47 protein-coding genes and 5 pseudogenes are annotated in these 46,745 nt (G+C 62.8%); 24 read left to right on the top strand and 28 right to left on the bottom strand.

The features are described 5' to 3' along the window. The 3 genes from AC13D8_RS09055 to AC13D8_RS09045 all read right to left on the bottom strand — a co-directional run. On the bottom strand, positions 1–88 hold an 88-nt coding region (locus tag AC13D8_RS09055; protein WP_482967182.1), incomplete at its 3' end, for a DUF6330 family protein. Positions 89–111: 23 nt separating this feature from the next. Further along, positions 112–1,050 carry an ArdC family protein gene (locus tag AC13D8_RS09050; protein WP_037239986.1) on the bottom strand — a complete coding sequence of 313 codons (939 nt, stop codon included), beginning with the start codon at positions 1,048–1,050 and terminating at the stop codon, positions 112–114. A 41-nt stretch (positions 1,051–1,091) separates the two neighbouring features. Beyond that, positions 1,092–1,577, bottom strand: coding sequence for a hypothetical protein (locus tag AC13D8_RS09045; RefSeq protein ID WP_034452064.1), 486 nt, complete (start codon positions 1,575–1,577; stop codon positions 1,092–1,094). 337 nt (positions 1,578–1,914) lie between these two features. Here AC13D8_RS09045 and AC13D8_RS09040 point away from each other — a divergent pair, with 337 nt between their 5' ends. Next, a complete protein-coding gene (locus AC13D8_RS09040; protein WP_009503883.1) occupies positions 1,915–2,208 on the top strand; it encodes a hypothetical protein in 294 nt (97 codons plus the stop codon). Between the two features lie 28 nt (positions 2,209–2,236). On the opposite strand, the gene AC13D8_RS09035 is transcribed toward AC13D8_RS09040, so the two are convergent. The 9 genes from AC13D8_RS09035 to AC13D8_RS08995 all read right to left on the bottom strand — a co-directional run bounded on the left by AC13D8_RS09035 (position 2,237) and on the right by AC13D8_RS08995 (position 11,052). Beyond that, positions 2,237–2,527 (bottom strand): hypothetical protein, encoded by a 291-nt coding sequence (locus tag AC13D8_RS09035; protein WP_009503882.1) that lies wholly within the window; start codon positions 2,525–2,527, stop codon positions 2,237–2,239. Between the two features lie 5 nt (positions 2,528–2,532). After that, entirely contained in the window at positions 2,533–3,234 is a 702-nt protein-coding gene (locus AC13D8_RS09030) for a VIT1/CCC1 transporter family protein (RefSeq protein ID WP_009503881.1), read from the bottom strand. Further along, the gene (locus AC13D8_RS09025; protein ID WP_009503880.1) at positions 3,231–5,138 is read right to left on the bottom strand and encodes a heavy metal translocating P-type ATPase; all 1,908 of its coding nucleotides are present in this window, start codon (positions 5,136–5,138) and stop codon (positions 3,231–3,233) included. The genes AC13D8_RS09030 and AC13D8_RS09025 overlap by 4 nt, the downstream gene beginning before the upstream one ends. Before the next feature lie 5 nt (positions 5,139–5,143). Beyond that, positions 5,144–6,124 (bottom strand): FAD:protein FMN transferase, encoded by a 981-nt coding sequence (locus AC13D8_RS09020; RefSeq protein WP_037239984.1) that lies wholly within the window; start codon positions 6,122–6,124, stop codon positions 5,144–5,146. Continuing rightward, positions 6,105–8,312 carry a PepSY domain-containing protein gene (locus tag AC13D8_RS09015; RefSeq protein WP_057821759.1) on the bottom strand — a complete coding sequence of 736 codons (2,208 nt, stop codon included), beginning with the start codon at positions 8,310–8,312 and terminating at the stop codon, positions 6,105–6,107. Before AC13D8_RS09015 ends, AC13D8_RS09020 begins: the two co-directional genes overlap by 20 nt. An 11-nt stretch (positions 8,313–8,323) precedes the next feature. Continuing rightward, positions 8,324–8,794 carry a DUF2271 domain-containing protein gene (locus AC13D8_RS09010; RefSeq protein ID WP_009503877.1) on the bottom strand — a complete coding sequence of 157 codons (471 nt, stop codon included), beginning with the start codon at positions 8,792–8,794 and terminating at the stop codon, positions 8,324–8,326. Positions 8,795–8,829: 35 nt separating this feature from the next. After that, positions 8,830–9,210, bottom strand: a complete 381-nt coding sequence (locus AC13D8_RS09005) for a PepSY domain-containing protein (RefSeq protein WP_009503876.1) — start codon at positions 9,208–9,210, stop codon at positions 8,830–8,832. A 182-nt stretch (positions 9,211–9,392) separates the two neighbouring features. Further along, positions 9,393–10,643, bottom strand: a complete 1,251-nt coding sequence (locus tag AC13D8_RS09000) for a ferredoxin reductase family protein (RefSeq protein WP_482968552.1) — start codon at positions 10,641–10,643, stop codon at positions 9,393–9,395. A gap of 91 nt (positions 10,644–10,734) precedes the next feature. Beyond that, entirely contained in the window at positions 10,735–11,052 is a 318-nt protein-coding gene (locus tag AC13D8_RS08995) for a PepSY domain-containing protein (RefSeq protein ID WP_009503874.1), read from the bottom strand. Positions 11,053–11,197: 145 nt separating this feature from the next. Between AC13D8_RS08995 and AC13D8_RS08990 the strand changes: the two genes are divergently transcribed. Continuing rightward, positions 11,198–11,857 carry a response regulator transcription factor gene (locus tag AC13D8_RS08990; RefSeq protein ID WP_009503873.1) on the top strand — a complete coding sequence of 220 codons (660 nt, stop codon included), beginning with the start codon at positions 11,198–11,200 and terminating at the stop codon, positions 11,855–11,857. Then, positions 11,854–13,221 (top strand): sensor histidine kinase, encoded by a 1,368-nt coding sequence (locus AC13D8_RS08985; protein ID WP_009503872.1) that lies wholly within the window; start codon positions 11,854–11,856, stop codon positions 13,219–13,221. The genes AC13D8_RS08990 and AC13D8_RS08985 overlap by 4 nt, the downstream gene beginning before the upstream one ends. Before the next feature lie 156 nt (positions 13,222–13,377). On the opposite strand, the gene AC13D8_RS08980 is transcribed toward AC13D8_RS08985, so the two are convergent. The 9 genes and pseudogenes from AC13D8_RS08980 to repA all read right to left on the bottom strand — a co-directional run bounded on the left by AC13D8_RS08980 (position 13,378) and on the right by repA (position 21,377). Then, complete coding sequence (locus tag AC13D8_RS08980) at positions 13,378–13,536, bottom strand: hypothetical protein (RefSeq protein ID WP_222481223.1); 159 nt, start codon at positions 13,534–13,536, stop codon at positions 13,378–13,380. Continuing rightward, a pseudogene (locus AC13D8_RS08975) lies at positions 13,532–14,599 on the bottom strand (DNA-binding protein); the annotation flags it as partial. The gene AC13D8_RS08980 and the pseudogene AC13D8_RS08975, both read right to left, overlap by 5 nt. A gap of 21 nt (positions 14,600–14,620) precedes the next feature. After that, complete coding sequence (gene tnpC, locus AC13D8_RS08970; RefSeq protein WP_482968551.1) at positions 14,621–16,186, bottom strand: IS66 family transposase; 1,566 nt, start codon at positions 16,184–16,186, stop codon at positions 14,621–14,623. A gap of 68 nt (positions 16,187–16,254) precedes the next feature. Continuing rightward, positions 16,255–16,608: an IS66 family insertion sequence element accessory protein TnpB gene (tnpB, locus tag AC13D8_RS08965; protein WP_482968550.1), complete on the bottom strand. Its 354-nt coding sequence runs from the start codon at positions 16,606–16,608 to the stop codon at positions 16,255–16,257. After that, on the bottom strand, positions 16,605–17,042 hold the full coding sequence (gene tnpA / locus AC13D8_RS08960; protein WP_482968549.1) for an IS66-like element accessory protein TnpA: 438 nt from the start codon (positions 17,040–17,042) through the stop codon (positions 16,605–16,607). The genes tnpB and tnpA overlap by 4 nt, the downstream gene beginning before the upstream one ends. A gap of 87 nt (positions 17,043–17,129) precedes the next feature. Next, positions 17,130–17,674: pseudogene (locus tag AC13D8_RS08955) on the bottom strand (ParB/RepB/Spo0J family partition protein); the annotation flags it as partial. 168 nt (positions 17,675–17,842) lie between these two features. Continuing rightward, entirely contained in the window at positions 17,843–19,054 is a 1,212-nt protein-coding gene (gene repC, locus AC13D8_RS08950; protein WP_009503869.1) for a plasmid replication protein RepC, read from the bottom strand. A 213-nt stretch (positions 19,055–19,267) separates the two neighbouring features. After that, positions 19,268–20,200, bottom strand: coding sequence for a plasmid partitioning protein RepB (gene repB, locus AC13D8_RS08945; protein WP_009503868.1), 933 nt, complete (start codon positions 20,198–20,200; stop codon positions 19,268–19,270). Further along, positions 20,184–21,377 (bottom strand): plasmid partitioning protein RepA, encoded by a 1,194-nt coding sequence (gene repA / locus AC13D8_RS08940; protein WP_009503867.1) that lies wholly within the window; start codon positions 21,375–21,377, stop codon positions 20,184–20,186. The genes repB and repA overlap by 17 nt, the downstream gene beginning before the upstream one ends. A 208-nt stretch (positions 21,378–21,585) precedes the next feature. On the opposite strand from repA, the gene AC13D8_RS08935 reads away from it, so the two are divergent. Further along, complete coding sequence (locus AC13D8_RS08935; RefSeq protein WP_009503866.1) at positions 21,586–21,813, top strand: AbrB/MazE/SpoVT family DNA-binding domain-containing protein; 228 nt, start codon at positions 21,586–21,588, stop codon at positions 21,811–21,813. Next, on the top strand, positions 21,803–22,198 hold the full coding sequence (locus tag AC13D8_RS08930) for a PIN domain-containing protein (protein WP_009503865.1): 396 nt from the start codon (positions 21,803–21,805) through the stop codon (positions 22,196–22,198). Before AC13D8_RS08935 ends, AC13D8_RS08930 begins: the two co-directional genes overlap by 11 nt. A gap of 78 nt (positions 22,199–22,276) precedes the next feature. On the opposite strand, the pseudogene AC13D8_RS08925 reads toward AC13D8_RS08930, so the two are convergent. Together AC13D8_RS08925 and AC13D8_RS08920 are read right to left on the bottom strand one after the other, a co-directional pair. After that, a pseudogene (locus tag AC13D8_RS08925) lies at positions 22,277–22,480 on the bottom strand (recombinase family protein); the annotation flags it as partial. Positions 22,481–22,573: 93 nt separating this feature from the next. Continuing rightward, positions 22,574–23,713 (bottom strand): tyrosine-type recombinase/integrase, encoded by a 1,140-nt coding sequence (locus AC13D8_RS08920; RefSeq protein WP_231582182.1) that lies wholly within the window; start codon positions 23,711–23,713, stop codon positions 22,574–22,576. A gap of 126 nt (positions 23,714–23,839) precedes the next feature. Between AC13D8_RS08920 and AC13D8_RS08915 the strand changes: the two genes are divergently transcribed. Both AC13D8_RS08915 and scpB read left to right on the top strand, forming a co-directional pair. Then, positions 23,840–24,724: a DUF1403 family protein gene (locus tag AC13D8_RS08915; RefSeq protein ID WP_037239259.1), complete on the top strand. Its 885-nt coding sequence runs from the start codon at positions 23,840–23,842 to the stop codon at positions 24,722–24,724. Between the two features lie 47 nt (positions 24,725–24,771). Next, a complete protein-coding gene (scpB, locus tag AC13D8_RS08910; RefSeq protein ID WP_037240140.1) occupies positions 24,772–25,383 on the top strand; it encodes an SMC-Scp complex subunit ScpB in 612 nt (203 codons plus the stop codon). Between the two features lie 16 nt (positions 25,384–25,399). Here scpB and AC13D8_RS08905 read toward each other — a convergent pair whose 3' ends face one another. The 3 genes and pseudogenes from AC13D8_RS08905 to AC13D8_RS08895 all read right to left on the bottom strand — a co-directional run bounded on the left by AC13D8_RS08905 (position 25,400) and on the right by AC13D8_RS08895 (position 27,710). Continuing rightward, on the bottom strand, positions 25,400–26,326 hold the full coding sequence (locus tag AC13D8_RS08905; protein WP_074940673.1) for a TniQ family protein: 927 nt from the start codon (positions 26,324–26,326) through the stop codon (positions 25,400–25,402). An 80-nt stretch (positions 26,327–26,406) separates the two neighbouring features. Then, positions 26,407–27,060: pseudogene (locus AC13D8_RS08900) on the bottom strand (TniB family NTP-binding protein); the annotation flags it as partial. Positions 27,061–27,092: 32 nt separating this feature from the next. Next, complete coding sequence (locus tag AC13D8_RS08895) at positions 27,093–27,710, bottom strand: recombinase family protein (protein WP_011116763.1); 618 nt, start codon at positions 27,708–27,710, stop codon at positions 27,093–27,095. Between the two features lie 82 nt (positions 27,711–27,792). Between AC13D8_RS08895 and AC13D8_RS08890 the strand changes: the two genes are divergently transcribed. Continuing rightward, positions 27,793–30,681 carry a Tn3 family transposase gene (locus AC13D8_RS08890; protein WP_482968548.1) on the top strand — a complete coding sequence of 963 codons (2,889 nt, stop codon included), beginning with the start codon at positions 27,793–27,795 and terminating at the stop codon, positions 30,679–30,681. Here the strand turns inward: AC13D8_RS08890 and AC13D8_RS08885 are convergent. Continuing rightward, complete coding sequence (locus AC13D8_RS08885) at positions 30,650–30,925, bottom strand: TniB family NTP-binding protein (protein WP_482968547.1); 276 nt, start codon at positions 30,923–30,925, stop codon at positions 30,650–30,652. The genes AC13D8_RS08890 and AC13D8_RS08885 overlap by 32 nt on opposite strands. Positions 30,926–30,962: 37 nt before the next feature. Next, positions 30,963–32,597, bottom strand: a complete 1,635-nt coding sequence (locus AC13D8_RS08880) for a Mu transposase C-terminal domain-containing protein (RefSeq protein WP_037239331.1) — start codon at positions 32,595–32,597, stop codon at positions 30,963–30,965. 177 nt (positions 32,598–32,774) lie between these two features. On the opposite strand from AC13D8_RS08880, the gene AC13D8_RS08875 reads away from it, so the two are divergent. The 16 genes and pseudogenes from AC13D8_RS08875 to AC13D8_RS08800 all read left to right on the top strand — a co-directional run. Next, complete coding sequence (locus tag AC13D8_RS08875; RefSeq protein ID WP_051922139.1) at positions 32,775–33,734, top strand: hypothetical protein; 960 nt, start codon at positions 32,775–32,777, stop codon at positions 33,732–33,734. Positions 33,735–34,319: 585 nt separating this feature from the next. Further along, on the top strand, positions 34,320–35,144 hold the full coding sequence (phnF, locus tag AC13D8_RS08870) for a phosphonate metabolism transcriptional regulator PhnF (RefSeq protein WP_160325911.1): 825 nt from the start codon (positions 34,320–34,322) through the stop codon (positions 35,142–35,144). Positions 35,145–35,415: 271 nt separating this feature from the next. Then, entirely contained in the window at positions 35,416–35,814 is a 399-nt protein-coding gene (locus tag AC13D8_RS08865; protein WP_474183863.1) for a phosphonate C-P lyase system protein PhnG, read from the top strand. Between the two features lie 13 nt (positions 35,815–35,827). Further along, a complete protein-coding gene (locus AC13D8_RS08860; protein ID WP_037239973.1) occupies positions 35,828–36,397 on the top strand; it encodes a phosphonate C-P lyase system protein PhnH in 570 nt (189 codons plus the stop codon). Position 36,398: 1 nt separating this feature from the next. Further along, complete coding sequence (locus AC13D8_RS08855) at positions 36,399–37,589, top strand: carbon-phosphorus lyase complex subunit PhnI (protein ID WP_482968546.1); 1,191 nt, start codon at positions 36,399–36,401, stop codon at positions 37,587–37,589. After that, complete coding sequence (locus AC13D8_RS08850) at positions 37,586–38,473, top strand: alpha-D-ribose 1-methylphosphonate 5-phosphate C-P-lyase PhnJ (protein ID WP_037239970.1); 888 nt, start codon at positions 37,586–37,588, stop codon at positions 38,471–38,473. Before AC13D8_RS08855 ends, AC13D8_RS08850 begins: the two co-directional genes overlap by 4 nt. After that, on the top strand, positions 38,458–39,294 hold the full coding sequence (locus AC13D8_RS08845) for an ATP-binding cassette domain-containing protein (RefSeq protein WP_037239966.1): 837 nt from the start codon (positions 38,458–38,460) through the stop codon (positions 39,292–39,294). The genes AC13D8_RS08850 and AC13D8_RS08845 overlap by 16 nt, the downstream gene beginning before the upstream one ends. Continuing rightward, entirely contained in the window at positions 39,291–40,028 is a 738-nt protein-coding gene (locus AC13D8_RS08840; protein ID WP_037239963.1) for a phosphonate C-P lyase system protein PhnL, read from the top strand. Before AC13D8_RS08845 ends, AC13D8_RS08840 begins: the two co-directional genes overlap by 4 nt. Next, positions 40,025–41,215, top strand: coding sequence for an alpha-D-ribose 1-methylphosphonate 5-triphosphate diphosphatase (locus AC13D8_RS08835; protein ID WP_057821629.1), 1,191 nt, complete (start codon positions 40,025–40,027; stop codon positions 41,213–41,215). Before AC13D8_RS08840 ends, AC13D8_RS08835 begins: the two co-directional genes overlap by 4 nt. 8 nt (positions 41,216–41,223) lie before the next feature. Further along, positions 41,224–42,273, top strand: coding sequence for an extracellular solute-binding protein (locus AC13D8_RS08830; RefSeq protein ID WP_037239960.1), 1,050 nt, complete (start codon positions 41,224–41,226; stop codon positions 42,271–42,273). A gap of 81 nt (positions 42,274–42,354) precedes the next feature. Then, complete coding sequence (locus AC13D8_RS08825) at positions 42,355–43,179, top strand: hypothetical protein (RefSeq protein WP_482968545.1); 825 nt, start codon at positions 42,355–42,357, stop codon at positions 43,177–43,179. Positions 43,180–43,201: 22 nt separating this feature from the next. After that, positions 43,202–44,203: an ABC transporter ATP-binding protein gene (locus AC13D8_RS08820; protein ID WP_051922135.1), complete on the top strand. Its 1,002-nt coding sequence runs from the start codon at positions 43,202–43,204 to the stop codon at positions 44,201–44,203. Beyond that, the gene (locus AC13D8_RS08815) at positions 44,200–45,021 is read left to right on the top strand and encodes an ABC transporter permease (RefSeq protein ID WP_037239957.1); all 822 of its coding nucleotides are present in this window, start codon (positions 44,200–44,202) and stop codon (positions 45,019–45,021) included. The genes AC13D8_RS08820 and AC13D8_RS08815 overlap by 4 nt, the downstream gene beginning before the upstream one ends. Before the next feature lie 195 nt (positions 45,022–45,216). Then, a pseudogene (locus tag AC13D8_RS08810) lies at positions 45,217–45,747 on the top strand (transposase); the annotation flags it as partial. Positions 45,748–45,894: 147 nt separating this feature from the next. Further along, positions 45,895–46,146: a helix-turn-helix domain-containing protein gene (locus AC13D8_RS08805; protein WP_482968544.1), complete on the top strand. Its 252-nt coding sequence runs from the start codon at positions 45,895–45,897 to the stop codon at positions 46,144–46,146. An 11-nt stretch (positions 46,147–46,157) separates the two neighbouring features. Continuing rightward, positions 46,158–46,745, top strand: a 588-nt coding sequence (locus AC13D8_RS08800) for a DNA-binding domain-containing protein (RefSeq protein ID WP_482968543.1), incomplete at its 3' end; no start/stop codon positions are given.

Here is a 46,745-nt window from a genome sequence, read left to right as displayed (position 1 = left end):
AATAGGCACCGCGCTTGAAGGTGATGATCTTGCGGCGGCCGTCGTTGAAGCAGGCCACCCGCAGCGTTTTGGGTTCCTTACGTGACATGGGTGTCTCCGTTCTCCGTGTGGTCAGGCGGCCTCGGCACTGCGCCCTGCCCTGCCCACCTCCGATCTGGCGATCAGATAGTCGCAGGCGCGCTGCGCGTCCGCGGCGTGCCGGAAGATCGCGCCCTTGTCCGACCGAAGAACGCGCAACCAGTTGTGGAGGTAGGCGGCATTCATCTCGAGCGTATGCGCCGTGAAGCCGAGCGTCTGACCCAGGAACACCGAGGTCAATTCCGCGACGATTTCCTCGCGCGCATAGGACGTGTTGCCAAACTTCGAGAACCCGAAATCACGGTTCAGTCGATGCGGGGCTTTCGTGGCATGGGCCAGCTCATGCGCCCAGACCCCGTAGAAATTGCGCGGGTCCTGAAACCGTGTGATGGATGGCATGTAGACCTTGTCCACGGGGGGCAAATAGTACGCCTCCGTGCCCGTGAAGACGGTTGTGATGTCGATGGCATCGAAAAACGCCTGCATGTGCGGGATCGGCTCGGACGGCGGATGCTTGGGCGCGGGCTCTGGGTCAGGGTAGAAGCTGTCGGGCAAGCCCTCGATCTGGCAGGCATTGAACACACGGTAGGATTTCTGGAAGCGGAAGATACGGGCTTCCTCGGAGTGATCATCCCCGTCGCTGTGAACATGCTCATCGCCGGCGTCTCTCCGGCTTTGACCGTAGTAAACGACGACAGAGGACTTCTCGCCCTTGCGGACCTTTGCGTCCAACGCATTGGCCTGCGGCAGCGTCATCCAGAAGGGAGAGCTGTGGCCCGCCATCACGGTCCGCATCGTCAGCAGGAAGTTGTTCACTCCCTGGTAGGGTTCTCCGCCCACGCGCAGGGGACGAGAGCTGCCACCTGCGGTCCAGGGCTTGCGCCACGGCAGGACGCCGCGCTCGATGATGCGGATGATTTCGTTTGTGATGACCTCTGAGGCATCGAATTTGGGCGTACGGGATCGGGCCATGGTTGGCCTCCTTTTCGAGTTTTGGTGAGAGGGAGTGGTGACTAGGTTGACCGACAGGGGCGCGGATCGTTGGCGATCCTGGCACCGAGGGCTTCGACCATGTGGATGTAGGTGGTCAGCGACACGGACTTGCCGGGACCCGAAGAGTCAGGGTCGACCGATCCGTTCCGCGCAACCCGCGGCAGGTTCGCGAAGGCGATGACATCGGTGACGGGTCGGATATCGATGAACGGCGTGCCACGTGCGACCGCAAAAGCGGCCAAGGGAAAGCGCTCGATCGGTGCGAAACTCGACACGGTGGTCAAGCCGAGGTGGATGAATGTCCCGCCCTCTCCGCAGATCACATGGGCATTCGGCAGCTTCGCCGCCTGCCTGAGATAGCCGAGATCACGCAGGACGGTCTGGCGTTCGAGCCGCTGTGCCAGCAACGTCTGGCCAGTTCGGCGCAGATCTCTATGCCGCCACCAGGAGGCGGCGGTCGCGCGCAACACGCGCAAGACACCTGTTTGCATGGGAATGCCCTTCATCAGGAACGGCAGACCGGAACCCGGCCCGGACCCATCTGAGGGACCCCGAAGGCCCTCATCCATCAGTCACAAAACCCGAAGGACACTTTCACTCTTTAGGGATCTGATGCCGGAGATTGTTAAATGCGAAGCTCATGAGAACGCAGAATCCTGCACTTTCCGGCATCAGACCCCAATGAGGAACAGGATCAGGCCCGGACACCCTCTTTCGGGCATCCTCAGGCCTGACCTCCCCCGGCCCTCCTCTTCCTCTCAAACCCCATGATTTCCGCAGGTGGCTTGATTTTGTTCCTGTTATGTTCTATTTTAAGAACCACGCTAAGAAGGGAGATCCCCGATGGAAAGCACCACTTACGCCCTGCCCGCGACGCCCAAGCAGATCGCCTATGCGCGCGCGCTGGCCTTGCGCACCCAGACGCTTTTGCCGTGGGAGGTTCAGCAAGATCGGCGGTCCCTGAGCGCCTGGATCGACGCACAAGCCAAGTTGAACCCGGGCGCGCAGGACAGCCGCCCGACATCGAAGCAGGTCGCCTTCGCCGAGCGTCTCGCCCGGATCAAACGCCGCGCCGTCCCGGATGAGTGTTTCCGCGACAAGGGGCTGATGTCAAAATGGATCGATGGGAACAAATGAAGCTGGGTAGCCCCTGCGGTGATTGAGACTACTTCAGCCGATCAACAATCGATGCCCCGCCCGACCTGGCAAGCGCGATCAGGCTGGACTGGATTTTGGATGTGAAGACGGAACTGAACGTGCCGATGGGCGTGCGGTCCTCCCAGACATAGGACCGCTCCAGAATATCGGTGTTGATCTCGTCCAGCATGACCCATTTGCGGACATGGGTTTCTGACCCCACGCGCTGCGACTCGATCTGTGGCACCTCGATGATCAGCACGATGTTGACGAGCGTTGCCGCAACAAGCAGCCGGAGCGGGGTTCGGGTACACCCCATTGACTCTAGCCTACGGCGACCCCGAACAGCGCACCGACCCCGGCTGTCGCCGCCATTGCAAGCGCTCCCCATAGCGTGACCCGCGTGGCCCCACGGACGACGCCTGCGCCGCCGGCCGAAGCGCCCAATCCGCCAAGAACCGCAAGGCCAAGGATCGTCGATCCCGCCACCAGGGGAGCGATCTGCGCCTCCGAGACCAGCAGCACGACGATCAGGGGCAGCACCGCCCCAACGGCGAAGGTCAGTGCGGACACCAGAGCCGCCTGGATAGGGCGGGCGGTAAAGGTTTCCGAAATGCCGAGCTCGTCGCGCGCATGCGATCCGAGCGCGTCGCGTTCAGTCAGTTGCACGGCAACCTTTTTCGCCAGGTCGCGGTCCAGCCCCCTTTCAACATAAATCAGGGTTAGTTCCTCGAGCTCGGCCTCGGGCGTTTCCTCGAGTTCACGGCTCTCTCGGGCGAGGTCCGCCTGTTCGGCGTCAGTTTGCGAGCTGACCGAGACATACTCCCCCGCCGCCATCGACATCGCACCAGCCATAAGCCCGGCCAGCCCGGCGATCATGACCTCGGGCTTGCCGGAGCCTGCGGCCGCGACGCCGACGACGAGGCTCGCGGTCGAGACAAGACCATCGTTGGCTCCGAGAACGGCGGCCCGCAACCAGCCGATGCGATGCACCATATGGATTTCAGAATGTGATAGACGGCTCATGGCGTGGCTCCTTGAACGATGTCACCTTGCTCTGACGTGATGGCCTGTGGTTTGCCCGTAGCTGGCTCCTGCGGCGCGATGCGCAGCGCGCGCAGGGCGTTCAGGATCACGGCAACGTCGATCACTTCTTGCAGGAGCGCGCCCTGGACCGGCGTGAGGTAGCCGAAAGCGGCCGCGATCATGCCCATGACAGACAGGCCGATCCCGGCGACAACGCTTTCGACCGCTATCCGCCGCGAGGCCCGCGCGATCTCGATGCCGGGCCCCAGCCGGTCGATCCGGTCGACGAGCAGCACCACGTCGGCGGCCTCGGCCGAGGCCGCGGCGCCCCGTGCCCCCATTGCCACGCCTACATCGGCTGCGGCCAGGGCGGGCGCGTCGTTGACACCATCACCCACCATCATCACCGGCCCGTGTTTATGCTCGGAAAGCACCAGTAACACCTTTTGATCCGGCGTCAGACCGGCCCGCAGCCCGTCGAGGCCCAGCCCCTCGGTCACGCGCTCGGCCACGTCCGCGCGGTCGCCAGTAGCCAGAAGGATGCGCGCGATCCCTTGACGGCGCAGACCGTCCAGCATGGCACCCGCTCCCTCGCGCAGCGGGTCGGACATGACGAGGTGCCCGGCCATGTGACCGTCAACTGCCACTGCGACAAGGACCGATCCGGCGCCCTTGGCGGGGTGATCGCCCACCATCCGCCCGACACGGGACGCCACGAAGCCGTCGCCGCCGACGATCACCTCGCGGTCCTCCACACGACCCAAGACCCCTTCGCCCGGGATCTCAGCCACTTCTGTCGGAACGGGCAGTGTGAAGGCCCGCGCCTTTGCGGCAGCGACGATGGCCTGCGCCACAGGGTGTTTCGATGCCTGATCGAGCGCGGCGGCAAGGCGGAGGATGTCGTCCTCGGTCATGCCATCGTGGCTGTCGATCGAGATGATCTGCGGACGGCCATCTGTCAGCGTCCCCGTCTTGTCGAGGATCAGCGTACGGATGCGCGCCATTGTCTCGAGCGGCCCTGCGCCCTTGATCAAAACGCCAAAATGCGCCGCACGCGAGAGACCCGCGACCAGTGCGACCGGCACGGCAAGGATCAGCGGACAGGGCGTGGCGACCACCAGCACGGCGACCGCGCGGATCGGATCGCCTGTGAACCACCAGGCCGCGAAGGCGATACTGACGGTGACGACCAGAAAGCCCAGCGACCAGCGGTCGGCCAGCCGGGACATCGGCGCTTTGGACGCCTGCGCTTCCTCCACTAGACGAACGATCCCGGCATAGGTGCTGTCCTTGGCCTCGCGCGTCGCCGTCAGGTCGAAGGCCTCGCCCGCGTTGGTCGATCCGCTCATGGCGTCGGCCCCGCGCGCCAGCCGGACTGGCAGGGACTCACCCGTCAGCGCCGCGGTGTCGAGGAAGGCGGTGTCGGACGCCACCGTGCCGTCCACGGGAACGACATCACCCTGCCGGATCAGCAGGCGATCGCCCGGTGCGATCTCCTCGAGAGGCACATCCTCAAGACCGCCGTTCCGGTGCCGCGTCGCGGTCCGGGGTACGCGGGATAAAAGATCCTTCATCGAACGACGTGCACGGCCCTCAGCGAAGGCTTCGAGGAAAGTGCCTCCAGAATACATGACTGCGACGACAGCCGCAGCCAAGGTCTCGCCGAAGACAAGCGCCGCCGACATCGACAGCGCGGCAACGATATCGAGGCCCACCTCGCCGCGCCCAATGCTCCGGACGATTTCGACCACAAGCGCTGCCAGCGCGGGAACAACTCCTGCAATCCAGATCAGGGTCGCGATCTCTGGTTGGCCCGCAAGGTAGAATGCGAGTCCCACGATCAGCCCGGTTGCGGCCATCAGCAGGAGTGCGGTCTTGAAGCGATCGGTACGGGTCTGTTCCATGCGGCTCATCTTCCCCCGGCTGAGGCGATTGCCGCTGGTTCTTCGGAAAAAAGACGCCCGACTCCCACGCCCATTGCATTGCCTTCATCATCGCGCAGAAGAAACAGGGCGTCGAGTCCACGTTGTCTTGCGAGGTCCGCACCCCTCTCCGCACCGAGCACCATCAGCGCCGTCGCCCAAGCATCGGCCTCGGCACAGGTGCGGGCCACGACGGTGACGGAGGCGGGCGGCGCGATCAGCGGCGCGCCACGTCTCGGATCCATGGTATGCGACAGGCGGCACCCCTGAACCTCCACCCAATGGCGGTAGTCACCGGATGTCGCGACGGCGGCGTCCTGCAGCGCCAGAACCGATTGCGGCGTCCGGCGATCAGGGTCCGGCGCTTCTACCGCGATGATCCATGCCTCGCCATCGGGGCGCAGGCCCATGGCACGCATCTCACCGTCGATGCCGACAAGGGCGTCGGCAATCCCATGATCGCGCAAGGTCTCGGCGAGCTGGTCGACGCCATAGCCCTTGGCGATGCCGTTCAGATCCAGCGCAATGGGCGCGGTCTTGCGCAACTGCATCCCCTCGATCTCCAGCACCTCCTGCGCCGGGCGGCGGGGGGCGTCCATCGCGGCGCGGATACCCTCGGGCGCGGCGGCCCCGGGCCCGAAGCCCCAGGCCGTCACCGCATCGCCCATTCCGATATCGAAGGCCCCGCCCGAGGCGCGCCCGATCTCGAGCCCGAGGCGCAGGACCGCCCGCAGTTGCTCCGGCACCACCACCCAATCGCCCACCGGCGCCGCGTTGATCCGCATGAGCGCGCTCTCCGCGTTCCACGTCGACATCTGCGTGTCCACCTCGTCGACAACCGCCTGAAGGGCGGCACGGATTGCATCCGTGTCGCGGCCCCGATCCGCGAAGAACAGGGCCGACCAGCGCGTGCCCATGGTGGGGCCGTTCAGGACGATGCGCGCGCGCTCAGTAGACATCTTCGACATACCGCCCCTCCGCCTTCAGAACTGCGGGCGTCAACCCGAATGGTGAGAGAATTTCGGCCAGCGCATCGGTCACACCCATGGCCATGTCGCGCCCGCCGCAGACCATCACGCGGGCCCCGTTGCGAAGCAAACGCGCAACTTCGGTGGCCTCTCCACGCAGCGCGTCCTGCACGTAATGCGGAAGCGTCCCGCGCGAGACGGCCGTGACAAGCCGGGTCAACCGCCCCTCTGCCTGCCAGCCGGCCATCTCCTCGCCATAGAAGAAATCGCTGTCCGCATGCCGCATGCCGAAGAACAGGTGCACGGGCCTGTGCCGCGCATTGCCGCGGATGAAGCCCGCCAGCGGCCCGATGCCGGTGCCCGCCCCGATCAGGATCAGCGGGGTGCGACCGCGACCGGCGTGAAAGCCGGGATTGCGCCGCAGAAAGGCCCGGACCGTATCGCCCGGTTCCAGCGCGGTCAGCTGGCCCGAGGCCAGACCGCCCGGATGCTTGCGCACCACGATCTCGACGAACCCGTCGCGCCGGCCCGAGGCCAGCGAATAGAGGCGCGGCACCGGGCTGCCCTGCGGCAGGACGCCGATCAGGTCGCCCGCCTGGAACCGTGCGAAGCCCGTGCCCGTCAGCCGCTGCCACGGCGTTGCGCGCGGCAGGGCGAAGCGCAGGATCGCGGCCCCCGCCTGCATCTCGGCCCCGTAGTTGCGCCGCGAGACGAGGTTCAATGTTTCGGTGCGCGGCGAGACGGGCTGATGAAAAAGCTCGAGAGAGATGCTAAGCGCCTCGCCAAGAGCGCGGCCCCAGCGCGCGAAATCCTGTGGCGATTGGCGGTCGATCGTGTCCAGCGGCATGAGTTCGGCCCAGCCCTTCGCCTGCGCCGCTGCCGCAACGGCGTTGGCGAAGGCGCAATAGGCCGGAAAGCTGCGGTCGCCGAAGCCGAGCACGGCCATCTGGATATCAGGCACAGGGGCCGACGCGTTCAGCCGGTCGAGAAAGCCCTTCGCCGAGGACGGAGCGGCACCATCGCCATAGGTCGCGGCGAGCAGGATGATGCGCTCGGCACGGGCGTAGCGCTCTGGCGCGAAGCCCGACATCGGGCCAACATGGACGCCCTGCCCCGCTGCCGTCAGCGCGGCATGCAGGGTCGCGGCGAAGCCCCAGGTGCTGCCACCCTCGCTGCCGACAAGAATGATCGTCTCGGCACGGCCCGCGGGCTGGTTGCCCCGGATGCGCGGCCGCCCGCGCCGCCCGGCAAGCCAGATCAAGACGCCGGTCACGCCCATCGCCGGCACTCCGAGCGCCATCATCCCGAGCACAAGGCCGAGCGTCGCGGCCCCCTGCCCCGTGTGCAGCATGTAAATGGTTTCCGAGACGCGCTCCCACCCGGTCAGGTCGGCCCATGCCACGAGCGCGCCGGTTCCCTGGTCAAGATAGCCGGTGCCCCGGTCGGTCTTCAGTGTGAACACGTCCGTCGCGTCGCCGGGATAGGGAAAGCTCAGTTCGCGCAGCTCGGCGACGGGGGCCTGCAGCAGCGTGGCCATCTGATCGAGAGCGAACCCAATTTCTCCGCTCACTTCGGTGGGATCAGCCGGCAGGACGCTACCGTCCGGCAGAAGATCGAAGGTGGAGGCTGTCATCCAGAGGGCGGTGGTGGAGGACAGAACGAGGCCGATGACGGCGATCCGGGCGATCTCGACATGCAGCCTGCCCGCGAACGGACCGCGCAAGGACGCGAACCAGTGCCGCCATCCGCCCGCCCGTCGCGCGACCAGCATAGCACCCGAGAGCGAGAGGACCAGCATCGCCGCGGCCCCGGCGGCCATGGCGATACGCCCGCCATCTCCGAGGAAGAGCGAGCGATGAAAGTTGGTGAGCCAGCGAAGGGCCTGGTTCGGGTCGGCCGAGGCCACGCCCGCGCCCGTCGCCGGGTCGATCACGGCAGCACCCGGCGCGCCCTGATCGAACCAATAGGCGGTGATCCGACCGGAGGGCGACCGCCGGATCTGCTCGACGCCCGGATAGACGACCTGGATGCGGTCCGCGAGGGTGGCGACTGTCAGGCCAGTCTCCACCTGCGGCGCGGTGATGCGCTCGACTGCCGGAAAGACCGAGAGCGCAGCGCCGCTCAGGCTCAGGATCGTGACGAGCGCGAGTGCCAGAAGACCCGGCCAGCGATGGAGTATACGGATCATGGCCCTGCCCCTCACATGTCGTAGGAGAAGTTGGCGATGTAGCGCCGCCCGGTCACCGGAGTGCCCGCGCCCGCCGTCGTCAGCGGCACGGCCACCTCGTTCGGGCTGTCGCGCATATCCTCGACCGCCGCGTCGATGTGCAGCGTGTAGCCCGCATCGAACAGCGCATCGGCCAGATCAAGCGTGATTTCGAGACTGCGGCCCGCGCCGACGCTGGCGCCGGTGATGCCGTTTACCTCCGCGGTATCGCCGCCCGTGGCACGGTACCAGTCGCTAAGATGCTCGTAGTACTTGGACTTGTCGCCGGCCATCCAGAGACTGCCGACATAGGCGCCCGAGGCGTCGGTTACGTAAAGCGCGAGGTAAGCGCCGTCGCCGCCATAGTTGTTAAGGGTGGTTGTGAGCGTCACGGGCCGTGCCATAGCGAGGCCGGGAAGCGTGAGTGCGGTGGTAAGCGCGAGCGTTGCGAGAAGTGATTTCATGGGAATGATCCTTGTTCAGGGTGCTTCGGAGCTGTTCAGTTCACCTGAACCTGCGGAGGGGCGCCGTTTCCGAAGAGGCCGTTCTGCGGAGGAGCGACCGTTCCAGCGGGCGCGGGATTGCGGGCGCCACCGCGGTCGTCGTCATCATCCTCGTAGTCCATCTCGACGATCTGCAGCGTCGCCGGATCGAGCTTCACCTCGATCTCGCGGCCATCCTGGTCTCGGCCTTCGATTTCGTAGCAGCCGTCGTCGATCTCGAAGTCGCGCACCGTCCAACCGTTCTGTTCGGCCATCTGCATGGCGGCCTCGCGCGGCTGCCACTGGTCACGGGGCGCATTGCAATCATCGTCGTCGGCCAGCGCAGCGCCGGCGGGCAAAAGTGCGATCAGGGCAAGGGCGGTCAGGGTCTTTTTCATGGCAAGGGGTCCTTTCGTTTGATGAGACCAATCTGGCACCCCGACCTGAGGGCATCCTGACGCCCCAGCGATTCCTGCTTCAGCTTGCCGTCAGGAAAATGGCCCCGCCGATGAGGGCGGGGCCAAAAAAAGATGCGAGCGCAGGCTACAGGGCTGGCATGGCTATGCGCCCTGCCCCGCGTTCAGGTGAATTCGAACTGCTCGAAGCGGACACGGCGAGGCGTTTGGCCTTGTGCTTTCAAGCCCTTGAGAATCCCGTCCTTCAGACCGGTTGGGCCGCAGAACCACAAATCGGCTTGCCGGATCGCGAAAGGGACCGCGCCAATCAGGCGCTCGGCCGTGAGCCTGCCATCGCGCGTCGTAACGACCACCTCGAAACTGAACCTCGGGTTGCGGGCAGCCGCAGCGCGCAGCGTCTCTACCCCAATCGCCTCCTCTTGTGTCCGAACGCAGTGGATGAGGTGAATGTCGCGGCTATCCGCTTCGCTCAGGCTTTCGGCCCAGGCGAGGAACGGCGTGATACCGATGCCGCCCGCCAGCCATATCTGGCGCGCACCGCCCTTGCGGAAATTGAACCGTCCATATGGCCCTTCGACCTGCACGCGCGTTCCGGTCCGCAAGATGGCGAGCAGGCTTCGTGTCCAGCCACCCAAGCCCCGGATGGAGAACGTCAGGGTGCCGTCAGGGCGCGGGGCGCTGGCGATCGTGAAGGGGTGCGGCTCGGACAGTCCTGCCTCTGGCGCGCGGAAGAAGGCGAATTGCCCCGGCCGCCACCGCATGGCCCGCCCCTCGGGGCGGAGGGTTAGCGTGGTGGTGTCCTTGGTCTGGCTGATCTCTGTGACGGTGAATTCTCTACGCCGCAGGTACGGGGCGACCAGCTCGGTGAATATCCACGCGATCACTCCCGCGATGCCAAATGTGTTTAGAAGCACCGAGAGCGATGGATCTACCTCTGTCGGCAGGTCGACGAAGAACTGGTGAAAGACCACGATTGCAAAAAGGGCCCCCATGAAACGATGGCTGAACCGCCAGATCTGATAGGGGATTTCCAGTGGGGTGAAGGGCAATCTCCGGAACCAGCTGACAGCAACCAGGGCGAGAAGCGCGTTGAAGGCAAGTTCGCCCGCCTCTTCACCAAGTTCACCAAGAGAGGTTTCACGCACCAAACGCTCGAAATCCGGCTCGATCTGCTGGTGCAGGATCATCAGGACCATTGCGGAAATACCAAGCCACTTGTGGAAACGGTACATGCGATCGAGACCGCCGAACAATGGTTCCACCAGCGGCGGCCGTGCGGCGAGGATCAGGGTCTGTGCCATCGCGACAACTGCCGCGGCCCCGACGGCAATGCCAAGTGCTGCATCCGCGCCATAGGGCGCATAGGTGTTGAACCCGATCAGTGCCGCCAGCAGGCATGGCAACGCAACCAGCACCGGGCCCGTCAGAGCTAGAGGAGAGTTTAGGGAAAGCCGGGAGAGTGGCGGCAGGCCCGGCACCGGGACATTACCGTCGCGACGCGCTGCATCAGTCATCGTCGCGTCTCTCGTGATCCCGCTCGCGGCGATCATCCTCGTCGTCCTCGTATTCGAACTCGATTATCTCCAGCGTGGCCGGGTGGACAGTCACCTCGATCGCACGCCCCTCGGCATCCCTCCCATCGATCTCGTAGCAGCCGTCATCGATCTTGATCCGGCGCACCGTCCAACCATTTTCCTCAGCCAGCATGGCAACAGCATCGCGCGGCTGCCAGTCGGCCATCGGCACGAAGCAATCGTCGTCAGCCAGCGCCGCGCCGACCGGAAAGACCGCGAGAAAGCCGATAATTGTCAATGTCTTCTTCATGGGGCACACTCCTAGTGGCTCGCCTCTTGATGCCATTCATGCGCCGCGAAGCTGACGGCAGCCTGAAGGGGCTCGACCCACAAGCTTCAGCTTCGTGTCAGCCAGACGGATCATGGAGGGACATCAGGAAAGGACGGGTACGACCATGCGCATATTGCTGATCGAGGACGACACGACTCTTGGCGCTGCCGTGCGCGACCAGATCGCAGCTGATGGCCAGTCAGTAGACTGGGTCACGCGGCTAGACGCGGCGGCAGACGCGATGAGCGCAACCTCCTACGACCTGCTCCTGCTCGACCTCATGCTGCCAGACGGACGTGGTATCGGGTTCCTCAAGGGCCTCAGGACGCGTGGAGACGTGACGCCGGTCATCATCCTGACGGCGCTCGACCAGGTGTCCGATAGGATCGAAGGCCTCAATGCGGGCGCTGACGACTATCTTGTGAAGCCCTTCGACCTGTCGGAACTGTCGGCACGGATCGGATCGGTCGCGCGGCGCTACAGCGGCAACCCCAACCCGATCCTGACCCACGGACCGCTCGACATCGACCTTGCCGCGCGCAGCGTCCATCGGGATGGCAGACATGTGCCGCTGACGGCGCGGGAATGGGCGCTCTTCGAGGCCTTCCTGGCGCGTCCCGGGCAGCTCCTGTCCAAGGCGCAGTTGGAGGAGAAGCTCTACGCTTTCGACGCCGAAGTCGAGAGCAACACCATCGAGGTGCACGTGAGCCGCCTGCGCAAGAAACTGGGGAGCGCCATCATCGAGACCGAGCGCGGCATGGGTTACCGGCTGGGCAAGCCATGATGTGGCCATCCAGCCTTCAGGTACGGCTCGGCTTGTCACTCGGCCTTGTGCTGACGATCCTCTGGCTCGCCGCCGCCACGGTTACCGCGGTGATCGTTCGGGGCGAGATGGATGAGGTCTTCGACAGCGCCCTACGCGAAACCGCCGAGCGCATCCTGCCGCTGGCCGTGACCGACATCGTCGGGCGAGAAGATCAGGGTGTGACGCAGCGCCTCGCGCCGATCCGGGAGCATGACGAGTTCTTCACCTACATCGTACGCGATGCCGAGGGACGCATTTTGCTGCAATCCCATGCGGCGGACCCTGCCGTGTTTCCTCCATACGATGGTCCGGGATTTGGGCAGAACGCCACACATCGCCTCTACAGCGACGCGGCGCTCCAGGGGACGATCAGCATCACCGTGGCCGAACCGTTGGCGCATCGCGCTTCGGTTGCTCGGGAAATCCAGATGAGCCTTGGCCTGCCGCTGCTGGTTGTGCTGCCGTTGGCGCTCGCGTCGATTATTCTCGCTGTGCGCTTTAGCCTCGCCCCTCTCCATCGGTTCCGTACGCGGCTTGAAGCGCGCGGCGTGCGCGACCTGTCAGAAGTACCCGCGGCCGACCTGCCGACGGAAATCGGCCCGCTGGCTGCAACCTTGAACAGCCTTTTGGCTCGGTTGCGCGACGCGTTCGAGGCTGAGCGAAGTTTTGCAGCCAATGCGGCTCATGAACTAAGGACACCATTGGCGGGCGCTATCGCCCAGGCGCAGCGACTGCGGTCAGAGACCAAAGATCCGACCATCGACGCGCGCGCCGCCGAGATCGAGGCGACGCTCAAGCGTCTCGCTCGGCTGTCCGAACGTCTCCTGCAGCTTGCGCGGGCGGAAGGCGGTAGACTTCGGATGGACCAGAGCGCTGATGTCAGAACCATCACTCGGGTCGTGGTGGAAGATATTGCGCGCAGCACAGAGAACGGGCGCCTTATGTTGAACTTGCCGGACACGCCTGTCTTGTCTGATATCGACCCCGACGCATTGGGAATTCTGTGCCGGAATCTGGTGGAAAACGCCCTACGCCACGGGGCGCAGAATGCCCCAGTCGAGGTTACACTCACGAGCGACGGGCAGTTGATCGTGGCGAACGAGGGCCCCGCGGTAGCAACCCAAACACTCGAACGCCTGACAGGGCGCTTCGAGAGGGCAGATGCAAAAACTGATGGTAGCGGGCTTGGCCTCGCTATCGTCTCAGCCATCGCAGAACGGATCGAAACCTCTCTCTTGCTCCAGTCACCACGTCCCGGTGAAACTTCTGGATTTCAGGCATCCGTCAGATTGCCAACGGATGCTCCAAATGCCCATGTGAAAGATCGGGAGCATTGGCCTTGAAGTCTCACGTCGCAGCGCCCCGAGGGGTGCGGTGTCGATGATGGTTGTTGTAGACATGATTCTTCATTCTGAATGCGAGTAATCGCACTCATCCCATTGATATTATTACACTATAGGGTGATTGGGGGCGGAATCTCCGCCCCCCGCTGGATCACGTTATTCCGAGGCCAGCATCGACGCGCCTTCAGCAGGCAGGTCATCCGTCAGAAATGCAGGAAGGTCAGCTTCACTGACGCTGTCAGCCGCTTCGGCATCCGCCCCCTGCCCTTCGGCATGGTCCTCATCGTCCAGCGCCACGAGATCGTTCCGGCGCATGACGCTCGTCGACCAGCTTTGCCACCACGCTGTCCTTCAGATCGCTCGCCTGCGCCGGCATGTAGATGTGACGCACTGAGGCTTCGAGACAGCTTCCCGAAGCAGAGGAAGTGCGGAAGGTGTCCGTCACAATCTTCAGCAGCAGCAGAATCAACGCCACGTCGGGCGAGCGCCCGATCGCTTCACGCAGCGCCAGCGTCCGGTGTGCCGTCAACTCGATTACGAGCCGCTCGGGCAGTGGCTTCAGCGCTCCGTCATCCTCATCCTCCGGGAAGTCAGCTCCGATCGGCTGGCCACCCGACATAATGATGGTTCCGCCAGGAGCGGCACTGCCATGGCCATCGGTGAGATCACGATCAGCACCCTGCCCCGCCACCGCAGGATCAGTATCATCCTGGACCGCTGCCTCCTCAACAGGCTCATCCTCTGACCGCACATAGCCGCGATAGACGGCCAGCGCGCCGTAGCGGTCGAGCGTGACGAACGCCCCTGCCCGCCCGATCTCCTCCGCGTCGAAGATCAACGGCCGGGTCTCGATCCTTTCCATCTCCGCTTCCAATACGCCAAGCCGCGTGTCGACCTTGTCGGGGATCTCATCCTGACCCGCGTATTCCTCTTCCAGCGCCCGATACTCGGCGAGCAGCTTGGCATGGGCCGCACCTTCCTCATCCGTCATCGGTGCCGGATCGCCGGATAGGGACCGCAGCCTGTAGCTGTAGCCGTAGGGCAGGTCAAGCGCGACTTCGATCCACTTCCAGCCCTCAACCGCAACCGTCTCAGCCTCGGCCTGGAGTTTTTCCGTCACCAGCCGATCGAGCAGGGCAGGGTCCTCGAGCCAGCCATCGTCATCGCCCTGAAAGAGGTCATGCAGCATCGTGCCGCCCGCCTCTTCGTAGGCCTCAACACCCACAAAGACCGCGCGCCGGTCGGACGCTCGGACCGAGGTCTCGGTCAGCATGCGCCGGATCTGGAATGGCTCCTTGTTCCAGGATGAATGGATCACATCCCAGACCTGAACCTGACGCGCGTGATCGGGGTTCACGGTGAAGGCCATGAGCTGCTCCGTAAGCGCCTCGGCGATCCCCTACGCGGCGCGGCTTGACGCGACGGCGAAATTCCAGGGCATAAGATCGTCGATGCGGCTTCTGGGATGACCGTCGAGCAACGCGCGCAGCGTGTCGGAGAGGTAGCTGACCGGATCGACGTCGCACATCTTGCAGTTCGCAATCAGGCTGGCGAGCAATGCCCAGTTTTCTGCGCCGACCTCGTGCCCGGCGAAGAGGGCGTTTTTCCGGGTCAGAGCAATCTTCCTGATCTGGTTCTCTACCAGGTTGGTGTCCAGCGCCAGACGGCCGTCTTCAAGGAACCGCGTCAGGCCGGGCCAGCGCGCCAGGGTGTAGCGGATGTCCTCGGCCAGCTTTGACGAACGCGGAATGCGCGACAGTTGCGCCTCGAGCCAAGGGCGGAAGGCGGCAAGGATTGGTGCAGAGAGTTCGCGCCGGGCGGCAAGCCGGGCGTCGGCGGGCAGGCCGCGCACCGATTTCTCGATTGCATAGAGCTCTGCGATCTGGCGCAGGGCTGCCTCGGCAATCGGTGAGCCGTCCTTTTCCAGGCGCTTCACGAACCGTCGGCGCACATGCGTCCAGCAATGAACCAGCGTCCATGGGCCCTCGGGCCGATCGATCTTTGTGAGCTTGTCATAGGCTTCATAGCCGTCGCATTGCACGAAGTGCCCGCGATAGCCTTCGAGGAAGCGGAGCGCATGCACGGCGCCGCGGCCGGCCGCGTAGTGGAACATCACCACGGGAGGGCCGGCACCGCCGTGACCCCGGTCATCAGCAACAATGGCCCAGAAGTATCCGGTCTTGGTCTTTCGTCGCCCGGGATCAAGCACCGGGGCCCGGGTCTCATCCATGAACACCCGGTCTGCGCCCTTCAGCCGCTCCTTCAGGTGGTCTGCGATGGGGCGCAGGTGGAAACAGGCGCGTCCCACCCAGTTTCCGAGCGTCGCCCGATCCAGCGTGATCCCCTGCCGGGTGTAGATCTCGGCCTGGCGGTAAAAAGGAAGGTGGTCGCCGAACTTGGCCACCATGACCTGCGCGATCAGCGCTTCGGTGGGCAGGCCGCCGGGCACGACATGTTCCGGCGCATGCGCCTGGACCACCGCGCCGGAACAGCGCCGGCAGGCATATCTGGGGCGCCGGGTGACCAGCACGCGGAGCTGGGCAGGCACCACATCCAGCCGTTCGGAGACGTCTTCGCCGATCCTGGCCATCTCGCCGCAACCGCAGGGACAGAGCGTGCTTTGGGGCTCGATGACCCGTTCGATCCGGGGCAGGTGTTTCGGAAGGTGGCCGCGGTTGCGGTTCGGGGTGCCGCTCTCGGCTGCACCTTGCCCCTTCAGCGCGCGCCGCGCCTTCTCCTGCGCCGCGTCCAGTACGCCCTGCGCCAGTTCCACATCTTCGAGCGGCAGGTTGAACTGCTCCGGATCGAGCTTTTCGGATCTCCGCCCGAACCTCTCCCGCCGCAACTCGCTGACGATGCTCTCCAGCCGCTTCTGGGCCTCGACCGCATCCACGAGCGCCGCCTCGGTCTCGGCGAGGCGGGCCTTCAGGAGCGCGTTTTCTTCGGCCAGGGCGGTGTCGGTCATGACTGCGATCAAGCACACGGGCGGGATCACCACCACCGACAAATCATCGCCGAGTCACTCTGCCGCAGCTACCCGGCCAGTTCCGGCCGCCGCACACGTTCGGGGCGGACAAGCCGCCAGTCGAGGCCTTCGAACAGCGCCGAGAACTGCGCGGGCGATATCTTCATCACGCCGTCCTGCGCCTTGGGCCAAACGAACTTCGCGCCTTCCAGGCGCTTGTGGACCAGCACGATGCCGGTCTGATCCCAGACCAGGACCTTGATGCGATCCGCGCGCTTGGCCCGGAACACGAAGGCCGCGCCGCTGAACGGGTCGAGGCCCATCACCTCCTGAACCAGCAGTGCCAGGCCGTCTATGCCCTTCCGGAAATCCGTCGGGCGCGTGGCCACGTAGACGCGCAGCCCACCAGCCGGCGAGATCATTGCGATGCCGCCCGGATCGCGCGGATCATCCGGGTCAATTGCGCCTCATCCATGTCCGGCGGCACACGCAGGGTCACGCCATCGACCACCATCTCGATCTTGCTGGACCTGGTCGCGCCGCCGCGCCGTTTCGGGCTGGGTGCAGGCCGGGCCGGCTTCGGCTCCACGACAAGCGCCGCGAACATCGGTTCTTCAGCTGTCTCGACGGGCAGAGCCAGCGCGCCGGCAATCAGCTTCTTGCGCCAATCGTAGACCTGCCAGCGGGTCACCGCGTGTCGGCGAGCAACATCGGCGACCTTCGCTCCGGACACCATACTTTCCGCCGCGATCCGCGCCCGCTCCGCCTCGCTCCGCATGCGCCGGCCCGACCGCCCTTCCAAAACCTCGATCCTGCCCGCGTAGCCGCCCGTTGAGCCGTCCAAAGAGACGTCCATTTTGCCGTCCTATCCTGTCTCACTTCGACAGCAGGACTCGCACAGACTGCCTCAGAGCGGCAGGAGGGGATCAGAGAGGCGCTTACGCTGCTCCAGCGTCATGCCATCCTCGGCATAGACCTCAAGCAGGGCAGGGGCGACGGAAGCGAGTTTCAGGCGCTACTTCACGATCTGTGGCGTCACGAAGAAGGCGGCAGCAATCTCTGCATCGCTCTGGCCCTTATCCCGCAGCGCCACAAACGCGCGGAACTGGTCGAGCGGGTGCAGGGCGACGCGATGCATGTTTTCTGCAAGGGAATCATCCTCGGCCAGGATGTCGGACGCAGCATCGCGCACGATGCAGGGAATGGGCGTGGTCTTTGCCAAACACTTATGCTTCACCAGCAGGGACAATGCTTGGAACCGACGGCCACCGGCCGGGATCTCGACTTGCCGGTCTCGGTGCCATCGTCAGCCAACACGGGCCGCACGCTCAGGCTCTGCAAGAGGCCGCGGCGGGCGCTGTCTTCGGCCAGTTCCTTGACGGACACGCCAGCCTTGATGCGCCGCACGTTGGACTGACTCAACACCAGTTTGTCAAAAGGGATATCCCGGGACGGGGACAGGGTGATTTTCTGGACAGCTTTCGTCATCAGATCTTCTCCACGACGGGCGCCGGAAGCCACTCTCCCGATCTCATTTCCCGTCACCCTCAAACCAACACTCCTTTCCCTCTCGATGATCGTATGGTTGCCAAGAGGCGACTTAACAGCTGTTAAGTCATGCCAACTGAGCACCGCGGCGTTGAAACTTAACAGCTGTTAAGCCGCACTTCGCCGACCGATCAAAGCCATGACCATCGGACCGCAAGAGAATTCGCCCGCCGCGGCCTTGGACGTCAGCGCCCGCAAGTATCCACCCGGTGATCTGATGTCAGAGAAACGTTCCAGCATGGCCACGACGACGATCGAGGCTTGCTCTGGTCCCATGCAGCGTTGCGCTTCTTCCCACGCAGAAACACTGATCCCCATGGCCGGCCTTACATGACAAGCCGCGTCGAAAAGTTGGTGCCAGTGTCGAATGTCGCCCTGATAGAAAGTCTTGAGCGAGGGACAGCCGGCGATTACCAGGTGGAGAGGGATTTTCGGCACCCGCCTCGTGTCAGGCTCTTCAAGGTCAGCCACGGGCTCACCCGTATCATCATCAGGCGCGCGTCCCGCCGCCCCGCCTTTTTCTAAGGCAGGTTCAAGATCTATAGATTCTTTATTTGAATTATGATGGTGACGCTCACATTGGGCATCATTGGTGTTCATTTCTTCTGTTTCAGGACCGTCAATCACATTACGCGCCTGGTCAAGAAGGGTCTCCAGTTCAGTCCGAAATGCCGACAGATCCTCAAGCGAGAGTTTGCGGCGAAGAGCGCGGGCGGTGAGGGCTGCCTTGTCGCGGAGCTGGTCCCACAGGCCAAGCCCGGGCTGGATCTCCTCGCCGAACTCCGCCAGAGCGGCCAAGTCGCGACGCATAAGGCTCACTACCTCCCTCAGTCGCCGCACACGGTCCTCGGCCTCACGCACAGCCTCTGCAGCCCGTGCAATATCCTCGGCCCGGCAATAGAGCGGGGAGAGATCAAAGCCGAAGGCCACCCGATCTTCGCCACGCTTGCGCACATACCGCTTCCCATTGGGGCTATCGCGCCGCATGAGCAAGCGTGCCTCTACCAACCGGGCGAGGTGACGGCGCATCGTCGAGCAAGGCATGCCGTTCAGCCGCTCGCAGATCGCCTTGTTGGATGGGAAGACGACCATTTCGGTGTTCCCGCCAAGCGCATCGTCCGGAAAGAAGCTGAGAAGCCCCTGAAGAACGGTCAGATCGCGCTCGGAAACCCCAAAGGCCGCCTGTGCCTTGGACAGCTCGCGGAGGAGCTCCCACTTGTTGACGGGCCTGCCGGGAACAGACGCCTCAGGACGCTCGACCACGCGCAGATGGGCGTGCGATATCGGCCGCATAAACGGCGAAATCGGTGTGTAATCCATGATGTCATTCACGAAGGCAAAATTTCCCTGGCCCGCGAATCGCTTTGCGCTTGCGGGAAAGGGGCCAGATCGCTACATTCAGAGGTGCGAAAACTGAAGTTTTGTAGCGGGCTGGTCCCGTGCGAAACCTAAGAAAGGTCTCGTGAAGCTTGCTTCTCGGGGCCTTTTTCTTTTCTGCCTGTCTCGTGCCTCCTTTTTGATTGTTGCTCTTCCTCAGTCTTCCGAACGCTTCCAGCGCTCGTGAAGCTCGGCGATCAGCTGCGGGGCGTTGCCCTCAAGCCAGCTGACAAAATCGCTCTCCTCGGCCTTCAACTCGAGCTTGAGTTGCTTTCCACGACGTCCGGTCGTGACAGTGGCGGCACCGACCCCCGGAATCACCGTGCCGGGCCGCCCGCGAGGGCGAGACGAGGATGTGGTCTGTTCGGGCTTCCCTGCAGCAGAGAGGACGGCCAAAAATGCATGATCGGATTTCTCGTCAATACCGCCTTGGTAGGATGTTTTGGCCTCACCCGCCAAAGCTGCAAGCAGTTCGCGATCGGCATCCGTAGCCCCCAGCAACTTCTTGAGCTCTTCCCACCTGGGCCGACCAATGCCCGGAGCGGCACCGATGGCGAGGACCAGGTCCTCCCCAACGGTGCGGACCACGCTTAACAGCTGCGACACTCCTGCCTCGGTCAGATTGAGAACCTCGGCGACACCCTTGTTAGTGCGTTCGGATGCGCTCAGATGGTCACCGTCGAGCAAGGCTGCGGCAACAAGCGCTCGTTCGATGAAGCTTAGATCCCGCCGCTCTTGGTTCTCTAACAGCTGATCACGAAGTGCCTGATCGCCCTCCATCTCTGTGACAATGGCGCGGACCTTGATCCCAAGTTCTCTGCAAGCTTCCAGTCGACGACGGCCATAGATCAGGCTGTAGCGATCACCATCAAGCGGCCGGACGAGGATTGGTACTCGCTGTCCGTTCTTGGAAATTGACGCCTTGAGGCCCGCAGTCTCAATCTGCAGCCTGTCATCGAGCCGACCTGTGATTTCGATTTGGTCAGGCTCGATTTCGAAAACGCCGCCGCGCAGCCTGCGCCCTTCAAGAGCGTCGGGCGCGTTGCGCAGGGTCTGCAGTGGCAGTCCCAGTTTAGGCTTTCTTGCCATTGCGTCCCCACGTGTTCTGGATGATCGCCGCGATCTCGTCGTTGACGGCGTTCATGGATTCGATTGCACGATCGAAAGTCTGACGCGTGAAGTCCTTCTTGTCGGCCTCGTAGAGCGTCTGCTTCGTCAGCCCTGCATCAGAGATCGCAGTAGACTCAACCATGTGGTTGGTCAGGACTGACCTGCCGAACAGACCCCGGATGAAAGCAATGACCTCGGTCTGCGGGGCATCACCCACCTTGTAGCGGGTCGGCAGAAAGCGCAGCCAGTCGAAGCGAAGGTTTGCGCCAGCATCCCGGATGACGCCAAGCAGATCAGCGGTCATTCGCAGAAACTGCGACATGGACATCAGATCGAGCATTTGGGGGTGAACGGTAACAAGCACCCCTGAAGATGCTGAAAGGGCGGACATGGTTAAAAAACCAAGCTGCGGCGGACAGTCGATGACGACGACGTCATAGTCCGCTTCGACACTGTCGAGCGCGTCGCGCACACGGGCAAAGAATGCGCGGGCGCCGCCACGCTGAATGGCTGCCGGTGTCTCATGTTCGAATTCCATGAGCTCGAGGTTCCCGGGAATCAGGTCAAGACCACGGATGTAGGTCTTGCGGATCACGTCCGAGATCGGGACCGGTTCATCGTAGCGAACCGCATCATACAGCGTGCCACCCTCCATCAGGTCCAGCTCAGGCTGGATGCCATGCAGCGCGGAAAGGGATGCCTGGGGGTCCAGATCGATCGCAAGGACACGATATCCCTTGAGAGCCAAGCGCTGTGCAAGGTGAGCGGATGTTGTCGTTTTCCCGGACCCGCCTTTGAAGTTCACAACAGAAACAATCTGAAGCTCGTCACCGGCACGACGCCCCGGAACGTAGGTTCCAGGCTTCTTCGCGTTTGCCTCAAGAGCGTGGCGAATCTCCCAGATATCATCGAGGGTATATCGCCGGTGGCTGCCCGCAGTGGTTTCGACGTCAGCGATCTTTCCTTCTCGATGAAGCTTGCGAAGGTAGGTATGATCGACGCCAAGCAACTCGGCCGCCTCGCCGCTGGTCAGGCTGCGCATGACTTTTTTGGCGTCGGGAGGGAAGTGGGCAGCACGTTGCGCATGAAGATTGGACGCAAGAAGCTCTGCGTAGTGCCCGATGGCAATGTCCAGGTCCTGCTCAGCTTCGCTCATCTCTGCCTCGATTCGTGGGCGCGTTTTTTATGTGATCGCGCGTTATTTATCGAGACTATTGCCCGAGCTATCAGATTCGTGCAAGCTCTTTCTAGATTTGGTGTCAGTCGCTGCGTCATGCACAAGAGTAGCTAGGGTTTGCGGCAGGCTTGTCTTAGGAACCTTTCGGATATACATTACAAGACGTATATCCGCATGGGAGGTCACGATGCAGGTCGCAAAATGGGGTAACTCGCTGGCCGTCCGTTTGCCCGCGGAGCTCGTCCGAGAGCTTGGTCTCAAGGAGGGTGATCAGATCGACCTGGTCAAGGACGACGGTCGGGTCAGAGTCCGTCGCCTTGCTCGTGCGGATGAGGTACTTACCGGCCTGCGCCGCTTCCGGGGCAAGTTGTCCGCAGCAGAACGTCTGAGCCGCGACGACGCACATGAGCGCTGAGTTCGCGGACACGAATGTCGTTCTTTACCTGCTCGACGATGGCCCAAAGGCCGATCGCGCCGAGGTCATCCTGGGGCAGGGGCCCCGGATCAGCGTTCAGGTTCTAAACGAGTCACTGGTGAACTGCCGCCGCAAAGCTGGCCTCGGTTGGGAGGAAGCAGCGGCCTTTCTCGAAGGCGTGCGCGCCTTGTGTCCCGTCGAAGATCTCTCCGTGCAGACCCATGACGTCGGCCGCGCTTTGGCGGAACGCTACGGCTTCTCGATCTACGACGCGATGATCGTGGCCAGCGCTTTGGTTGCGGGGTGTACCACGCTGTGGAGCGAGGACATGCAAGATGGCCTGCTGGTGGAAGGCCAGCTTCGCATCGTCAACCCCTTTGCATGAGCGGACGGCTTCTGTGCCTGAAACTGACCACAACCTTGTAATCCTTCCCTGTAGTGGAGGATTTGCAAGGTTGTTAGGCTACTCAAGCAGCCCCAGCCTCTCCGCCCGCTCCAACAGCATCTTGACTGACGACGGCTGCCATCTCGTTCGGCCACGTGGTGTGCGTTCGCGCATAGATTCCAGCCGTTCACAGATCGCCTGGAGCGTAATGCCGGGATCCGCGCCCTTGATGGCGGCGACGATGGCGGGCAGGCGGTCGTCGGTTTCGCGGCGGCTGTCGCGTTTAGTTCCCGATTTCAATTGAAGCAGTAAGCTGAAACTGAAGCGCTGGAATTTCACCTTAGCGCTTCACCAATGGGTCAAGAATCCTGAGCTTCACAGCCCTGCGGCTTTGGTCAGGTTCACCCGGAACCTGTCGCGCCTGCGCTGATAGCGCCGGGTCATCTCGGCCGACGCATGTCCGAGTTGCTTTTGAACATAGCGCTCATCAACCTCTGCCGACGAGGCGAGCCCGGCACGCAAGGAATGCCCCGAGAACATTGCCAACCGTTTGGCTTCCGGCAAATCGGATCTGATGCCACTCTTCATAACGGTTGCCTTGATCAGTCGCGCTATGTGCTTGTCGGAAAGGCGGGACTCGAGGGCACGCTTGCCGTCCCGCGAGGTGCGCACGAAGACCGGCCCAAAGTCGATCTTCGCAAAGTGTAGCCATTGCTCAAGCGCGTGGACGGGACAGGTCTGGCCGCTTGAGCCACGCCCGACCTCAACCTCGCGCCATCCGGTCTTGGCATTGAGGGTGAGCAGGGCGCCGCCGTCGAAGACTTCGACCCAGCCGCCGGAGTCCGGTGTATCGTCCTTATGCACATCGAGGCAGACCACCTCCGACCGGCGCAGGCCACCTGCATAGCCCAAAAGCAAGATCGCCCGGTCTCGGAGCCCGCGGAGATCGTAGGAAAGGGTGGCCACCATGGCCTGGATGTCCTCAGGCAGGATCGCTTCCTTCTGGACCGGCGGGCGCGCATGCTTGCGTTTGATCCCGGCCAGAACGGTGGCGATATGCCGGTCCTTGCGATCAAGAGTGAACCCGCGCTGTCTGTAGTTCCAGGCAAGCCCCGAGAGACGGCGCTCGATCGTGGAGACCGAAAGGGTAGGGGCCTTCCCGGTTGGTGCAGCCAGATCAGCCACATAAAGTCCAATCATCTCGGGCGCGGGGGGCAGAGGTTCCGTGCCTTTCAACCGGCACCAGCGGCTGAAGTGTTTCCAGTCGGCCGCATAGGCCTTGTTCGTGTTCCCGGCTGTCGAGGCCTCGGCGTAGCCACGGGCGGTATCGATCAGCCGGTCGAGTGCGCCGGAGCCGGCCACATTGGCGGGCAGGGCGATTGAGGCTCGGTCCCGAGAGGTTCTCTTGTCGTGTTCGTCACCGTTCAACGAGTCATAGGACGCTGAGCTCGAAATCTCTGCGCCAGACGCGTCGGAATCCTCGATTTTGGTGCTGTTATTCGTAGGACTGCTCATGTTTTCGAGCATATCATTTTTACGCCCGATAATGCAAGATTATCGGACATCATGGCAAAAGATAGAGCGAGGCGTTTTCTGTGCTATTTTCTGGAGCAAAGCGCCGCGATGGTTTAGGCTTCAGTCATGACATTTGCCCGACCGGAACACTCCATCGACACAGACACTCTACCCCGGATGCCCGCATGGGTCACCTCGGCACGTCCTGAAGCCTTTGAAGATGTGGCGTTTTTATCAGGCGCGGCGCTGAACCACCTGCATCTTGTGTTGGGACGCGAAGAGGTCCCCAAAGCCTTGTTGCGGGATCGGCTGGCGCTGCGAGCGGCCGAGGCATGTGCCGGGTTTTCTGGTCGTCCGGAAAGAGCCCCAGAGCTGCGCGACGCGATTCATCTTCTGCGCCCTGGCGATCTACCTGGTCCCGCGGGGGAAACTTACCTTGCCTGGCGTCGCGCGGTGGAGCGGCCGGTGTCGATCAAGGCTCTGGGCCGAGCCTTGCCGATCTTGGAGTTGGGCCAGATTGCTACATGGCTCGATACGGGGAAGGGAGCGCCGGTGACCCGTGCCGCGATGGCGCTGGATGCTGTCCTGACGGAGGCACCCCGTGCCGAAGTCCCGGCGTTGATCCTCGCGGACGCCGCCCTCGCCCAGGCGCTTGGTTGGGATCATGTCGTGCCGCTGCTGGCCGCGGGTTTGAAACGCACAGACCTGCGCAAGCGGGGTGACGATTTGCGCCTAGCCTGTCATCGCGCAGTGACCGCATCCGCGGTCGAGGCCGCGCGTCTGGCTGTCGATCTCGCGCGTCGGGCTTCGCTTTTGAAAGGAGTTGCACCAAAGCTTCGGGCCAAGGGGGCAGGGGCGGCGGTGAAAATATTCCTGACGCAGGACGCCGTGGCGCCCAGTGCCCTGCCTTTGCCGGACCGCGCGGCGCGGCGGCTCTGTGACCGGCTTGTCGATCTCGGCGCGGTCCGTGAGCTAACCGGGCGCGACACATTCCGGCTCTACGGGGTGTAGCCATGAGCATGGACAGCGAAAGTGGGAACCGGTTTCGCGGTTCGGACATGCGACCGGAAAGGAAGTCGAAGGATCGACCAGAAGCTGAGCTTGATCGCGAGTTGCTCGACCTGCCACCGGAGTTGCGCTGGCGGGAATGGATGCGCCGGATCGAGGCGGTGCTGTTTGCCTCTGCCTCGCCTGTACCGCGCGAGGATCTGGCGCGCATAGTGGGGCAGGGGACTTCGGTTGATCTGCTGTTGGAAGACCTTGCCGCTGATCTGGAAGGGCGGGCGTTCGAGATTGCCATGGTCGCAGGGGGGTGGATGTTCCGGACGCGGCCTGTTTACGCGCCTGCGATCCGCGCCGCAGCGGATGTCGGAGACCAGTTGCTGGACCTGAACGAGTTCGACGTCGCGATTTTGGCGGCCATCGCCTACCACCAGCCGATCACCCGCGATGGGCTCAAAGACATCTTTGGCAAAGAGATCAGCCGGGACCTGATCGGAAGGCTGCATGCGCAGGGTCTGATTGGAACTGGGCCGCGCGCGCCGCGTCGTGGTGCCCCCTATACCTTCGTGACCACAGACGCGTTCCTCGCAGCTTTCGGGCTGGAGAGCTTGCGCGACCTGCCAGATGCTGAACAGCTGAATGATGCCGGGCTGGCCGCGCGCGCCTGAAACTCACCGGGAATTTTTACAGCGCTTGCCGCTGCTGATCGAGCCGCGCGGCCGCCTGAACGAGATCCGCCAAATGCGGGCCAGCGGTGGTAGAGCAAGGCCCAGCTTTGGGCCGAGGCAGGACGGCATCGCTGAAAGATGTGACCAGTCCGCTCCAAGCTGGCGCAGCCTGAACGACGCGTTTCCAATAGATAATCGCGGAACTTCTTCTCTTTTCGAACGGCGTCGACCGCCCTTCCGCCAATTTCTGAAACAGCTGATAGCGATCCCGATGAGAGAGGCGCGCGATGGACATTGGCCGTCGACTAAATTGAAAGCAGGCTGATCCAAGAAGGTCCGGGAGTGATCGCCCCTCTGCCATTCGATGCCCTGATGCCTGCAGACGAAGCAGATCGTCGATCAGACGCTCAAGACGCCGAACCCCATTGGTGGCAGGACGGATGCGTTTGCAGAGGGCCGCGCCGCACCAGGCGCAGATCTGATGCGGCACAAGACGCTTCTGGCTGAACGGAGCCAATCCTTGTCCGCAGGATGGGCACCTGTCCCGAAGTCGGCAGCCGTGGCGAAAGCAAGAAACGCGTGTCGCGAGGCGCCAGTCTCGGCGAAAATAGGGCGTTTCGTCTTCCGTCAGACAAGCGGGACAGAACTGCAGCCAGGTAACCTGCCTCCTGGGTGCGCAACTCTGCTGAGGCGATGCCCGCAGGGGCAAACGCAGCACAGCCAAAGGGTCAGGGGCAATGGTCAGAGCCGCGATGTCTTCCACGGGTATGCCGGTATGCTCTCGCAGAAACTGCAGGATGCGATCGGGCAACGCCCGATCAAGCCGCGCCGACCAGTTCTCACCCGGCGCTCCGAGAAGCGTGCCAAAATAGTGCGGAGGTATGCCGTTCGCGTAGGCGAGGCGGTGCAGCCAACTCGACAGAAGTTCACCTGGTGCGGGCATAATGCTCACTGGCCAACGGCTTCCCGCCACACTTTCATACCGCTCTGCAGATGTGACGGATATCTCGGTCGGCCCAAACCTCATGTCATATCGTGACGCAAAGCGGAATTACGGCGCCTCGAGAGAGGCACATAGCCGAGGTCCCACAGGGTTGCGCCCGTGATCCGGCCCTCACCGCGCGAGATTGCCGCCACTGCGGCACGGGTGACGATCTCGACAACCTCGCCGATCAGCCCCTCTGACAGATCATGGATGATCTTCGCCAAGGGTTCGCGCGACAGATCGGAGGTGTCGGCGAGCGGCAGACTGGCTTCCAGGCTGTCGAGAAGCGTCGCGAATTCCTCGTCATACGGCCATCGTGGAATGGGGATCGTATCGAAACGTGAGCCCATTTCGTCGGTGTCATGCACCGCATCGTAGATCGCGATTTCGCCGACAAGGACTGGTGAGATGTCATGCACCCGTGCGATCCGCCGCAAGAACGAGAAGATGGCCTTCACATCCTGGCGCCGCCCGCGCAATGCGCTGTGGAACTCGTCGAAGATCAAAAGGCGCGGCTTCAGGCGCTCCAGAAGATGATCGACCTGATCGCCGGCGCGGGACAGGCTGCGCCAGCCCGCGGCTTGTGGCGCGCGCAATCCGGACAGGATGCTGGCATAGAAATGCGACAGGCCTGCACCTTCCCGGGTCTGGATCACCCACACCTTTTGCTGGTCGGCGGTACGCAGATGTTGGGGTCTGTTCCGGCTGGGGGCAGAATGACACCCTAAGTGTTTTCTCTATGTCGTTTCATTATGTCGAGCACGGTGTTTTTGCTTATGCCGAGATCACGTGCAATCCATCGGTATGAGCGACCCTCGGCCACAGCTTGGATGACCGTGGGTGCAAGCTTGTCGGATTTCGGCCGTTGTCCGGGTTGGCGCCCAAGCTTCTTGCCGCGCGCCCGGGCTGCGGCAAGACCAGATTTGACGCGTTCGCTGAGCAGGTCACGTTCGAACTGGGCAATACCTGCCAGCATGGTCGCCATCATCCGGCCATGCGGCGTGTCCAGTTCGAAAGTCATACCACTCATGGCAACGACTGAAACCTTCCAGCCGGCCAGCTTGTTCAAAGTGTCCAACAAATCTTGCGTGGAGCGGCCCCATCGGGACAGCTCGCTGACGAGGATGGCATCTATCTGCCGTGCCTGAGCCAGGTCGAGAATTCGGTTCCGGGCGGAACGATTGGCGGATGCACCCGAGGCCGTTTCTTTGAAGACACCGATCACTTTATAACCACCGCGTTCTGCGAAAGCAGTCAGTTCCATCACCTGCCTGTCACACGACTGATCGGCGGTGGAAACTCTGGCATAGATGGCTGCACGCTGTCCCAGTTGAACCTCCATGGAATTTGGCCTTGCAAGTCATTGATTTTGCTAGTGCGAGATGTGTCCCGAACAGACATCTGATTAACAAGGACAAACCAACATGCCAAGACGGTCCATTCTGACCGAGCGCCAGCGTTCGGCGCTTTTCGATCTGCCGACTGATGAGACCCTGATGTTACGGCATTACACGCTGGCAGACGACGATATCGAACACATCAACGAACGGCGACGGCCGGAGAACAAGATCGGCTTTGCCCTACAGCTCTGTGCCCTACGCTATCCCGGGCGGCTGTTGTCATCTGGCGAAGTCATCCCGGAAAAGGTCTTGCGCTTCATCGCGGCCCAGTTGGGCCTGACCGGCGACGATGTCTTACCCTATGCCGCACGTCGCCAAACCCGTCAGCAGCACCTGCACGCCCTGCGCCAGGTTTACGGCTTCAAGATGTTCTCTGGCCAAGGCGCTCGCAGCCTCAAGGCTTGGCTCGAGAATGAGGCTGAAACTGCCCGATCCAACGAAGACCTGGCGCGCCGATTTGTCGAAGAGTGCCGCCGGTCGCAGGTGATCCTACCCGGCATCTCTGTCATCGAGCGGCTGTGCGCAGATGCTCTGGTGTCGGCAGAACGCCGGATTGAAAGCCGGATCACCGCCAAACTTGATGACCGGATCAAGGACCAGCTAGACTCGCTATTGACCGAGATCGTGGATGGCAATGTCACCCGGTTCATCTGGCTTCGGCGCTTTGAAGTGGGCGGCAACTCGGCGGGCGCATCGCGGCTTCTGGACAGGTTAGAGTTTTTGCAGGGCCTGGGCCTCTCACCGGACATTCTGGTCGATGTACCACCACATCGGATCACCCGCCTGCGCCGCCAGGGCGAGCGCTACTTTGCCGACGGATTGCGCGACATCACGAGTGACCGGCGCCTGGCGATCCTTGCCGTCTGCGCTGTGGAATGGAAGGCGGCCATTGCCGATGCCGTGATCGAGACCCATGACCGGATCGTTGGCAAGACTTGGCGCGATGCGAAAAGGTTATCCGACGCGCGCATCGCGGATGCCAGATCTTCGCTGCGTGAGACATTACGTTCTTTCAAGGATCTCGGTGCTGCCCTGCTGGAGGCAAAGGCAGATGGCGTGTCCCTTGATGCCGCCGTCGAAGTTGCGTGTGGCTGGTCTCACCTCGAACGTATGGTGACAACCGCGGCCGAGTTGACTGACACGATGGCGGCTGACGCCCTGTCTCATGTTGTTCATGGATATCACCGGTTCCGGCGCTATGCCCCAAGAATGCTGCGGGCGCTCGATATCTGCGCCGCCCCGGTGGCGGCGCCCTTGATGCAAGCGACAAAAATTATCGCCCAGGATCAAACTGATGCGCCCCGTCAGGTTGGCTTCTTGCGCCGAACCTCGAAATGGCATCGACACCTCAACGCTGAGGACCCGGGTGACGATCGGCTCTGGGAGGTCGCCGTGTTGTTCCAGGTTCGCGAAGCCTTCCGATCCGGCGATATCTGGCTGCCCCACTCCCGGCGTTACGCTGATCTGAAACAGGCTTTGGTACCGATAGAAACAGCCAAGGCGTGCCCTCGCCTGACGATGCCATTCGAACCTGAGACCTGGCTCGATGATCGCAAGGCAAGGCTGGAAGAAGGTATGAAGCGTTTGGCCAAAGCTGCGAGAGCTGGCGCGATTCCCGGCGGTTCAATCGAGAACGGCGTTCTCAAGATTGATCGTTTGACGGCAGCAATCCCGGCGGATGCTGATGGCATGGTGCTTGATCTCTATGGCCGCCTGCCTGCCGTTCGGATCACCGATCTGCTGCAGGAAGTTGATGACGATATCGGCTTCACCGAAGCCTTCACGCATCTGCGCACCGGCGTTCCCTGCAAGGATCGCATCGGGTTGCTGAACGTGCTGCTAGCCGAGGGATTGAACCTTGGCCTCAGCAAGATGGCCGAGGCGACCAGTTCGCATGACTACTTCCAACTCTCGCGCTTGTCCCGGTGGCATGTTGAAAGCGATGCCATCAACAGGGCGCTCGCCAAGGTGATCGAGGCCCAGGCCAGTTTACCGATGGCGCAGTTCTGGGGCGGCGGTATGACCGCTTCAAGCGATGGTCAGTTCTTTCCAACTACGCGGCATGGAGAGGCGATGAACCTCATCAACGCGAAGTATGGACAGGAGCCCGGTTTGAAAGCCTACACCCATGTCTCCGACCAGTTCGGCCCGTTTGCCACACAGAATATCCCTGCGACCGTCAACGAGGCCCCATACATCCTGGATGGCCTGCTGATGAACGAGGTGGGGAAGAAGATCAAAGAGCAATACGCCGACACCGGCGGCTTCACGGATCATGTCTTTGCGGCGACCGCGCTCCTGTCTTATCGCTTCGTTCCCCGCATCCGTGACCTACCGTCAAAACGGCTCTATCTCTTCGACCCCGTCGCCGCGCCGAAGGAAATCCGCGGGCTGGTTGGCGGTAAGATCAGAGAAACGCTGATCACGGAAAACTGGCCGGACATCTTACGCGCCGTCGCCACAATGGCGGCAGGTGTCATGCCACCCAGTCAGCTCCTGCGGAAGTTCGCCTCGTACCCGCGCCAGCATGAACTGGCTGTTGCCTTACGGGAGATCGGGCGGATCGAGCGCACACTGTTCATCATCGACTGGGTGCTGGACGCCGACATGCAGCGCCGCGCACAAATCGGCCTGAACAAGGGTGAGGCGCATCATGCGCTGAAAAACGCCCTCCGTATCGGTCGCCAGGGCGAAATCCGAGACCGAACTTCTGAAGGGCAGCATTACCGCATGGCAGGGCTGAACCTGCTTGCCTCAATTATCATATATTGGAACACCAAGCATCTTGGCCACGCAGTCGCAGCCCGAAAGGGCACCGGCCTCGACTGTTCGCCCCAACTCTTGGCGCACATCTCGCCACTCGGATGGGCGCATATCCTGCTCACGGGCGAATACAGATGGAAAACCAGGTGATCTCCGGCCTTAGGGTGTCATTCTGCCCCCAGCCGGAGCAGACCCCATGTTCGATGGCGAAGCGTTCGGCGATCATGGTCTTGCCGTTGTGGTAGGGACCGGCAAGCAGCAAACCGCGTGGGCGCAGCGATGGCGGTCGCTCGAGCAGCAGTCGCATCGCGTCATGCGCCGCGCCGGCGGCCGGATGGCTGATCCAGCGCGGCGCGCGAACATGGGCGATCCGCACTGCGTCATCGGCCTGCAAGAGCGGGATTATGGCGGGCATGAGGTGATCCGGCACCCTACCAATCCTCGACAGGGAAGACCCGCCGAGGGCGATCCGGATCGAGCTTTTCTTGGGTCGGGACGGAAGGCGCGGCGAAGTCGGCATAAGGCTTCTTTGCCTCGGTGGCATGCCGGGCGCGGGTCATCTCCTTCAACCGGCTTTTGGGGGTTTTGGCGGCGGCAGCAGTGGCTGCGATTTCGCGTCGGATGGCTGATGCCTCCTGCACAGGGCGCCGCTGGATTTCACGCCGCTGCTGTCGATCCGCCTGGTGCTGCCAAAGCGTGATCGGCTCGGCCAGTCCGTCCCGTCGCCTGACCGGCCGCCAGGCCTGCGTATCCGGATCCTTGACGTAGACATGGCTGATGTCGCGAGGATCATAGCACAGATCGAGCGGCTCCAGCCGGTCACGACGCGCAACCAGCGGGCCAAGCCAGGGCTCGAAATAGTCGATGGCGAAGAGACTGATGCCCTGAGGTGAAATTTTCCGCGTCTTGCGTGGCAGGAAATTCAGCAGCACATCGACAGGCGCATCGATAGGCCGGTCCTTCGGCTGGAACCGATCTTCCCACTCTTTCGCCGGAACGGTCAGCCTGCGCGCATTCTGGCTCAGGTTGTGGTCGATGATCGCGAGCGCGATGCAGCGTTCAAGATCCGCGAAGCTGAGCCGTGCCCGCGCTTCCGAGGCATAGTCGCCCCGATCCGCGATGGAACGCCCCGTCTTGCCGGGCAAGGCGCGTAGCGCGGTGTTCACTTTCCCAAGCAGGCGTTCCACGACTCCGCCCCGATGCACGGTGCCCTTGTTCCGCATGCGTATGGCGATGCCATAGTCCGCGCATCCTCTGCTGAAGGTGCTGCTCTGGAACTCCTTGGCGGAATCGACGACGATTTGCTTCGGGCGACCGTGCATCGGCCAGGCATGATCGATACCGCGTTCTGCCAGCCAGTCAATCTTGCAGCACATCGCGTGCGCCAGACAAAGCGCGACAGACAGTCGTGACGGCCGCTCGAGGGTCAGGCAGAAGCCGATGATCGCGCTCGTGGCCACATCTGCAGCGATGGTCAGATAGGGACGACCAACGAAGACACCGTGGTCATCAATCACCTCAACAAATTGGATGTCTGCCGGCGTGTGATCGATCTGGACAACGTCGAGCGCGTGGTTAGCCCGGATGTAGCCCGGTCGCGGCTTCAGCCGGTGCAGGTGTTTACCATCCGACAGGCGGCGGCGGGCAATTTCTTCCGGGGCGAACAGAATGGGGATCCGCCGGGCGACAGTGACATAGGCGGGTGGAGTGTGCCCTTCCTCTGCGCAGCGGGTGCGGATCTCTTCAACGATCGGTGCAAGGTCCGGCTGCTCCGGGCGCAACCACATCTCCCGCAGGGTCACCGCGATGATGTTCTCGACTGCGGGGTTGATCCTTGGTTGTCTTGTTCCACTCCTTCGCGGCAGAAGGGACGATACCCTGCGCTCTTCCCGATACCGCGCCAGATAGTTGTAGACTTGGCGTGTCGAGAGCCGCAGCTCGGATGCCGCGCGCATCACGGCCTCACGCACCGGCGCCGCTCCGTCAAGAATCCGGTCCAACTCGCGCGCGGTACGCGTCGCCTTGGCCCACGCTTCATCCGAGGCATGCGCTTCGCCGGACGTCATCGATATGAAACTTCCGAGACCGGCTGGGTCATGCGCCAACAGGGCGGCCACTTGCTGAAATACGTAGCCAAAATTGAAGCCTTAAGCTGAAAAATGATGTGTGCTTACCCCGTATCATCCAGAAATCACGTAATAATCATGTGCTGAAATGGTGAAGAAAATGTTCTGCCCGGTCCCATGGAAGAGGAACCGGATTATCTGCCGCCCGGACCGCGGGACGAACCGCGTGAAACCGAGGTCCTCGACGATTGGCGGAAGGCAGAGGCGGGTCATGCCGCGCGTCTTGCCCGTGTGGCCGGTCGCGTCGGCGCGCTGGACGACCGCCTGAAGCGCAGCCCGGAAGGCTGGCGGCACAGGCTTGCCCTGATCGAGGCTGCTGATCTCAGCTGGTTCGCGGGAGACCGCATCGGCCCGGATCGGCTGGCGCTCTGGATTTCCATGCGCATTTCCGGCCTGCAAGACGACACCGCTGCACTCGCGCGGGTTGGTTGGGCGGTACGTCGTCTGACAGGCGGGCCAGGCCCAGAGGTGGACCTGTCTGGCTTCCTCGACCGCCGCGATCCTGAGAACATGGCAGATGAAGCCGAGTCTTTCGCGGGCCGTGCGGGCGGTTGGCTAGGCCTGATGGCACAAGCCGCCGATCTTCACACTATAACTCGCGCCTGCGTGGGCTTTCACTTTTGGAGCCTCGCGGGCCTCGGGCAGCAGGGCGATCGAATGGAAGCGGCAGTCACGGCCGCGCGGATCGCGGCCAGCGAGGAGAGAGGCGCAGTCTTTGCGCCTCTGGCCATGGGCGGGGCAGGGGGGCTGCGCGCCGGCGGCCCACCCGCTGACCGTCTGGCGCGCTGGCTTGACGGGATGGAGACCGCCTGCCTGACCGCAATGCGGCACCTTGACGATATCGAGGCATGGTCAGCGCGGGCAGAAACCGAGATGACCCCGCTCTCGGGCCGCACGCCCCCGGCCTTGTGCGCTGTTCTAACCGAATGGCCACTCGTCTCCGCCCCGATGGCCGAGGCTCTGACTGGTGCCAGTCGCGCCGCCGTCCAGCGCAACCTTGCCTGGATGGAAGCGCGGGGTTTGATCCGCGAGATGACCGGGCAGGATCGGTATCGGATGTGGCGCGCCGCGAACTGACTGCTCCGCATGGGCGCAGGGCGGCAGCTAGTATGGAAATGGATCGCCTCGATACACATTGCGCCGATGTGCAGGCGCATGGTCATTTACACATGTAAACAGCTGTTTAACCGCTGTAGCGCTGAAAATGGCGCTGTCAGCCGTGCTGCAACGCATCAAGAGACGATGGTCGCGCCGCATACAGATAGAGTTCGCCGGAGCGCGCGAATGCTAATGGGGAAGACGTTTTCGGGAACTTCGGTGTTTTTCGACCATCTCCGGAAAAGTCACCGACAATATTCAGCTATTTTGATGCCTCGACGGAGATATAGGACTCTCCGGAAGCAAATGAAAAAAATTCTCCTGCGACTCTCTCCTGCGACTCAGAGTATCATTGCTTCCAAACTGAAACAGGTTGCCGGCAACGCAGCGAACAACCTTCACACATGCTGCGGATTTCGACTGAAACAAGGTTCCCCCAGACAACGGATCCGCCCCCGTCGATAATCTCGGATGGCTCTACCGTCTGTCTGGAGACCCCGCATCATGCGATGTCACACCATATTCATAAGAATCACGTATACACGTCTCGACAACAGGAGGCGGATGACTTTTATGCTGACTCTAGCGAGGAACGCGGGAATTGCCATATGGGCCCAGATTGCGGCGGCGCTCAGGTCCGATATTGCCGAGCGACATGAGGCAGATGACTGGCTCCCCTCCGAGATCGAGTTGGCGGCGCGCTTCGGGGTCAATCGGCACACATTGCGCCGGGCGGTCGATGTGCTGGTTGATGATGGGCTGGTCGAGCGCGTGCATGGACGTGGCACGCGCATTCTGGCACGTGAACTGGTCTATGGGATCGGGCGTGACACCCGATTTACCGAGCGGCTTGCGGCTTCGGGACGCACAGCGGAGGTCATGCTTCTTGATCGGGCCGATATCGTGGCCGAACAGTCGGTGGCGCGAAAGTTGCGTCTGGCTGAAGACACGCCGATTCTGTGTTTACGGACCTTGCGCGGCGAGGGGGACATTGCGTATGCCGTGTCGCTGCATTTCCTGTGCGGCGCAGCGGCGACGGCTGCGCAAACTTACACAGGCGGTTCGCTCACGAGGCACTTGCGCGAGGTGGGCGGGATCACGCTTGACCGGATCGAGAGCCTGATCACTACGCGACTGCCGAGGAGCGAGGATGCGCTTGCGCTTAGGATGCCCCGCACCCAGCCAGTCTTGCGTGTGAAGGGGGTAAATGCCTGCCGCGCCAGTGGCGAGGTGCAGGAATATGTCATCAGTCAGTTTCGCGGCGATCGGATTGAGTTTGCAGTTGGCGAAGCCGCGCAAACTCCGTCGTGCCCGGCCCGTCCCAAAGGATCGGAGGCTTTGGATAGACTCCCCAGTCAAATCAACGAACAAGAAGAGGGCCTCAGATGACGCCAACACCAGGGTCGCGCCCATGACGGTCATTTGATCCGCTCATAACCGCGCCGAAACTGCCAACCCTCAAGAGCGTGGTGGTTGCGCACGACTAACAACGAAAATCCGAGGTCTCGAACCTTTTCAAGTGCGGGAGGCACCATCTTTCCCGCATCCCCCTTTTTGCTGACTGCCTGAAAGAAAGACACACCAGATGCTCCAGCCCGATTTGACAGACCAACAGCGCGCGAGGTTTCATGCAACGCTTGCGAATTGTGCCGCGAAAGACGTGCTGCGTCTGCGCGATGACCTTGGCCTGACCACCGACCGGCACAGCCTGCGCCGCGTGCGCGTCATGCTTCAGATGACCGATGGTGTCAGCCGCAGTGCATTCAACATGTCCGAGGCGCTTGCAATAGAGGCCTGGGCAGAGATCGGCGCGTACAAGGCCTGTCTTCTGCGGTTGGGCGATGAGCATGAAGCGGCTGTCGCCGGGGCCACCATCCTTGCTGCGATCGAAGCCGACCCGACGCTCGTGCCGCCCTTGACCAAGGCCCTTGCCACCCTGGAGCGTGCGCGCGCCGCAGCTCATTCAAGGGAGCGGGCTGCCGTGCGCGCGACCGAGATCGATTTCGAAGGCGGCGAGGTCGAGGCCTATGACGCCAATGACTATTCAACTGATCGATAAGGGAGAGATACGCGTGAGAGATGAGATCAATCCGCTGGGGCCGGACCCGTTCGAGACCCAGGCCTTGGGTCGCGCCGCGCTGACGGCGCTGGCCTATCCGGGCCGGGTGATCGGCTGTGATGCTGCCCTTGCCGGTCTGTTGCGCACCTTCGTGCCGACCGGCACACGCCTGCATCTGGATCCGGCCTTCGAGGCTGCGGGCGTGGCAGGCCCCGACGGCGCGCGCCCTGTCGGCCCCGAGCGCGCTACGGTTGCTGCGGCACCGGCGGCGCGGGCCGCGATCATACTGCCCGCCCTGCCGCGCGGCACGCTGCTGCACCCGGAAGAGGGGGCTTTGCTGATCGTCATGGTCGCAGGTTTGGCGGAGGCCGAAGGCGGACCCCGCTATCGTGTCAGCCGGGGCGCGGCCGGCGGGCGGACACGCGATCTGAGCGTCACCGGCTTGCCCGACGGCTTCGTAGCCGCTCGCGCTGCCGCCACGGCCGACTATCCGCTCGGTGTGGACATTTTGCTTGTCGATGAGACGACGGGCAGACTCGCGGGGCTGCCGCGGCATGTGCGTCTTGCGCACGGGGAGGAGTGAGATGGGCTATACCGTTGTTCGTGGCGGCACGAGGGCGATGCTGGCGGCCGAGGAAATGCTCGATGCGGTGCGCCTTGGCGCATTTCGCGCCGCACCAGAGGCCGCGCCCGAAGTTGCACAGCAGGTGGAGATGATCCTGTCGGCGCAGCGCCATGCGGTGGATCGGGTGATGTGCGAGGCGGGGCTTTATGCGCCGCGCTTGGCCGCGCTGGCGATCGTCCAGTCCGAAGGCGACGTGATCCATGCCTCTTTTGTGTTGCGCGCGTTGCGGGTAAGCCTGCCGCGCCGGGGAACCGCAGAACCGCTCGACATGGACCGGATGCGGGTGTTGCGGCGGCTGTCCTCGGCGTTCAAATCGGTGCCAGGCGGGCAGTTCCTTGGTCCGACGCGCGATTATACACTGCATTTCCTGCGTCACGATCTGCTGCGCGAGGTGCCGCAGACGCGCCGAGCCGAGGCCTTGGCCGCGCTCGGGGCCGATGGTGCCGGGCAAACCGCTCCGCTTCCGGCGATGCTGCGTGTTGTGGAGGTGCTGCGCGAGGCTGGGCTGGTCAAGCAACCCGCTGAGGCCCCCGAGGCCGAGCCCGCCGATATCACCATGGCACCGATGCGCTTTCCGCGCCCAGCCCGGTCGGCGCGGTTGCAGGCGCTGGCCCGAGGCGAGAGCGGGATGCTGATCGGCCTCGCCTATTCCTCTTTGCGTGGCTATGGCCATTCGCACCCCACCCTCGGTGAATTGCGCGTCGGCCATGTGCCCGTGCGGCTGAGTCACCCAATATGGGATTTCGACGTGGACATCGGCGAGGTGCCTGTCACGCAGGTTGATGCGATCATCTCCGGCGTGGGCACGATCTCGACCAGCGGTGATGATGAGGATGGGCTGCGTCTGGCGCTCGGCTTCGGCGCGGCGCTCGGTCAACAGGAAGAGCGCGCCATCGCCATGTCGATTCTCGATGGCAGTCTCGAAGAGGGAGACGCGGAAGAGGGCGGACCGTCCGACGATACCGAGTTCGTGCTCTACCATTGCGACGGTGTCGAGAGCCTCGGCTTTGTCGAGCATCTGAAAAAGCCGCATTACATGCTCTTCGCTTCGGTGATGGATCGGATGAGCGCGGCAAATGCAACCAGGCGGAACGCTGTCGGCGACACCGTGGCGACGCCCGAAACCGAACCCATGGAGGCCGGAGAATGACCGAGCGTTTCACGACCGGGGCCTGGGATGCGCCCTGGCCCTTTGCCTATCTGGACGAGTTCATGAAGGCCTCGGTCCGGCTTGCGGTGCTGCGTGCAGTCTGCATTCCCGGATATCAGGTGCCCTATGTCTCAGAGGAGGTGCCGATTGCGCGAGGCTATGGCTCGGGCGGATTGCAGGTCACGCTGTCGCTGATCGGCCCCGATGACCGTTACAAGATCATCGACGAGGGCGATGACGAGACGGTGAACGCCGTCAACCTGCGGCGCATGGTCGGGCTGGTGACGGGGGCTGTCGCCACCACAGATCCCGAACGTGCCGATCTCATTCAGACCCGTCACAAGGTGCCGGAGGTGCCATTGCGCGAGGATCAGATCGTGATCCTTCAGGTCGCCTTTCCCGATGCGTTGCGGTTTTTCGAACGCTCCGAGGCGGTTGCGCGGCAGATGCACGCCGAGAGGGATTACAGCAAGCTTTGGCTCAGGCTCTATGAAAGCGTCATCGCCCATGGCGAGATCATGATCGGCGGGCGCTATCCGGTGATGATCGAGGGGCGCTATGTGCTTGATCCCACCCATGTGCCACGCTGGGATCTGCCCAAGCTCGATCATTCGCCGGCGCTCTTCATCTTCTGCGCCGGCCGGGAAAAGCGCATCTACGCCATCCCGCCCGATACCACGGTAGAGCCCTTGGGCTTTGAGGATCATCCGTTCCGCGTCGAGGATCAGACCGGGCGATCCTGCCGTCTATGCGGCTCGACCGAGAGCTTTCTCGCCCCTGCGCTCGGGCCGGACGGCGAGATGACCTGGACCTGTTCAGACAGTGCCTGGTGCCGCAAATGCCGCGGTGAAACGCTGGAGGACATGACATGGCAAACCCTGTGATCCGGGTCGAAAACCTGTCGCTGCGCCACGGCGCGCGACCCTGCGCGGGGAATTGCCCGGCGATGGAGGCCACGACCCAAAGTGCCGTCTGCCCGGTCTGCGGCGCGGTCTGGGCGCTGCGCGATGTGTCCTTCGAGGTTTGGCCGGGCGAGATTTTCGGCATTGTCGGTGAAAGCGGCGCGGGCAAGACCAGCCTCATCGACATGCTCGATTTCCGCGCCGAGCCGACGTCAGGCGCGATTTATTACAACGGTTGGCGGGAAGGGAAGCAGCCGCTCCACGATGCCTCTGCCGAGGAGCGGCGCGCGCTGCGCAATTCCGATCTCGGGATCGTCTATCAGAACCCGCGCCGCGCGCTGATGATGGGCATGAGCGCGGGCGGCAACGTGATCGAGCGGATGCTAGCCGCAGGCGAGCGGCATATCGGGAGGATGCGCAGCCGCGCGCATGGCCATCTAGATCACATGGAACTGGGCGACCGGATGGATGTCGAGACCATGACGCTCAGCGCCGGGATGCGCCAGCGGGTGCAGATCGCGCGCGCATTGGCCAACCGTCCGCAAGTGCTTTTGCTTGATGAGCCGACAACCGGCCTCGATCTCTCGGTGCAGGCGCGCACGCTCGATCTCATCCGCAAAGTGCAACGCGAGCTTGGCCTGACGGTGATCCTCGTGACCCATGACTGGGGCGTTCTGCGGCTTCTGGCGCGGCGTGCGATTGTGCTCAAGGCGGGCCGCGTCGTGGAAAGCGGCATGGTCACGCAACTCATGGAAGACCCCCAAGCCCCCTATACCCAACTATTGGTGAGTTCCGCACTATGACATGCCCCCCCGTTCTGGAGGTGGCAAACCTCAGCAAGACCTTCACCTTGCATCTTCTTGGCGCGCGCGAAATCGTGGCGCTCAATGATGTGTCTTTTGCCCTTGCCGAAGGCGAGTTTCTGGCGCTCACGGGGCGCACGGGCGCAGGGAAATCGACGCTGATCAAGACCTTGCTGCATTACAACCGACCAACCGGGGGGTCTGTGCGGTATCGGCGTGCCGATGGCACGGTGCTCACGCTGGCCGATCTGCCGGTGATCGACCTCATCGCGTTGCTCGAAGGCGAGATTGGCTACGTTTCGCAGCATCTGAGCGTTGTGCCGCGGGTCGGTGCGCTTGATCTGATGATCGAGGCGGCACTCCATGACGACCGCGCCCGTGCCGAGGCCGAGGCGCTGGCGCTGTTCGAGCGGCTTTGCCTGCCCGAGGCGCTGGCACCGGTCTATCCGGTGACGTTTTCGGGCGGCGAGAAGCAGCGTTTCAATCTTGGCCTCACGCTGATGCGGCACCCGCGTTTGCTGATCCTCGATGAGCCGACCGCCGCGCTCGACCCCGCGACGCGGGAGGTCGTGATCGACCTACTGGCGGACCTCAAGGTCGCCGGCACCTCGACCATCGCCGTGCTGCACGACCGCGTTGCCGTGGATCGGCTGGCCGATCGCGAAATCGAAATCAACGACGGGCGGATCATGGCCGAGACGCCAATCTGTCGCAAGGAGGAAACTGTCCTATGACCCTTGTTATTGAAAACGCCCAGATCGTTCTGCCCGATCGTGTTGTCGAGGGGGCGCTTTGCCTTGAAGACGGGCGCATCACCGACATCCGCGAGGGGGCGGGCGCACCGGACGGGGCCGGACAGGTGATAGACGCCGAAGGCGATTGGCTTATCCCTGGCTGCATAGACCTGCATGGCGACGATATCGAATTCGAGATCGGCGCGCTTGGCCCGCGTGCCGGCACCTTGCGCATGCCGGTCGAATTGGGGCTCATCCAATCCGACAAGAACGCCGCCGCTTGGGGGATCACCACGAAACTGCACGCCATCGCCTATTTCGAGGACGAGGCCAAGAACCGCTCCAAACGGCTTTCGAGGCAGATCATGGACGCGATCCGTGATCACGCGGCGGCGGGGCGGCTACTGGTTGAGCACTGGGTGGACCTGCGATACGAGGTGACTGCCGATCCAGCCTATACGCTCGAGGCGATGGCGCATCCGGTTGTGCGGATGATCTCAGTCATGGATCATACGCCCGGCGAGGGGCAGTTTGCTGATCTGGAAAGTTACAAGGCCCTGAACCGGCAGTTGACCGATGCCGATGATGACGAGCTTGAACGGCTGGTCGCCGAGAAACAGGCGCGTGCCCATCTCAAGACGGCGCATGAAGCCCTAGTCGCCGCGCGCGCGCATGAACTTGGCCTGATCATCGCCTCGCATGACGACAATAGCGCAGCTCGGGCCGAGGCATGGTACGCATTAGGTGGTCGCCTGTCGGAAATGCCCGTCCGTCTGGAGGCGGCAGAGCGCGCCCACGCCTTGGGTATGTTTGTCAGCATGGCAGGTCCTAATTTGCTGCGCGGCGGCTCGGCCAGCGGCAACCTGAACCTGATCGAGGCGCTGGCAGTGGGCGCATTGGATGCGATCTGCTCGGACTACTATCCGCCTGCGCTGGTCTGTGGCGCGTTCAAACTCGTTCAGGACGGACATATCCCCGATCTCTTTGACGCGATCCGGCTGGTCAGCAGCGGCCCTGCCGCAGCACTTGGCCTAACTGATCGCGGTGCCATCGCCCCCGGCTTGCGGGGCGATCTGGCACAGGTCTCGACCCGGCTCGGCCATCCGGTCGTGCGCCGGACCTTCCTGGCCGGAGACCTCGTTTACGAGGACCGCCGGTTCGAGAAAACCCCAACCAACCGCTGCTAGAGGATATCATGAAAAACTTTCTTACCGCGACCTGCACCGCGCTGACGCTGGCCATCACCGGCCCTGTCGTCGCCGAAGAACTGACCGTTTATGACCTGCCCAGCAAATACATGAACTGGGCCGGTCTGGTGGAGGCCTATGAGGCCAAGACCGGCATTCGCCCCACGCTCGACCTCAAGAACGGATCGAGCACCGCGCTGGCCGCGCTCAAGCTCGAGGCGGCAAACCCGATCGCCAATGCGGCGTTCTGGTCGCTCGACATCGCCTCTGAGGCCAAGGCTTCCGGCGTCACTGCCCCGCTCAAGGTTGCGCGTTTTGACGAGATCCCCGCAGACCTGCGCGACCCGGAACACTATTGGTGGGGCGTCGGAACCGCCAATATCGTGATCGGCGTGAATACGGACGTCCTGGAACGTCGCGGCCTGCCGCTGCCGACCTCGTGGGCCGATCTGCTCGACCCGAAATACAAGGGGCTTGCCTGTTCGATGGATCCGACCTGGTCGGGCACTGCCTCGGTGTTCATGTATTCGATGAATGCGATCCTGGGCGGCACGCCTGACGATTTCACCACGGGCTTCAACTTTCTCAAGGCGTTCCAAGACAACGGTCACAGCTACCGCACCGAGATCGTGGCACCGCGTCTGGCGCAAGGCGAATGCCCGATCACCATTGATGCCGAGGGCAACATCCTGATCGAAAGGGCCAATGGCGCGCCGGTCGATGTGGTCGTTCCCTCGGAAGGTGTGGCGGCGGTGCCGCTCGGCATGGGGTTTGCCAAAGGTGCCCCCGAACCCGAGAAGGCCGCCGATTTCCTGAACTGGGTGCTGAGCGACGAGGCACAGGAAATCATCGCGCGCTCCTATTTCCGGCCTGTCATCGCCAGTGCGATCCCGGCGGAGATGTCGGATGCCTTCCCCGAGATCGCCCGTCAGGTGCCTGTGGACATCCCCCATGCCGCCGCCAATGTCGGCAATCTCAAACGCGCCTTCACCGCTGCCGTGCTGCAAGGCGGCGATGTCAAGGCTGCGCTGAGCGAAATCGGTCTGGCGGGAAGCTGAACCATCGCGCCGGGGGCGGCTTGCCTGCCCCCGGCCCCTTTTCCAATCTGACCGACCGGGGTCTTTGCCATGCGCGCCTTCATGATCGTAACGACCATAGCCCTGCTGGGCATATTCGCCCTCGGCCTGGCCTATCCGCTGGCAACTGTGATCCTCGTCAGCCTGACCGGCGAGAGTGGCGCGCCGACGCTTGATGTCTATCGCCGGGTCTTTGCGAGCGGCTACTTCATGCAGGCGCTGGCCGAGACCGTGATGTTCTGCCTTGTGACCTCGTTCATCGCGACGGCGTGGGCTCTGCCCCTGGCCTGGCGGATCGGGCGCAACGGGGCGGGGGCGCATTTCCTGCAAACCCTCAGCCAGATCAACTTCGCCTTCGGCGGTATCATCTACGGCATGTTGATGATCGTGCTGATGGGCAATGCCGGCGTGCTTGCCCTGCTTGAAGCATGGCTTCTGGGCACCGAGGCCACGCGCGGCCTGGCCTTCACGGCGTTCGGTCTCGGCGTCGCTTACCTGAGCTTTCAGATCCCGCGCTCGGCCCTCATTCTGGCCGAGGCGATCGCCAAGATGGATCCGGGCCTGCCGGCAGCGGCACGCACGCTGGGGGGGCGCGGTCCTGCGGTGACGTTTCTGGTCGTGGTGCCGATCCTGCGCCCGGCGCTGATCGAGGCGGCGGTCTTTTCCTTCCTTCTGGCGATGGCCTCCTTCGGGCCGGCCTTGCTGATCGCGCGCTCGGTCACGATCTTTCCCGCGGTCATCTACCGGGAATTCACCGGCTTTCTCAACTTTGGAAATGCCGCGGCCATGGCGATCCTGCTGTTGATTGTCGCTTTGGCGTTGGCGGGCGTACTGCGGCTTCTTGTTGGACGCGCGACGCCCTTTCACACGCAGACCGACGCCACCTGACCCTTGAGAGAGGAAGACAGACATGACCATCACGATGAACGGGATTGAAAAACGGTTCGGCGACAAACCGGTGCTCGAGGGGATCGACCTGGTTCTCGCGCCAGGGCGTGTGACGGCGCTCATTGGCGCGTCGGGCTCGGGTAAGACGACCTTGCTCAACATCATTGCAGGCTTGCTTGAACCGAGTGCCGGGCGCATCCTCTTTGACGGGCGCGATGTCACGCCGCTTGACGCGGCCGAGCGCAATATCGGCTATGTGTTCCAGAGCTTTGCGTTATTCCCGCATCTGAACGTGCGCGACAATGTGGCCTTCGGGCCGCGTATGCGCGGCATGAAACGTGCCGAGCGTCATGAGCGGGCCATGACGGCGCTTGCCCGCGTGCGGATGGACAGCTTTGCCGATCGCGGTGTCGATGCCCTATCCGGCGGACAGCGTCAACGCGTTGCTCTGGCGCGGGCCCTGGCGACGGAGCCTGATATCCTCTTGCTTGACGAGCCGCTTTCTGCGCTCGATCCGGTCCTGCGCGACGATATCCGCTCCGAATTGCGCGCGCTGCTCGAGCCTCTCGACATCACCACGCTCATCGTCACCCATGACAAGGCCGATGCCTTCGTTCTCGCCGACCGGATCGTCATGCTCTCGGGTGGACGTATCCTGCAGGAGGGCACGCCGCGCGATCTCTATGACCGACCAACCCATATCGAGGTGGCGGCGTTTTTCGGCGCGGTCAACACGCTGTTCGATGCAGCGAGCGAAGGTGGAACCGGGCCTATCCTGCGGCCCGAGGATCTGCGCCTTGCCGAGAACGCCGCGCGCGCCGATCTGACGATCACTGTTGGGCGGCAGCTCTATCTTGGCGATCGGTTACGGGTGATGGGGCTGACGGCGGACGGAACAAGCGTGACCGTCGATCTGCCCAAGGCCACCGGCTTGCGGGATGGCGATGTTCTGCATCTCAACCTGCCGCCGGGCCACCGCGACCGTGCGGCCGCGCCTCTGCTCAGCCTTCCGGGACGGTCATGACCGCCTCGGCCGGCATGTACGCGATCCCGACCCGGCGACGGCAGCGCGCCGGAGCGCGAGCCGAACGCTTTTGGGCCTGGGTCGAGCCGGTTCTCGTCTGGTCTCCGGCGGGGCTGCTACTGATACCGCTCCTCTTTCTCGCGATTGGGTCGTTCACAGCCCGTTGGGACAGTCGGGGCCTTTCGGGTCTCTCGCTCGACGCCTATGCTACGATCTGGTCAACGGCGCAGGGTGAGATCGGCTTCAGCCTGTTTCTCGCCATCGGTGTGAGCACGATCAATCTTTTGCTCGGGGTGCCGCTTGGTGTGCGCCTCGCGCAGGGCGGGCGGCGCGGGCAGGTTCTGGTCAAGGCCATCGTGAGCATGCCGATAGTGCTGCCGCCGATGATCGTGGCGATGGGTCTGGTCCTTGCCTGGCCGCGCTTGATCGGAAGCTGGGAAATCCTTATGCTGGCTCACCTTGTGTGGACCTTTCCGTTTGTGGTCTGGCCGGTGATGACAGCCATGATGGCACTTGATGCGCCGACACTTGCCGCAGCGGCGCGTACGCTCGGCGCGTCTGATTGGGCGATCTTTACCCGCGTGATCCTGCCCAATCTGCGCAATGCGATCCTGCTGGCCTGGTCGATGACCTTCATCATGTCATTTGCTGAGATCAACGGGTCGCTTTTCCTCGCCTCAGCGGGCAGTCATCCGGTCGGAGTGGGACTGCTCGAAAGTTTTCTCAATCTCGAAATCAGGGTAGCGGCAGCCTATACGGTCCTCTTCCTGCTTGTGCTAACACCGGTTTTTCTTCTGACGGTACGGCGGGGCGCGTAATGGTCGCAAAGATGCGGTGCGCGGGGGTTGCCGGTATGCTTGCCCCCCGAACGATAGAGCTATACGGTTGTCTGAGGCACTTGAATGGCTACAATCCGAATTGAGCATCGGCATCAACAAACCCTTAGTTCGATCCAGACGGCTTGGCCTTGTGCGTGGAAATCCTAGACCCGACGACTTTTCCATCCATGTAGTCGGCGGCTGCAGGATTATCCCGCGCATGGAGACGAGGTAACGGTTGATCTCGCGGTTTGCCGTTGGCGATGTTTGGCTCCCGCTTGCCCGCGCCGGACTTTCTCGGACCAGACCGTCTCGGTTGCGCGTCCTTTTGCGCGGCGCACCTCGCGTGTCGGGGAGATTGTCAGCCATCTTGGGCATGCGACCGGCGGGCGGCCTGCCGAGCGGCTCTTGCACCGTTTGGGCCTTGGGGTCAGCGATGACACGGTGCTCAGGCAGCTGAAGAAGTGTGCTCAAGGCACCGCCGAGCCGCCGACGGTCATCGGGATCGACGACTGGAGCTGGCGGAAGTCGCAAACCTACGGCACGATCATTGTCGATCTGGAGCGTCGCGTGGTCATCGACATTCTCGAGGATCGAGACGTCGTCACCTGCACCAACTGGCTGAAGCGACATCCCGAGGTGGAAGTGATCAGCAGAGATCGCTGCGGTCTCTACGCCCAGGCTGCCCGGCAAGGGGCGCGGCAGGCGGAACAGGTCGCTGACCGGTTGTCGCGTAGCCCTTAATTGTGAGATGAGAAATCCAACGAAATCAACGGCCACCCTTTGCCCTTAAATATGAGATTTTGTCTTTAATTCCGATATTTTTGCCCTTAAACCTGAGACAGGGTTCACAGGTTTTTGCGGCAAATGTCGATGGAAAATGATGACGAAGAGTCAGTTGCCCTTGGTGCTGAAGAGGCGCGCAGGGCTGCTGTACTGCGTCCGCTTGTTCAGGCATATCTCAAAGGAACTGGCAGTCTGGAAAGTGGCATCAATGACGCCGTTTGGGAGCTTGGTGTCAGCAGGGCGACTGTCTGGCGCTGGATAAAGCGTCTGGCCGAAGAGGGTGGCGCACCAGCGCGCTGGCTTCTCGGAAACGGGGCCGCCCGACTGGTACAACCTTGATATCCGGCAAGGTGGAAGCGGTGATCGAAGAACATCTTCGCCGTTATTTCTTACGGCGGGAACGTCCAAGCCTGTCGCGCGTCGTGACAGAAATCCGCAGCGCGTGCTGGCAGCAGGGCTTGCAACCGCCGACGCGTCGGACGGTTCAGCGCAGGCTGGATGCAATGGACGCCCGCGCAATTGCCAAGGCACGCGAAGGCGCAAAGGCGGCCCGCCAGAAATTTGCGCCGGTCGTAGGCGACAACAAGGCAAACCGGCCACTGGAGGTCGTGCAAATCGACCATACGCCTGCGGACATCATTCTCGTCGACAGTTTTGAACGCCAACCAATTGGGCGGCCTTGGGTCACGCTGGCGATCGACGTCGCAACGCGGATGGTGACCGGATATTACACCTCTCTCGAGGCACCTTCGCGTCTGTCAGTGGCGCTTTGCCTGACACAGGCTGTAGCCCCCAAAGCGGAACTTCTGGCGGAATTGGTGTGCAATGTTCCTTGGCCCGCGCAGGGTAAACCGCATAGCATCCACGTCGATAACGGGCGCGATTTCCGGTCGCATGCCTTTCGGTCGGCATGTGCGGAATGGGGGATCGATCTGGTC

The organism is Roseovarius sp. B-10, from assembly GCF_056859295.1.
The sequence above is the reverse complement of the archived record's forward strand: the minus strand, read 5'-3'. Positions and strand labels throughout refer to the sequence as shown.

Excerpts from the sequence above, each read along its gene's own strand:
- AC13D8_RS09005 (WP_009503876.1), bottom strand. The coding sequence starts at position 9,210 with ATGAAAAAGACCCTGACCGCCCTTGCCCTGATCGCACTTTTGCCCGCC.
- AC13D8_RS08980 (WP_222481223.1), bottom strand. The coding sequence starts at position 13,536 with ATGCGCCGGAACGATCTCGTGGCGCTGGACGATGAGGACCATGCCGAA.
- AC13D8_RS08880 (WP_037239331.1), bottom strand. The coding sequence starts at position 32,597 with ATGACGTCCGGCGAAGCGCATGCCTCGGATGAAGCGTGGGCCAAGGCG.
- AC13D8_RS08845 (WP_037239966.1), top strand. The coding sequence starts at position 38,458 with ATGGCAAACCCTGTGATCCGGGTCGAAAACCTGTCGCTGCGCCACGGC.
- AC13D8_RS08890 (WP_482968548.1), top strand. The coding sequence starts at position 27,793 with ATGCCAAGACGGTCCATTCTGACCGAGCGCCAGCGTTCGGCGCTTTTC.
- AC13D8_RS09050 (WP_037239986.1), bottom strand. The coding sequence starts at position 1,050 with ATGGCCCGATCCCGTACGCCCAAATTCGATGCCTCAGAGGTCATCACA.
- AC13D8_RS09020 (WP_037239984.1), bottom strand. The coding sequence starts at position 6,124 with ATGTCGAAGATGTCTACTGAGCGCGCGCGCATCGTCCTGAACGGCCCC.
- AC13D8_RS08820 (WP_051922135.1), top strand. The coding sequence starts at position 43,202 with ATGACCATCACGATGAACGGGATTGAAAAACGGTTCGGCGACAAACCG.
- AC13D8_RS08915 (WP_037239259.1), top strand. The coding sequence starts at position 23,840 with ATGACATTTGCCCGACCGGAACACTCCATCGACACAGACACTCTACCC.
- repB (WP_009503868.1), bottom strand. The coding sequence starts at position 20,200 with ATGGCAAGAAAGCCTAAACTGGGACTGCCACTGCAGACCCTGCGCAAC.
- AC13D8_RS09025 (WP_009503880.1), bottom strand. The coding sequence starts at position 5,138 with ATGGAACAGACCCGTACCGATCGCTTCAAGACCGCACTCCTGCTGATG.
- AC13D8_RS09040 (WP_009503883.1), top strand. The coding sequence starts at position 1,915 with ATGGAAAGCACCACTTACGCCCTGCCCGCGACGCCCAAGCAGATCGCC.
- AC13D8_RS08920 (WP_231582182.1), bottom strand. The coding sequence starts at position 23,713 with ATGAGCAGTCCTACGAATAACAGCACCAAAATCGAGGATTCCGACGCG.
- AC13D8_RS08990 (WP_009503873.1), top strand. The coding sequence starts at position 11,198 with ATGCGCATATTGCTGATCGAGGACGACACGACTCTTGGCGCTGCCGTG.
- AC13D8_RS09010 (WP_009503877.1), bottom strand. The coding sequence starts at position 8,794 with ATGAAATCACTTCTCGCAACGCTCGCGCTTACCACCGCACTCACGCTT.
- AC13D8_RS08995 (WP_009503874.1), bottom strand. The coding sequence starts at position 11,052 with ATGAAGAAGACATTGACAATTATCGGCTTTCTCGCGGTCTTTCCGGTC.
- phnF (WP_160325911.1), top strand. The coding sequence starts at position 34,320 with ATGACTTTTATGCTGACTCTAGCGAGGAACGCGGGAATTGCCATATGG.
- AC13D8_RS08930 (WP_009503865.1), top strand. The coding sequence starts at position 21,803 with ATGAGCGCTGAGTTCGCGGACACGAATGTCGTTCTTTACCTGCTCGAC.
- AC13D8_RS08855 (WP_482968546.1), top strand. The coding sequence starts at position 36,399 with ATGGGCTATACCGTTGTTCGTGGCGGCACGAGGGCGATGCTGGCGGCC.
- tnpC (WP_482968551.1), bottom strand. The coding sequence starts at position 16,186 with ATGACCGACACCGCCCTGGCCGAAGAAAACGCGCTCCTGAAGGCCCGC.
- tnpB (WP_482968550.1), bottom strand. The coding sequence starts at position 16,608 with ATGATCTCGCCGGCTGGTGGGCTGCGCGTCTACGTGGCCACGCGCCCG.
- AC13D8_RS09015 (WP_057821759.1), bottom strand. The coding sequence starts at position 8,312 with ATGATCCGTATACTCCATCGCTGGCCGGGTCTTCTGGCACTCGCGCTC.
- AC13D8_RS08830 (WP_037239960.1), top strand. The coding sequence starts at position 41,224 with ATGAAAAACTTTCTTACCGCGACCTGCACCGCGCTGACGCTGGCCATC.
- AC13D8_RS09035 (WP_009503882.1), bottom strand. The coding sequence starts at position 2,527 with ATGGGGTGTACCCGAACCCCGCTCCGGCTGCTTGTTGCGGCAACGCTC.
- AC13D8_RS08815 (WP_037239957.1), top strand. The coding sequence starts at position 44,200 with ATGACCGCCTCGGCCGGCATGTACGCGATCCCGACCCGGCGACGGCAG.
- AC13D8_RS08805 (WP_482968544.1), top strand. The coding sequence starts at position 45,895 with ATGGAAAATGATGACGAAGAGTCAGTTGCCCTTGGTGCTGAAGAGGCG.
- repC (WP_009503869.1), bottom strand. The coding sequence starts at position 19,054 with ATGGATTACACACCGATTTCGCCGTTTATGCGGCCGATATCGCACGCC.
- AC13D8_RS08835 (WP_057821629.1), top strand. The coding sequence starts at position 40,025 with ATGACCCTTGTTATTGAAAACGCCCAGATCGTTCTGCCCGATCGTGTT.
- AC13D8_RS09045 (WP_034452064.1), bottom strand. The coding sequence starts at position 1,577 with ATGAAGGGCATTCCCATGCAAACAGGTGTCTTGCGCGTGTTGCGCGCG.
- AC13D8_RS08875 (WP_051922139.1), top strand. The coding sequence starts at position 32,775 with ATGGAAGAGGAACCGGATTATCTGCCGCCCGGACCGCGGGACGAACCG.
- AC13D8_RS08935 (WP_009503866.1), top strand. The coding sequence starts at position 21,586 with ATGCAGGTCGCAAAATGGGGTAACTCGCTGGCCGTCCGTTTGCCCGCG.
- AC13D8_RS09030 (WP_009503881.1), bottom strand. The coding sequence starts at position 3,234 with ATGAGCCGTCTATCACATTCTGAAATCCATATGGTGCATCGCATCGGC.
- AC13D8_RS08905 (WP_074940673.1), bottom strand. The coding sequence starts at position 26,326 with ATGCCCGCACCAGGTGAACTTCTGTCGAGTTGGCTGCACCGCCTCGCC.
- scpB (WP_037240140.1), top strand. The coding sequence starts at position 24,772 with ATGCGACCGGAAAGGAAGTCGAAGGATCGACCAGAAGCTGAGCTTGAT.
- AC13D8_RS08850 (WP_037239970.1), top strand. The coding sequence starts at position 37,586 with ATGACCGAGCGTTTCACGACCGGGGCCTGGGATGCGCCCTGGCCCTTT.
- AC13D8_RS08840 (WP_037239963.1), top strand. The coding sequence starts at position 39,291 with ATGACATGCCCCCCCGTTCTGGAGGTGGCAAACCTCAGCAAGACCTTC.
- repA (WP_009503867.1), bottom strand. The coding sequence starts at position 21,377 with ATGAGCGAAGCTGAGCAGGACCTGGACATTGCCATCGGGCACTACGCA.
- AC13D8_RS08825 (WP_482968545.1), top strand. The coding sequence starts at position 42,355 with ATGATCGTAACGACCATAGCCCTGCTGGGCATATTCGCCCTCGGCCTG.
- AC13D8_RS08895 (WP_011116763.1), bottom strand. The coding sequence starts at position 27,710 with ATGGAGGTTCAACTGGGACAGCGTGCAGCCATCTATGCCAGAGTTTCC.
- AC13D8_RS08985 (WP_009503872.1), top strand. The coding sequence starts at position 11,854 with ATGATGTGGCCATCCAGCCTTCAGGTACGGCTCGGCTTGTCACTCGGC.
- tnpA (WP_482968549.1), bottom strand. The coding sequence starts at position 17,042 with ATGGACGTCTCTTTGGACGGCTCAACGGGCGGCTACGCGGGCAGGATC.